Raw genomic sequence first — 54,627 nt, forward strand, 5'->3', positions numbered from 1 at the left:
CCACCCCCGGGGGGGGGTGGGGGTGGTGTCGGGGGTGTGCGGGCGGGGGGGCGGGGGGGGCGGGGGGGGCCGCCCGGCCCCCCCCCGCCACCGTGAGACCGCGGGCCGCGCGCTGACCGCCGCCTGGTCGAAGGCGGACTCCGGCCGGTGGCCGGCCGGGCTGCTGCCCTGGATGACACATCAGGCGGCCGACGGCGACGCGCCCGCCGCACACGCCCTCGTCTCCGCCCAGCGCGACCGCTCCGACCCTTGGACGAGGGCCGCCGGGCACTACGTCGCCGCCTACGGCCCGTTCGGCGACGGCGACTTCCCCGCGGCCGAGCAGGGCTTCCGGACGGCGGTGGAGACGTTCCGGGCGCTGGGCGAGCGCTGGGGTGCCGCGCTGGCCCTGGACGCGCTGGCCGGCCTGGCCGGTGCACGGGGCGCGGCCACGGAGGCCGCCGCGCTCATCGACGAGGCGCTGGGCCTCGCCGAGGAACTCGGCGCCCTGGAGGACTGCGCCGACCTCCTGGTCAACCGCGGCGACCTGCGGATGCCCGCCGACCCCGGGGCGGCCCGCACCGACTACGACCGGGCCGCCGAGTACGCCCGCAGGGCCGGCAGCGAGCGCGCGCTGGCGGCGGCCCGGCGCGGGCTCGCGGACATCGCGCTGCAGGACGGGGACACGGCCACGGCACACCGGCTGTACACCCGGGCGCTGGAGCGGCTCGACCCGCACTGGGTGAAGGGGATCGGCAACCGCGTCCGCACCCTGGTCGGCCTCGCCCGGATCGCCCAGACCGACGGGGACCCCTCCGGGGCCGAGGCCCGCTTCCGGGAGGCGGCAGGGTCGGCCGCCCTGCCCGGCCACGAACTGCCCGACTCCCTGCGCTTGTTGGGCCTGCCGGAAGGGATGCGGGCGGAGGTGGTCCGACGAGCAGGGGCCGGTCGACGGCCGGGAGGGTGATCGCCCGCCGGACCTGCGACGAGGACGCGGAACTGTAGCGTCGGGTACTCCCTGGGTAGCGCCATCGGCGGCCTGATCCTCGCCGCGGGCACCGGCCCCGGCCACCTCTTCCCCGACGACAGCGCCTACACCACCGCGGCGCTGGTCGGCATCGGCGCCATGGCGATCACGACGCTGACAAGCCTCGCGCTCGCCCGCCGTCGCTCGTCCGAGACCAACCCGTAAGTCAGATGCACTCATCCCACCACTGGAGGTTCCATGCCCAAGGGCTACTGGGTCAGCGTCTACCGCACCATTTCAGACCCTGAGAAGCTGGCTGCTTACAACAAGCTGGCCGCTCCGGCCGTCGAGGCCGGGGGCGGTCGTGTCCTCGTCCGTGGCGGTCGGGTCGTGGCGCATGACGCCGGAATCGCCGAGCGCACCGTCCTGATCGAGTTCGACAGCTTCGAGCAGGCCGTCGCGGCGCACGAGAGCGCGGCCTACCAGGAGGCGCTGGTCGCCCTCTCCGACGGCGTCGAGCGCGACTTCCGCATCGTCGAAGGCATCGACTGACCGAGGTCCAGTCGGATTGCATGGCGCGAGCCTGCCCGTACGACAGCCGCGCGAGTCCGGTGTCCGGGCAGACGTCGCGCGGGCTGACGACCTTGCCGGGGTCCGGCTTGCGGTGGGTGACGAACACAGGCCCGCGGGTGCGGCCCTTGATCAGGCGGGGTTCAGCGTCGTCCGCCTCACCCTGGACGACGTCGCCCACGCCGAAGAGCAGACGGTTCTTCGGCTGGGCGAGCCGCCGTCCCCCGTTCCCGAACCGCTCGCGGAACTTCTGCTCCGCTGGATCGACCGCCGGGACAACATGAACACCGCGACCAACCACGCCTGCCGGTGGCTGTTCCCGGGCCGCCGAGCCGGGCAACCGCTCCGCCCCGATGTCCTTGCGGCCCTCCTCAACGACCTCGGCATTCCCACCACCGCCGGCCGCGCTGCCGCGATCCGTCAGCACGTGCTGGAGATGCCCGCCCCGGTCGTCGCGGAGGCTCTGAGCTACCACCGGGTTACCACGGCCGAGCTGGCCTCCCTGAACCTGCTACTCCGTAGGAAGGGGACTCAACGGAATCTGGATCAGTGCCCAGCGCGTGAAGGTGAGCAGAGCCTCGCCGGCGATGACCGAGACATGCGCCAAAAGGGCAACGGGATGATCTTGAAGCCCTGAGCGCCGGGCCCGTCCCGTATTTCAGAGGGACACCTACGCTGCTCTGCCGGCGGCAGAACACCGGCCGGACCGAGCTCGACGATCACTACAGTCCAGTCTCATGGCGACGATTACGACGCGTACGGTCGAGTACCCGGCCGACGGTTTGACGATGATCGGGCACCTCGCGCTCCCGGCCGGTGTCGACCGTCGGCCCGCGGTGCTGCTCGGACCAGAGGGCATGGGGCTCAGCGACGTCGAGCGCCGCCGGGCCGATGCTCTCGCCGGGCTGGGATATGTAGCGCTGGCCTTCGACCTTCACGGCGGGCGCTACTTGGGTGACCCCGAGGAGATGCTGGCCCGTTGCATGCCGCTGCTCGCTGATCCCGACCGGATGCGGCGCATCGGCCACGCGGCACTCGACGAGTTGCGCACGGAGCCCCGGACCGACCCCGACCGGATCGCCGCCATCGGCTACGGCACCGGGGGCGCCATCGCGCTGGAACTCGGGCGAGGCGGCGTCGACCTGCGCGCGATCGGGACAGTCAACGCAACCACCACGGGCCGACCGGGCGAGGCGGCGCGCATCCGCTGCCCGGTGTGGGCCGGGGTCGGATCGGAAGACCCGATCATGCCGCCCGCGCAACGAAACGCGTTCACCGCCGAGATGCAGGCCGCGGGCGTCGACTGGCGCCTCGCGGTCTACGGCGGCGCCTTGCACGCCTTCCACCACCCGCCGGTCGACCACCCCGTGGTCCCCGGTGTCGGCTACCACCCACCGCACGCGCAGCGAGCCTGGCGCGACGTCGTCGACCTGCTCGCCGAGTGCCTGCCCGTGACGGAGGACCTGGGGGCATGACCCACTCGTTCCACTGGCTCGACCGCGCACGTACACCACCGCCGAGTACCTGGACGTGCTGTGCACCTACTCCGGCCACCGGGCGCTGCCGGAAGCCGCCAGGGAAGGGCTGTCGGGGTGTGTCGCGCGCCTGATCGACGGACGGTGCGGCGGCCGGGTGGCCAAGGGCCACCTCATCGAGTCGGGGGTGTCCCACAGGCGGTGAGGCCTGGCCCCCGGAGGGGCCGTGGAGCTCAGCCGCCGGCCAGTTCGGCGTCCGCCCGCTCCGTGACCAGCGCCAGCACGCGGCCCGCGATCGCCAGGTCCTCGGCCGGAATGCCGGCGTACAGCCGGGCGGAGATCTCGGCGGTCTCGGCGGTGGTGTTCTCGTACAGGTCCCATCCGGCGTCCGTGAGCCGTATCCGGGACGCGTCCGCGGTGTCGACGTCCAGCAGCCTCGCGGCCGTCAGTTCCTCCACGACGTCGTGCACGACCGACGCGTCGGTCTTCAGTGAGCCGGCGACGTCGGCGACGAGTTCGTCGCGGCCGACGACCTCGCCCGCGACCACGACGGCCCGGAGCGTCACGCTGTGGTGGAACGTGGCGCCGTGGCGGGCCAGCACGCCTTCCAGGAGGGCGCGCCCGGCGTAGTGCGCCAGGGCGATGACTCGGCCGTTGACCGTGGGTGCTGTGGTGGTCATGTGACTGCTCCTTCTCGTTCTCGACGATAAGTACAGTACATGGCTACTATAGCCATGGCTACTATTTTCTCGCCGAGAGCCGACACCTCGTCAACGGGGCGGCCACTCCCGTCGGTCGGCCGGGGCGGGATTGGCCAGGATGTGCGGGCTGCCAGTGGCTGCGGGCGCGGGAGCCCTGGTACAGCTCACCCTGGACTGGGACACCCTCACCGCCGGTATCGACCCCGGCCGACCTCATCGTGTGGACCGCGGAACCCTGCCCCCCACCCACGACGGCCCGCGCCTGCTTGCCTCCTGGGCCGCCGGCACCGCCGCCCACGCCTCGGCCCGACCTCCGTATCGCATCGGCTGCCTTCCCGGCGTGCTGCGTACGCCATGGGCATGAGCCTCGATGATCGGGTGCGGTCCGCGGTGGCGGCGCTCCTGCATGCGACCGGCGAGTCGCAGACCCATCTCGCCGCCGCGTTGGGAGTGAGCCAGGCGCAGGTCAGCCGCCGTCAGTCCGGTACGGCCGCGTGGACGCGGTCGCCGCGCACTACGGCATCGATGTCCTCGACCTGATGGCGGGCCCGACCCGGGCCACCGAGTCACTGCCCCCGGCGCGCCGTCGCATTCCCGGCCGCCTCGCCGACCCCGCTCGCACCGCGGCCCGACAGGACGGGGGAGCCCGGTGACCGACTTCGACGCCATCGACGCCCTGCTCGCCGGCGCCAAGCAGGAGGCCCCGCTGCCCTCCGCCGAGGAGCGGCGCGCCCTGCGCGAAGGGCTCGATCTCTCGCGCACGCAGCTCGCGCAGGCCTTGAACGTCAGCCCGTTCACGGTCGGAGGCTGGGAGTCCGGCCGGGACCCAAGCGGAGAAGTACGCGAGAAGTACGCCTACTTCCTCGAAGGAGCGCGGACGAAACCGGCCGCCTTCGCGGCCGGGAACACGCCGGCCGAGAACGCTGCGGCCGAGGAGAGCGAGGCCGACGCCCCCGGACACCGCCGCGCAGGCCACAGGCCCCCACGACGACGCGGCACTGTCCTCGCCCGAACCCTGTGCCCTGTGCGGACAGCCCGCCCACCACCAGGTCGCGGGATTCCCGCAGCACCTGGACCCTGCCGAGTGCGGCACGCCCGAGTCGACGGCCGCGCCCGCAACCGCGCTCCAGCGGACGGCCGGGCCCACGCCCCCTGAGCAACCGGCGCGACGCACCCCACCGCAGCGCCCCACGCCCCCCGGCGGGCAGGTCGGCGCCGCGGCGCGTGCGGTCAAGGTCGTGCCCGTCGGCCGCCGCCTGAAGACGGCCGACACCCCGGACCTGATCGGCTCCGCCGTCACGGCCGCCCTCGCCGCACATGCCGGCGATGTCGAAGCGGCCACCGCAGCGCTGGTGAAGCGGGCGATCCCGGACGCGGTGGCGTTGCTGGACGAGACCCGCAAGGGCGGCCGGTACGACGTCGTCGCCCACCCGTGGCTGCCCGACATCCTGCGCAAGCAGACCGCCCGCGGCGCCGACCAGATCTGGGAGGGCAGGCCCAAGTGGTCACGGACCGAACTGCCGCCCGGCGAGCACGAGGTGACCGCGCTCGACGTCAACGGCGCCTACCTGTCCGCCCTCAAGACCCATCTGCCGCTCGGCCAGCTGGAACACTCCACCGGCAACCAGCACGACCGCCGTCGCGCCGGCGTTCACCTGATCACCCCGCCCGGCTGGGACCACGACGCCTACCTGCCCCACCCGATCGGCAGCAGGGACGAGCCCGGACCGCTGTGGGTGACCGAACCGACCCTGCGCCTGCTGCTGCGGCTGTCGGGCCCGAAGTACGAGCTGTGCGCCCCGCCCGAGATCCACGAGTCCTGGACCTCGGGTGCCACCGAAGGCCTCCTGGAGAAGTTCCGCGTCGCATTGAAGGACGCCCGCGACCGGGCGATCGCCGCCGACGACGAGGTGACGCTGGAGTACGTCAAGGCCATGTACTCCAAGTTCGTCTCCACGATGGGGGAGTCGAACTACAACCGGGAGCTGTACCGCACCGACTGGATGCACCTGATCCGCTCCCAGGCGTTCGTGAACCTGTGGTGGAAGGCCCACCGCGCCTACGACGAGGGTCTGATGGTCGTCCGTGTCATGGGCACCGACGAACTCCATGTGATCGGTGACCGGCGCGCGGTGTTCCCCGAGGGACGTGGCGTCACCGAGGTGAAGACCAAGGGCGTCTACACCGTCGGCAGCGCCGACGAGGACGGCCGCGAGCCCCGGGAAAGTCGGTGGACCTGAGGAGCACGGTCGCACAGCTCGACCGCGCTGATGATGGTGCGAGTGCGTGGGGGTGCATGGGATGAGGGTCCAGGTGTACGCGGCCGGGCTTCCGACGCCGCGAGCGAGCGTCCCGACCTCTTCCGACCGAACGAAACCCCTAAGAACCCCTAACGGAAAGCCCCCGTGCCGCCTTCCGTTTCCTGGCGGCTCGGTCCGGCCGCGTATGCCAGCGGAGGCGCGATTGCTTGCGCATCCGCCCCTTCGCCTACCCACAGGGCGATGAACAGCGCGGCGGTTGCTTCCAGGAGCCCTGCCCGTTCGAGACCGCCTCCAGCAACGGGTTTGCAGCCCACGTCCTGCACCAACTCGCGTACACGCGCGACGGCCGTCTCGTCGTCCCCGCAGATGGGCACGGCCAGTGGTCGCCCGTCGAAGACGGGCGGCCGCATGCGCCACACGTCCTCGTGGCAGAGATTGAAAGCCTTGACCACGTGGGCTCCCGGTGCCGCCGCGGCAAGTTGCTGCGCGGCTGAGGGGCCTCCTTCCGTCAGCAGCCGGAAGCCCGGCCCGACCGGGTTGGAGCAGTCGAGCAGCACCTTGCCCTCCAGGGCTGCGTGCAGGTCCCGTGCCACGTCTACTCCCGCCCCGAAGGGCAACGCGGCCAGTACCACCTGACCGGACTCGGCCGCCGCGCACAGACTGGCAGGCTTCACGCTCCCTCCGATGCGCGTCGCGAGCCGCTCCGCCTTGTGTGCGTCCCGTCCCCCGATGATCACCTCGTGCCCGGCCCGCACCCAGTGGGTGGCGAGCGCGTCAGCCATGTTGCCCGTTCCCAGTACGCCGATTCTCATCACGCGTTCCCTCTCCGTGCCTGCTTTGACGGTTCGTACCGACGCTAGAAGGCCGTTCGGGCACCATTTGGTACGTGACGACCGACGCCTTCCTCGCCGACTGCCGCGCCCGCCTCGCCTTCGACCTGCTCTCCAACACCTGGAACGCCGTGGTGCTCTGGGCGCTGCGCGACGGCCCCAGACGCCCGGTCGAACTGCGGGAGCGGATCGGGGGCATCAGCTCCAAGGTCCTCACCGAGACGCTGCGGCGGCTGCAGTTCAACGGACTGGTCGATCGGCAGGCACACCCCGACGCATCATCACGGGTCGAGTACCAGCTCACCGCTCTGGGACGGACCTTGTTGGCGCCCATCGACGCCGTCGGCGCATGGGCCTTCGAGCACGGCGATGAGGTTATGGCCGCCCAGGAAGCAGCATGCGCTCCCGACCCGCAGTCCGCTCGTCCAACTTGCTAGAGGGGCCAACAGCGTGAGCGCAGACGTCGCCAGCAGATGAGTGCAGACCCCAGGGTGAGGAAGGCTTCGTGAATGTCGTCGCGGATCTCCCAGCGGATCCGCAGGCGGCGGAACCAGTGCAGGTGGGCGAACGCGCGCTCCACGACCCAGCGTTGAGTGCCCAGACCGGAGCCGTGCTCGGTGCCGCGGCGGGCGATCAGCGGCTTCACACCGAGATCCCTGACCTTGCGGCGGTACTTGTCGTGATCGTAGCCGCGGTCGCCCACCACCACGTCCGGCCTGCGCCGAGGCCGGCCTCGCTTGCCCCGCACCGGCGGCGCCGCTTCGAGCAACGGTATGAGCTGGGTGACATCGTTGCGGTTGCCACCGGTCAGGGTGGCGGCGAGCGGGATTCCGGTGGGGTCGGTGATCAGGTGGTGCTTGCTGCCGGTTCTGCCACGGTCAACTGGGCTTCGGCCCGTCTTGGAACCCCCCTTCAACGCCCGGATGTGGGAGCCGTCGACGGCCGCTCGGAAGAAGTCCAGGGCGTTCGCGCGGCGGAGCTTGGCGAGGAGGACCTCGTGCAGCCGGGGCCACACCTCGGCCTCGGACCACTCGGCCAGGCGGCGCCAGCAGGTCATGCCCGAGCCGAAGCCAAGTTCCTGCGGCAGATGCTCCCAGGAGATCCCGGTATGCAGGACAAACAAGATGCCCTGGAAGACCAGCCGGTCTGGATGCCGCTTGCGTCCCGGGTGCCGGGTCCGACGCTCGACCTTGGGCAGCAGCGGCTCGATCACCGCCCATAGCGCGTCGTCGGCTTCCCACGGCTTCGGCCGCGCCACCCCGCACCCCCGGTTCATCAGTCCCGGAGTGGTCCAACCTCCTCGAAGATCATTTCGTTAGGGGTTCTACGGGCGTCCGCCGATAGGTGACCGTTCAACGCCTGCTGGGCCCCTCCGCAGGCGTCAGGAATCCGATGCGGCGGCGTCGTAGGTGGCGCGGGCGGTGGTGATGTCGGCTCGGTGGCGTTCTGCCCAGCCGACGAGCCCAGTAAGGGTCGCGTGGAGTTCGCGGGCCATGGACGTGAGGCTGTATTCCACCTTGGGCGGCACGGTGGGGTAGACGGTCCGGATGAGCAGGCCGTCGCGTTCCAGCTTGCGCAGGTTCAAGGTGAGCATGCGTCGGCTGATGCCCTTGATGGCGCGTTCCAACTCGGTGAACCGGACCGGACCGTTCGCGGCGGCGACGAGGATTCCGATGCTCCACTTTCCCGCGACATGGTCGAGGACCTCGGTGAGCGGGCACGCCTCGTTGCTGACCTGGTCGGACACATCGGTGTGACTGCGTGACACGAAAGTGCCTCCTTCCGCCGCCCGTCATGGTTACAGAAGATGACTGCTGTAACAAGTCATGCACCATTGGAAGGGGGGCTTGTGCCCAGAACCGTCTCATCAGCGCAGACATCGCGTTGGGCGGCCTTGGCCGTGCTCTGCGCCGGTCAGTTGATGGTCATCCTCGACGGGACCATCGTGAACGTGGCGCTGCCGGCCATCCAGCAGGACCTCGGTTTTTCCTCCTCGGCTCTGGCCTGGGTGGTCAACGTCTATCTGGTCCCCTTCGGTGGGCTGCTGCTGCTCTCCGGTCGGCTCGGCGACCTGATCGGGCGCAAACGCGTCTTCATCACCGGCTTGAGCATCTTCACCACCGCCTCACTGCTGTGCGGTGTGTCGCAGGATGCGGCAATGCTGCTCGCCTCTCGGTTCGTCCAGGGCACCGGCGGCGCGGTGACCTCCGCCGTCACCCTCGGCATGGTCGTAACGCTGTTCCCACAGCCGAAGGAACGGGCCAAGGCCATCGGCGTCTACAGCTTCGTCCAGTCAGCCGGTGGCTCGTTGGGTCTCCTCGCCGGCGGTGTCCTGACGCAGACCATCAGCTGGCACTGGATCTTCTTCGTCAACGTTCCGATCGGCATCGTGGCCGCCCTGTCGGCCGGGCGCATACTCGCGTCCGAGCACGGCACCGGCCTCGGTGAGGAGGCCGATGTCGTGGGCGCGCTCCTGGTCACCTCCGCACTGATGCTCGGTGTCTACACGATCGTCGAGACCACCAGCTACGGCTGGGCATCCGCGCACACACTGGGCTTCGGCGCCGCGGCTCTCGCCCTGCTCCTGGCATTCGTCACCCGCCAGGCGAAGGCGAGTCACCCGCTCCTGCCCCTGCGTGTGTTCCGCTCGCGCAACGTCTCAGGAGCGATGGGCATCCAGGCCCTCATGGTGGCCGGGATGTTCAGCTTCCAGTTCCTGTGCGTGCTTTACCTGCAGAAGGTGCTCGGCTTCGACGAGGTCCACACCGGCCTCGGCATCTTCCCGGTCTCGGTCGCGATCGGCGCACTGTCGCTCGGCTTTTCACCCAGGCTGATCTCACGATTCGGCCCCCGTGCCGTACTCCTTCCGGGACTCTTCCTGATCGCGACGGGCCTCGCAGTCCTCGGCCGCGTACCGGCAGACGGAAGTTACCTCGTGGACGTCCTGCCCGCACTGCTGCCGCTCGGTATCGGCTTCGGCCTCGCGATGCCGTCGCTGGCCACGCTCGCGATGTCAGCGGCCACCCCCCAGGACTCGGGGATCGCCTCCGGCATGTTCAACACCATGCAGCAGGTCGGCAGCGCCTTCGGCCTCGCGGCCCTCAGCACCCTGGCCGCCTCGCACGCCAATGCCCTGCTGGGCGACGGGACCACCACCACCTCCGCACTCACGGGCGGCTACCAACTCGCCTTCCGCATCGGCTCGTGCATCGTCGTCGCTGCTCTCCTCCTCGCCGCCACTCTGCTGCGCTCCCCCACCACGACACAGCGTCCAGCGGCCGAGAAGGAGCCGGTCACCGAGAACGCCACTCGCTGAGCAGACGGCGACGCCGCCCCGGATCGGGCAGGATCTGTGTTCGCAGGGGGAGATGTGCCTGTCGTGCCATCGCTGATCATCGCTCCCATCCGCGAGGTGTTCCTTGCATCCCTGCCGCAGCGGGTCACTACCCGTCCACTGGGATGCCATCGTCGACGCGTCCCGAACGAGGTGATCTTCGACAAGCTCATCGAGGTGCTGGTTTCCGGGACGGGGTACGAGCGAGCGGCGGACGCGACGTGCTCGGCGACCACCTTGCGCAGGCGCCGTGACGAGTGGATAGCCGCCGGCGCCGGCGAGGCCCTGCGCCTGGCCGCGGTCTCCGCCTACGACCGCATGATCGGCCTGGGCCTGGAACAACTCGCCGCCAATGGCTGCCGGACCAAGGCTCCGTCGGGCGCCGAGTGTGCGGGCAAGAGCCCCGTCGACCGGGCCGAACAAGGTGTCAAACGTTCACAGCTCACCGATGCCCAGGGCATCCCACCGGTCACCGAGCCCGCACCAGCCAACATCCGCGAGCACGCTCTGCTGCCCGGCACCCTCGACCGCTACGACGACCTCGCCAAGACGCTGGGCCCACTTTCCGAACAACCGGCGCCGAGCCCGGACGCGGGCTACGACTGCCGGCCGGTCCACGCCGACCTCGACACTCGAGGCATCACCGCGATCATCACCATCCGTAACCTCATCCGCCGGGCGTGGCCTCTCTGTCGCTGGCCCAACCGCCCACGAAGCCCCCGCATCCGGTGACCTACTGGCGAACGCTCTTGAGTGGACCCGAGCTGAGGCGGACCCCGGCGCAGGCGGCGCCATGGCCGATGCACGGGCACCCGTGGCTGAGGAAGCGTGCGGCGCCACGCCTCGAATGGGAGGATCAGAGGGTGTCCGTCATCAGCAAGCTGCAGATCAAGCCCGGTCAGAGCGTCGCGGTACTGGGCAAGCCCGACGACGTCCACCTGGAGGTCGAGGCCGCGGATGACGCGGCCTCGGCCGATGTGGTGGTCGCCTTCGTGACCACCTCCGGTGACCTCCTCGAAGCGGATGCGCAGGCGGTGCTCGCCGCCGCGCAGCGCGACGCCCTCGCCTGGGTGGCCTATCCCAAGGGCGGCAAGCTCGGCACGGATCTGAACCGCGACACCCTGGCCGCCGCGCTGTCCGAGCGGGGAGTACGGCCCGTGCGGCAGATCGCCGTCGACGACACCTGGTCGGCACTCCGGTTCCGTCCCGGCGTCTGATCCCCGGCGCCACCGCACGAGGTGTCCGCGCCTTGGGGGCGCCCTCGTCGAGCACCGGCCGGCGCCGCCGACAGGAACGGCTCCAGCCTCGCCCGCTGCTCCCGCTGAGACCCTTCGTGGACGCCGGCGCGTGACAGGCGGAAGCCCAGCGGCCGTCAGACGGTCGACAGGTCGATGGCCCGGTCGACGTCCTTCGGCTGCAGCACCCGCATGATGCCTTCCAGCAGGTAGTAGTCGGCGTACGGCAGGGAGATCTCGATCCCGTCCTCCGCCGGCCGGTTGCGGGTGCAGCGGGCGACGATCGCTTCCGCGCGGGACGATTTCCTCGTCAGGCAGGTCTCCGACAGTGCGGTGAGGATCCGCACGGCGACCTGCCGGTACGCGGGCCGGCCGCTCGCGGCCGACAGGTCGAGCAGCCCGCAGGCCATGGCCGCTCCCGCTGATGCGTCCTTGACGTCGTGCGGTTGTTGCGGCGCCCGGAAGTCCCACACGGGGACATGGTCCGCGCTCAGCGCTCCCACCGCGAAGTCGGCGAGTCTGCGTGCCGTGGACAGGAACTGCTGGTCTCCGGTGCGGCGGTACATGGTGGTGAACCCGTAGATGCCCCAGGCCTGCCCGCGGGACCAGCAGGAGGTGGGGCTGTAGCCCTGGACCGTGTTCGGGCCGATCGGTGCGCCGCTGTCGGGGTCGAAGTCGAAGACGTGGGGCGTCGAGCCGTCCGGGCGGGGAAAGACCTGCTGGGCGGTCCTGGCGTGCTCCACGGCGATGCGCAGGTATTTACCGTCGCCTGTCTGCCGGCTCGCAAAGGCCAGCAGGTCGAGGTTCATCATCGTGTCCATGATGACGCGGCCGGCGTTCTTCGGGTCGTCGAGCGCTCCCCAGGCCCGGATGAAGCGGCCGCGCGGGTTGTATCTCTGGATCAGAGAATCGGCTGCCTGGAGGGCTCCGGCGCGCCAGCTGTCCTCGCCCGTCAGCCGCCAGGCGGTGACCCAGGAGGGACAGAAGAGGAAGCCGAGGTCGTGGGTGGTGGTGTCGTAGCGGCGTGGAGCGAGCCTGCGGGCCGAGTCGAGTGCCAGCGTGCGGAACTCCTCGTCCTTGCTGTAGAGGTACGCCATCCACAGCGTTCCCGGCCAGAACCCTCCCACCCAGTCGCCGTTCTGGGAGTACACCCACTTCTCGAACTTCGTCCCGACGGGGAAGGCGCTCACGCTCGGCGCGACAGTCCGTAGTTTCTCCACCGCGTAGTCGGCCGCCGCACGCAGCGCGGCCGGATCCGGCACCGGCTCACGGTTGCCGGACGCCTCCGCGGCCCGTGCCGGTGAGGCGGCGGTCGCCGTGGCGCCGGCCGCCACCGTCAGCACAGCACGCCGGGACATGCTCATGGGTGACCTCCAACAAGCAGCCCATCTCGCAAGGACGTTGGGCGAGTCTGGCACGGTGGCCACCACTTCGTACACCCATATGTGCACTGTTCTTGTACGTGAACCACTGATGGTGATCGTTCTGCCGCGGGAGATCGGCCGAGCCATGGGCAGGTCAAGCCCGCCCCAATGGCCTCGAGGCCTCACTCGCGCATCGGATGGTCGGGCAGATCGAGCGGTAGAGGGGGCGTGGACCCCTCCTCGCAGGGCCGCCGACGCGTCAGGACCTCCACCACGCACCGGACGCCGCCGCCTGCACCGGGCGCGCTCCCGCTGAGCCTCCCTCCGGTCCGGTCGCCTACCCGGGACCGGACGCTGTCGGGACCAGGGATACCCTCGCACCGTGTCGAATCGAGCGGTGGCAGGTGGAACAGGGATCGCCCGCGTGTTGGCCCACTGCGGGGGCAGCCCGGCGGCGGCCGTGGACTACGTGGCCGGTGCCATCGCCTCCGCGCCGGAGGATCCCGAGCCCTATGCGGTGCTGGCCGAACTGTGGCGGGACAGACCGTCGGAGCTGGCCGACGTCGTGCGGCACGCCCGCACCTTGAGGACGGTCCTGGCGTCGTCCTGCATCAGCTTCCTCGAGGGCGACATGGACAACGCCGCCCTGGCCGTCGGATCGGTCACGGGGGTGCGACCCGACATCGCCTGGGCCAGGGCCCCGTGGTTCGGCGATGAGCGATTCCTCGGTGCGGTGAGCACCGGCGCGCTGGCCGAGGCCGCCCTGCGGACGACGGACCATGGGCACGATCTGGACACGGACAGCATGCGGGAACGCTTCCGGCCCTGGTTCCACGCCATCGACGTCGTCTCCGCCCGCGAGCCGTCGCCGGAGGCGTTGGCCAGGATGGCGATCCTGCTGCGGTCATGCGGTCTCACCGATGCGTCGTTCGCGCTCTGCGACCAGGCGGACGCCGTCGAGCGGATCATGCTGACGGAGGTCGTACGGGCGGGCACGTGGCGCAAGCTGGGTGATCCCGGACAGACCGTTGCGGCGTTCGAGCGCGCCCTCGACCTGGATCCGGCCAACTGGTCGCTCTACCTCGACCTGGCCGACGTGCGAGCCGAGCAGGGCGACTTCGCCGCCGCTGTCGGGCTGATCGAACAGGGCCTGGAGCACGAGCCGACCGAGCTCACCCTCCGCGCGGCCGGGGCGGCCTACCGGGCACGGCTCACCGGCTCGCCGGCCGCGCTGGACGAACTCGTGGAGCTGGCGCCGGACCTGCCGAACGACTCGTACCGGGACCTGCTGATCGACCACGCATGTGCCGGTCCCGAACTTCCCGCCGAACTCGTGGCTGCCGCCCGCCGCTTCCGCAGCAGCTGAGCGCCGCGCTCCTCGACGGTCGGCGCGAAGCGGCAGCCGACCCGCCGCGTCATCCCTCCACGAGCGCGGCCACCAGGCGCGTCATGGCGGGCCGCGGGTCGGGTGTGCCCGGCCAGCTGGTCATCAGCAGGTGGTGGGCGGTGCCGACGACGGCGAGCGCCACGGTGTGCGGGTCGACGGTCTCGGCCACCCGGCCGAGTTCGCGTTCTTCCTCCACGTAGCCGGTGATGGCCTCCTGGATCGCGGCGAAGCCGGGTGCCCCGCCTTCCAGGGCCTTGCGGATGCGCAGCGCGGCCGCGGGACGGGTCATGGCGACACCGGCTATGGCGGGGCCACCGGAGTCGAACAGCGCAAGGGCGACGGCGTCGAGGTTCCGTGCCACGGTGCCCTGCCCGGCGAGCCTCGACAGGGCCTGCGCCTTCGCCGCTGTTCGCGCGAACCGGTCCAGGCACAGCTCGGCCACGAACTCGTCGAACCCCGCGAAGTGCGCGTGCAGCAACCCCTTGGCACAGCCCGCCTCCGTGGTGACGGACCGGCTGGTGAGCGCGCCCGGGCCGCCCCTCTCCACGACGCGCTCGGCTGCTGCGAACAGCCGCTCGCGCACGTCCGGCGTCGCCACTCCGCGCGGTGACATGGGTGGACCTCCCGTTCTCTCTCCAGGGGCAACTCCTCAGATGCTAGCGGGGGGTTGCCAGTTTGGGCACGCGCCCATACTGTTTGGGCGCGTGCCCATTCTCCGTCATCCATCGCGGGAGGAACCGTGTCGGACGTCGTCAACACCGAGCAGGCGCAGGCGTGGAACGGTCCCGAAGGTGCGCACTGGGCCCGCCATCAGGACCGCTGGAACGCCGTGAACGAAGGCTTCGACGAGCCGTTGCTCGACGCCGCCGGCATCACCGGCGGCCACCAGGTCCTCGACCTCGGCTGCGGCTCCGGGCAGACCACCCGCCGCGCCGCGCGCCGGGCCCGGGGAGGCCGGGTGCTGGGCTTGGACCTCTCCGGCCCGATGCTGGCCGAGGCGCGCTCCCGGACGGAGCAGGAGGGCCTCGGGAACGCCTCCTTCGTCCAAGGCGACGCGCAGGTGCATCCCTTCGAGGCGGGCGCGTTCGATGCGGCGATCAGCCGCTACGGGGTGATGTTCTTCGCTGATCCGGTGGCTGCCTTCGGCAACGTCGGCCGGGCGCTTCGGCCCGGCGGGCGCCTGGCGTTCGTCTGCCCGGCGGACGCCGCGCTCAACGACTGGGTGGCTGCGGTGGCGTCACTGCGTGATCTCCTGCCGGTGGGCGACTTCGGAGCGCCGGGCCTGCCCGGCATGTTCTCCCTGGCCGCACCGGACCGCATCCGCGACATCCTCACCGCCGCCGGCTTCACCGGCATCGCCGTCAACCAGGCGCAGGTCTACGGGACATGGGGCGAGGGGGCCGCGGACGCGGCGGAGTTCCTGCTGGGCACGGGCCCCGGCCGCCATCTGCTGGAGCAGGTCGACACGACCGCTCGGACCCGTGCCCGCCGTGCCCTGACGGCCCATCTGCGGGACCATGTGGCGGCGGACGGCACGGTGCGGCTGCGCAGTACGTCGTGGCTGGTCACAGCCGACCGCCCGGCCCACCCCTCGGCCGGGTCCTGAGTCCCTCGGCCGGGCCCTGAGTCCTCTTCGTCATACGGGGAGCACTCCTCCTCGAAAGTCCTTGGGTCGCTGTGCCGTCTATGATCACGGGTATGTCCGTCCTGCGTGAGCGTTCCGCCCTGAGTCAACTGGCCGCCGGTGAGCGGCTCTTGGGGTACGGCACCGTCGTCCCCGCCAAGAGCGCCAAGGGCATCGGTGTCGGCGGAGCCGTCGCGGGCCGGCTGGTCAGCAGCGTGGGCGGGCAGTCCGGCGGGGGCGGCAGCATCGCGGCGGGGATGCCGCGCACCTCGGGCGCGCTGCTGCTGCGCGTGACCGACCAGCGTGTCGGGCTGGTCCAGCCCCTGGACGGCACCCCGGTCTGGGAGGTGCCGCGGGGCTGGGTGACGCGGGTCGAACGCCGGCCCCGGACACAGCTGATGGCCCGTTTCCGGCTGCACTGCGTGGACGGCTCCTGGCTCGCCTTCCTCACCATGCGGCGCCGCACGCTCGAGCAGTTCCACTCGCTCATCGGCTGATCCGTGGAAGGGGGCGTCCGCCGACCCCTGTGCGGGGCCCGGTGCCGTGCGACGACCGGGCCCGCTCGCTACGACACGGGTCCGAGGTCGCCTTCGAGGACGGTCCGGATGATCTGGGGCCGGTCCCAGAGGGCCAGGAGCTCATTGGCGAGGGCCACGATCGACAGGGGGGACTGGTCGTGCTGCACCGTGATGGCTGCGGCCGACAGGCCCGGTGGGACGGCCCCCGCGTCGAGAAGGACCCGCCATTCCCGCGGACCGAGTTCCAGGAACTCCAGTCCGGTCAGCCCGGCGATCTCCAGAGGGTCGGCGAGCGTGCCCGGGTAGGCGCTGAGGGTGCGCAGGCGGGGCAACCCGGCGACCGGGGCGAGGCTGAGCGGCTCGGCTTCCCAGACACCGATGGACAGGACCTCCAGCCTCGGGTGCGCGGCGGCCTCGATGCCGGGCAGGCTCCGGATGTTGACGTGCGCCACGGCGGGCCGTTCGTGCCCGGCCGGGCCGCCGGTCGGCTCGCTGAGCCGGCCCATGACCAGGTCGGTCAGCGAGTCGGCGACCAGAGCGGCGCCGATGTTCTCCTCGTGGCTGAGCATGATGACCTGTCCCACGTGCCCCCGGGGGCCGGGTGTCAGATCGAGCGCCAGCCGGTCGCCGCCGCCGTTGTCCCCGAAGACGATCCAGCCGGGTGAACCGACGAGCCCCTGCACTGTGGCGTCGGGCGGGGTGACGACCGCTTCCTTCGCCGCGAACCTCCAGGGACAGCGGCGGGACGCGGCGTCGGCGACGTACAGGTCGTCCAACGGGAAGAGCTCACAGCGGACCACCGTGACGTGACGTACCACCGCCTCGTAGTCGTCGGTCCGGTCCTCCCACCGCGACCGCGTCACCCGGTAGAGCGCCTTGAGCTCCTCGGGCAGGGTGATGCCGAGCCGGGCTTCGGCAGCGGAGATCTCCGCCTCCGTCGCGCCGACGGCGTCGGGCAACCGCTCACGCAGCGTCCGCTCCAGCAGCTCCGGATCCGCCGAAGGGGCGGGGACGGCCCCGGGCACCGGATCGGGAAGACAGCGCCAGGGCTGCGGAACGGCGCCCTCGACCAGGATGAGGGCGCCCGGGTGCGGGGTGCCGATGCCGGACTCCACAGCGGGGCTGGGCCCGAGCAGGCTCAGTGCAGCCTCTCCGGCAGGGGAGATCCGCGCGGTGAACGAGATGCTCTCGAGACCGGCGTCCACGAGCCCGCGCTGCACCCGCTCCACTGCCTGGAACTCCTCCCGCGTGTCCGCGGCCTGCACGGCTCGACCGGGCGCGGGAACCTGCCGCTGCACGGGCAGACTCCAGCTTCGCCTGCCGATGCGTCCCGCCGCGTGGACGGACGGGTCGGCCTGCGCCTGTGCGCCGCGGTCCCGCAGCAGCCGCAGTACGGGCTCCCAGGTCGCGAAGTCGTGTATCGAGCTCGGAGCGATTGACTGATCAACCATGCGCAGACCGTACGGGAGACCACTGACACCGAAGGTCCCCGGTGCCACGGGGGACGTCCGCCGAGCCGCGCGGCCCGGGAACAGGCAGCCGCCCTCGTACGGGCCTTCCCGGAGCGGTCGGTCCAGCGGCCGGCGGAGCACCTGATCACCCCTGGTCACCGCGGCCGCCCTCGGCCATGCTGGACCCTCCACCGAGCCTTCCGGGAGTGAACCGCATGTCCGAGCCCCGTGGGAAATTCGTCGTCCTCGGCGCGGGCAGCATCGGCTGCCACATCGGCGGCAGCCTTGCCGCCGCGGGCGCCGACGTCACGTTGATCGGCCGGCCGGCGGCGATGGACGTCCTGCGGCAGAAGGGCCTGACGCTCAGCAGCTCCGGCCGCCCGCCCCGCCATCTGCCGTCCGACGGCCTGGTCGTCGCCACCACGCCCGACGCCGCAGCCGGGGCGGACTACGTGCTGGTCACCGTGAAGACCGCGGCCACCGAGGCCGCCGCCCGGGAGCTGGCGGGCCACCTCGAGCCCGGCGCGGTGGTGGTCAGTTTCCAGAACGGGCTGCACAATCCGGCCACCTTGCGTGCCGCTCTCCCCGAAGCCCGGGTGCTGGCGGGGATGGTGCCGTACAACGTGGTGCAGTCCGAGCCGGGCACCGTGCACCAGGGGATGCCGGGCACGCTGATGGTGGAGGACGCACCGGAGGCGGCCGGCCTGATGACCGCCTGCAGGGAGGCGGGTCTGGCCGTCGAGGCGCGCGGCGACATCACCGGGGTGCAGCACGCCAAGCTGCTGATGAACCTCAACAACGCCGTCAACGCCCTGTCCGGGCTGCCCCTGCGCACACAGCTGGGGCAGCGCCCGTACCGGTTGTGCCTGGCCATGTGCCACACCGAGGCCCTCGCCACCTACCGCGCCGCGGGCATACGCCCCGTCCGGCTCGGTCCTTCGCCGGCCCGGCTCACCCCGTACGTGCTGCGTCTGCCGGACGCGCTGTTCCGCACAGTCGCGGCCTCGACGCTGCGCATCGACGCGCACGCCCGCTCCTCGATGTGGGAGGACCTGCAGCGCGGCAGGCCCACGGAGATCGACACGCTGCAGGGCGAGATCGTTGCGCTGGCCGCCCGGCACGGTCTGCGGGCGCCGGTCAACGGCCGCCTGGTGACCCTGGTGAAGGAGGCGGAGACCGGCGCGGCGAAGAGCTGGACGGGGCCCGCTCTGCTGGCCGAACTCCGCACGGCGGCGCGGGTCTGAGGGGACCTCCCGCGGTCGCGGACCGGCACGTGCCGCGGCGGCCGGTGCCCGTCACCCGCACTGCCAGGTGAGCATCGCACGGTCGAAGCGGCGCCGGGCCAGGTCCTCCGGGCGGATGAGCCAGTACAGGACGCCGCAGTCCCCCCACATCATGTCGGCGTCGTCGTCCGTGTCGAACTGCGCGAGCAGCACCCAGCGCAAGGCCTCTTCGTCGATGCGAGGGTCGTCCCAGGGCGGACTGCCCAGGGCGCCGCGGGCCACCTCGAGTTCCACCTCACCCTGCACCGGGGTGGCGTAGCCGCCGACACGGTGTTCGGTGCCTTCGAAGAAGTTCCACAAAGCTTCCTCGAAGTCCCGGTGGCGCGCCCGGTGGTCGTCGGGCGTCGAGGCGAACGCGCGCGAGACCACCGGGTGATGCGGCTGGGGCGCGGTCGTCTCCAGGTGTGCCGTCAGTCGCACTTCGGGACTGGGCCGGATCCCGCGCGGCGCTGCGCGCTCGGCGACAGGGACGTGCGCGGGTATGTACAGCACCCGTGCGCCTCCCCAGCTGTCGGGATCGCCCGGATCGACCACCGCACAGCCGTCGTCGAGCTGCCCGTCGAAGTAGAAGAAGGCCAGGGTGCCGTCGGAGGGCAGCGCGATGTCGAGGTCGGCGGACGGGAGCAGGCCGCAGTCGAGTGAGGCGACGAACGCCAGCGGCCCGTGCCCCTGCCACACGGGCCACGGCTCGTCGTCCGGGAGTCGCGGCAGGCCGCCGAGCCGGCCGACGACGGTGGCCGTCGGCGTTCCGGTGTGCCCGTGCAGGCGCAGGCTGGGCCGCAGCAGTCCGATCCACCGCTGGGCGAGGTGCTCAGGCAGGTGGGTACGGGCGAGCAGCCGAAGTCGGTCGGCGGTGTCGTGTGTCATGGTAGCGATCATGCACTCGCCCACCGACAGAGCGACGACAAGGAGGGTCCATGACGGCCGAGTTGAACGAGCAGGTGCTCAAGCGCCTGGAGGAGCCGAACTTCTGGTACGTGGCCACGGTGACGCCGGACGGGGCACCGCATGTCACGCCGATGTGGGTGGGACTGGAGGACGGGCTGATCGTCTTCAACACCTCGGTGGGCCGGATCAAGGAGGAGAACCTCCGCAACGACTCCCGGGTCCACCTCTCGCACGCCGACACCGAGAACCCCTACGACCGGGTGCAGATCTCCGGCCGTGCGGTGCGCCTGGTGGAGGGTGAGGAGGCCGAGCGCGGCATGGACCGGCTGGCCCGCAAGTACCTGGGCCTGAACGGGTATCCCTGGCTGATCGAAGGCGAGCAGCGGGTGCACGTCCTGGTCGTGCCGGAGCGAGTGCGCCACATCGTCGGCGTGGAGCCGTTCCGGCCGGGGGTCATCCCCTCGTGAGCCGGCCGGTCTCTTCTCCTGGAGGCCTGCGGGTGTTCCCCACGATGCATGCGCCTGAACAAGCGCTTAGTAAGGTGGGGCGCAGTCCACGCGGCAGGGAAGGGGCAGTCATGGCGACGTCGCAGGCCGAGGCCTTCTACGAGCGGGAGGCCCCCGAGCGGTTCCTCCCCACCGGCTACACCCGGGGGCCCTGGGACGCCGACTCCCAGCACGCCGGCCCGCCGGCCGCACTGCTCGCACTGGCCGTCGAGGAGCGGCCGGCCGCGCGGCCGGACATGCGGCTCACCCGGATCACGTACGAGATCATGCGCCCGGTGCCGATACGGCCGCTGACCGTGACCACGCGCGTGCTGCGCGCCGGGCGCAGCGTCGAACTCCTCGAGGCGGTACTGACGCCCGACGGTGGCCAGGACGTGATGCGGGCGACGGCGCTGCTGATGAAAGCTACGCCGGACTCGGTACCGCAGGTCTCGCCGGGCCGGCAGGTGCCCGGGCCCGGGGCCGTGCCCGAGAAGGCATTCTTCCCGGTTCCGTGGGACCAGGGCTACCACACGGCGATGGACCTGCGCTTCGCCGCCGGTTCGTTCCTCGAGCCGGGCCCCGCCACGGCGTGGATGCGCATGAGGGTGCCCCTGGTCGCGGGGGAGGAGATCGCGCCGCTCAGCCGGGTGCTGACGGCGGCCGATTCGGGCAACGGGGTCAGTGCCGAGCTGGACTTCCGCCGCTACGTCTTCATCAACGCCGACCTCACCGTCAGCCTGCACCGCCATCCCGAGGGCGAGTGGGTCTGTCTGGACGCCCGGACGATGGTGGACGGCGCGGGCATCGGTCTGGCCGCCTCCACTCTCCACGACGAGAAGGGCCCGCTCGGCCACGGCACGCAGAGCCTGTACGTGGTCGCGCGCGGCTGAGGCGACCGGGTGCGGCGGGGATCCGCAGAGAGCCGGAGGGGGTCCGGCGGGTGACCCGGCCCACGAGAGGCACATCACGTTCTATCGCGGATCGTAGAGCGGCCACGCCCCTAACGGCATCGGAAAGCCTCAGGCGGGCCAATACTGGACATTTCTCCGTAGTTGGGTAGTACGTCACATTCTTGCCACGGCTTCCGGCCCCCGCTAACCATGTTTCCCGTTGCCGGGAGCCGCAGGCCGCACCGGGCGTACACCGCCCATCCGCCTGCTGACCCTGCAGCGCGGGGCCCCCGACGCCCCTGCGGGCCGCGACCGCCATCCGGCCGGCCTCACCGACGTCCCCCAGGAGAGACCCCTCATGACCGCGATCACCGGTACCCGCCGCCTTGCCCGACTTCGTACGATCGCCCTGACCGGTCTCGCCGCCACCGGCGCCGCCGCCGCTGCCCTCGTCGTGATGCCGGCTTCCGCGCAGGCCGCCGAGGCGCCGCGGACGACCGCCGTCCACCAGGTCGCTCAGGGCAGCCACACGGACCCCGAGGCGACCGCCGGCTCCAAGGGCGGCAGCCTGGACGGCTGGATCAACCAGGCCCTGCAGATCATGAAGTCCAAGGGCATCCCGGGCAGCTACGAGGGCCTGAAGCGCAACATCATGCGTGAGTCCGGCGGCAACCCCAGCGCGCAGAACAACTGGGACGTCAACGCCAAGCAGGGCACCCCGTCCAAGGGCCTGCTGCAGGTGATCGACCCCACCTTCAACGCCTACCACGTCGACGGCACCGCCCACAGCGTCACCGACCCGGTGGCCAACATCACCGCCGCCGCCAACTACGCCGCACACCGCTACGGCTCCATCGACAACGTCAACTCCGCCTACTGATCCCGTAGTTCACACGGGCAGTGCCCCCGCCGGGCGGCCGTGTTCGCGGCCGCACGCGGTCAGCGCGAGGACTCCGGGGCCCGAGGCCGTGATGCCGGTCTCCAGCGCCCCGGGATCGACCGACAGCGGTGCCGCGATGTCGTTGGCCCGGCAGGTGTCGGGGACACCCAGTTCCTCCTTCACCCGGTTGTAGGCCGCGAATCCTTCGGAACCCGAGAGGTCCACGCCGTCGAAGGCGCCCTCGGGCTCGAACAGGCCACCGAACCGCCACTGGGCATCCCCACCGACCAGGCCCCACGCCCTCAGGTCACCCTGTCCCACCGCCCGGGCGACACCCCGGTCCGCTACGCCGACGGACTCATCGAGCGCCGTGGCGAGGCCATCGACGCCGGGCTCCACCGCCTCACCGACACCCGCGGCCCGCAGGCCCGGATGGGCCCCGCCGAGCCGGCCGACACCTTGCTGATCCGCCTCGGCGTGGCCGATGGGGGGCGCGACGACATCGCTTTGGTCCTCGTCCGGCTGTAGCCCTCCCGCGCCCCGTGGCAGCCGCGCGGAAGGCGCGGCGCCGGACGTGCCGCTCGCCGAGCACGGAGCGCGAGTGCTAGAAAAGGGACATGAGCGGACGTTTCCGCCGGTCATGGACCAGAGCGGCACCGCCGCCCGGCACACGGTGGTCACGGGGTCCCTTCCGTCGGTCACGGCCCGCCCCCTCACCCGGGCGTTCCATGTCGCCGTCCCTGAGCGTCCGCACCCTTGCCGCGCAGGTCTTCCTGCTCCAGGCCCTCGTCGTGCTGGTCCTGGTCGTCCTGGCGGCCACCGCCCTGGTGGTGCAGGGCCGGCACGATGGCGAACGCGACGCGGGAAACCAGTCACTGGCCGCGGCCGAAGCGTTCGCGCAGGCGCCCGGAACGGCGCCGGCGCTGCGGTCACCGGATCCGACCGCAGTGCTTCAGCCGGCGGCGGAGCGGGCGAGGAAAGGTTCCGGCGTCGACTTCATCACGGTCCTGGACAAGAACGGCGTCCGGCTCACCGACCCCGACCCCGCCCTGATCGGAACGAAGGCACAGGGCGTCGGCCGCGCCGCTGCGGGAGAGGCGTACACGGAGACGTACCACGGCCGCCCGACGGACGCCGTGCGGGCAGTCGTACCCGTGACGGATGCGAACGGGCACGTGGTGGGGATGGTCAGCGCGGGCATCGAGTACGCCACGCTGGGCCACGTGCTGAACCAGCAGCTGCCCATGCTGCTCGGCGCGGCAGCGGTGGCGCTCGCGCTGGCCACCGGCAGCACCGCACTGGTCAGCCGCCGCCTGCTCCGGCAGACCCGCGGACTCGGCCCGGCCGAGATGACCCGCATGTACGAGCACCACGACGCCGTGCTGCACGCCGTGCGGGAAGGCGTGCTGATCGTCGGCGGCGACGGACGGCTGCTGCTCGCCAACGACGAGGCACGCCGACTGCTGGACCTCCCCGAGGACGCCGACCGGCGGACGGTGCCGGAACTGGGCCTGGGGCCCGTGCTGACGCGGTTGCTGCTCGCGGGGAAGTCCGCCTCCGATGAGGTGATCCCGGCGGGTGAGCGGCTGCTGGCGGTGAACACCCGGCTCACCGCGCCGTTCGGCGGTGCGCAGGGGCTGGTCGCCACCTTCCGTGACACCACGGAGCTCAGAGCCCTCTCGGGTCAGGCCGAGGTGGCCCGGGGCCGGCTCTCGTTCCTCTACGAGGCGGGCATGCGCATCGGCACCACGCTCGACGTACGGCGCACGGCCGAGGAACTCTCCGAGGTCGCCGTTCCCCGCCTGGCCGACTTCGTCACCGTGGAACTTCTCGAGTCCGTCCTGCACGGTGAGGAGCCCACCGGTGCCGTGCACCAGATGCGGCGCACCGCGCTGCGCGGATCGCGGACGGGGGTGCCCTTGCAGCCGGTGGGGGACGTGATCCGGTTCGTCATGGCCGACACGCCGATGGCGGCGGCACTGCACGAGGGGAAGGCGGCCCTGGTACCGGATCTGCACGCCGCCCGGGACTGGCGGGCGCAGGATCCGCAGGGAGCCCGGCAGGCGCTGGACTACGGCATCCACTCCCTGGTCACGGTGCCGCTACGGGCGCGCGGCGTGATTCTCGGCATGGTCAACTTCTGGCGGGCCGCCGACTCTCCCCGGTTCGAGGAGGAGGACGCCGCCGTGGCCGAGGAACTGGTGGCCCGTGCCGCCGTGGCGATCGACAACGCGCGCCGCTACGCCCGCGAGCACGCCATGGCCGTGACGTTGCAGCGCAACCTGCTGCCCCTGGGCTTCCCGGACCAGAACGCGCTGGAGATCGCCTCCCGCTATCGGCCGGCACAGTCCGGCGTGGGCGGCGACTGGTTCGACGTCATCCCGCTGCCGGGCTTCCGCGTCGCCCTGGTCGTCGGAGACATCGTGGGACACGGGCTGCAGGCGGCCGTGACCATGGGACGGCTGCGCACCGCCGTGCTGAACTTCTCCTCGCTCGACCTGGCACCGGACGAGCTGCTCGGGCACCTCGACGAGATGGTGGCCCGGCTGGACTCGCAGGCGGACCACGCCGCCGACGACGGCGCTCCGCTCACCGGAGCCACCTGCCTCTATGCCGTCTACGACCCCGTCGACGGGCACTGCGCCCTGTCCCGCGCGGGGCACCTCGCACCCGCCGTGGTGGACCCCGAGGGCACGGTGACCTTCGCCGACCTCCCGCTGTCCCCGCCCCTGGGAGTGGGCAGCATCCCCTTCGAGGTCGGCGAGCTGGACCTCCCCGAGGGCAGCCGACTGGTGCTGTTCACCGACGGCCTGATCGAGCACCGGGGCCGTGACATCGACGAGCGCCTGGAGACGCTGCGCTCCACCGTCGCCCGTGCGGGCGAGACACCCGAGGCGATCTGCCAGGCCCTCGTGGAGACGATGCTGCCCGAGCAGCCCAGCGACGACGCCGCGCTGCTGGTGGCACGGACCCGCCTGCTCAACCCGGCCTGCGTCGCCACCTGGGACGTGCCCTACGACGCGACGTCCGTGTCCTGGGTACGGGGCGAGGTGACCCGGCGGCTCACCGACTGGGGGCTGGAGGAGCAGGCGTTCGCGACGGAACTGATCGTCAGCGAACTCCTCACCAACGCGATCCGCTACGGCGCACCGCCCGTACGCGTCAGGATGCTGCTGGGGCGCACGCTCGTCTGCGAGGTGTCCGACGGCAGCAACACCTCCCCGCGGCTGCGACGCGCGGCCACGACCGACGAGGGAGGCCGCGGCCTGTTCCTCGTCTCCCAGTTCACCCAGGCGTGGGGAACGCGCTACCTGGCGCGGGGCAAGGTGATCTGGGCCGAACAGACGCTGGACCGCGCGCCGGAACCCGACATGTCCGCGCTGTTCGACGACGTGGCCCTCTGACGCCCCGCGCGTCCCTGTCCCGGATCTCCGGGACAGGGACCTCGCGCACCGTGAGGGCGGCTGACGCATCCAGGTGAGTCAAGCCTTACTTTCTCGGAACGCCGGCTGCACAGTGGGGAGCCGTGTCGAGCGGAGGCCGGTTGTTTCCGCAGGTCGATGCTGAAGCCGGGCATCAGGTGGTGAGCGAGCAGATCCGGGTGGACGGCATGTACGGACTGCTGGACGAGCGCCTCGCGCAGGCACGTGCCCAGCTGGCGGAGGTCCGGCGGCGGCAGGCCGGGGGACCGGGCGAGGCGTACGCGCGTGAGGTGGAGGCCGGACGCCTGACCGCGCTGGTGCGCCGGCCGGTCCGCACCTGGGCGACCGCTTCACCGTGCACACCCTGACCGTCAACTACCGCACCACCCACGAGATCCTGGCCGCGACCGGCGCCTCCTGGCACGGATCGCCCCCGGCCGGCGACCGAGCCGCTCGATCCGTCACGGCGAGGCTCCCCGCACCCTCACCGCACGCCCGCACCTGGTCACCGCCCTGACCGGCGAGCTGCGGGCACAGGCCGCCGTCCACCCCGGCGACCTGCTCGCGGTCCTGTGCCCGGACGCCAGGACCGACGAACTGGCCCGGGCCCGGGCCACCGATGGGCGCGCGTCGTCCCGGCCTCTTGGGCCCGCGGCCCGGCGTTCGACTCCGTCGTCGTCCTGCCCGACGAGATCGCCGCGGCCGGGCCCAGCGGCGAGAGAGACCTGTACGTCGCCCTCACGCGCCCGACCAAGCGGCTGTGCGTCCTGACTCCCGCGGGGGCGACGGAGCTCTGGTGAGCGTGCGGTACGGGAACGCCCCCGTTCCTCAACCTCCTCGACCCCTCCGGGTGTTGATCCGGGCGGCCTGGCGCATCAGGTGGTCGCGCTCGGCGAGGTTGGGCGCCTTGTGGGCCGCCTCGGCGTACAGCCGCGCCGCCGTCGCCAGGTCTCCGTCGCGCTCGTGCAGATACGCCGCCACCGCCGCGTGACGGGGCAGGGAGTCCTTCAGCGCAGCGAGCGCCGTCAGCCCGGCGCGCGGTCCGTCGGCCTCTCCGACGGCCACCGCACGGTTGAGCCGGACGACCGGGCTGTCGGTCAGGCGTACGAGCTCGTCGTACCACTCGACGATCTGCACCCAGTCGGTCTCCTCGGGGGTGGGCGCGTCGGCGTGGAGCGCCGCGATGGCGGCCTGGGCCTGGAACTCGCCCAGCCGGTCCCGGGCGAGGGCCGCCTGCAGGATCCCCACGCCCTCGGCGATGGAGGCGGTGTCCCACCGGCTGCGGTCCTGCTCGGCGAGCGGCACCAGGCTGCCGTCGGGTGCGGTCCGGGAGGCGCGCCGGGCGTGGTGGAGCAGCATGAGGGCGAGCAGCCCGGCCACCTCGGGATGGTCGATCACCGCCGCGAGCTCCCGGGTGAGCCGGATGGCCTCGGCGGCGAGGTCGACGTCTCCGGAGTAACCCTCGTTGAAGACCAGGTACAGGACGCGCAGCACGGTGGCGACGTCGCCGGCCTGGTCGAACCGCACACCGGAGACCGTGCGCTTGGCCCGGCTGATCCGCTGCGCCACGGTCGCCTCCGGCACCAGATAGGCCTGGGCGATCTGGCGCGTGGTGAGCCCGCCGACGGCGCGCAGCGTGAGCGCGACCGCCGAAGCCGGCGTCAGCGACGGGTGCGCGCACAGGAAGTAGAGCTGGAGCGTGTCGTCCGCCTCGGGCGCGGGCCCGGGCGCCGGTTCCTGGTCGACGACGCCCTCACGCCGGCGGCGGGCCGTGTCCGCCCGGGTCGCGTCGAGGAACCGGCGCCAGGCCACGGTGACCAGCCAGCCCTTCGCGTCCCGCGGAGGGTCGTCCGGCCAGACGCGGACCGCCTCGACCAGCGCGTCCTGTACGGCGTCCTCGGCCGCCGCGAAGTCGGCTCCGCGGCGGACGAGGATCGCGAGCACGCTCGGGGTGAGGCTGCGGAGCAGTGCCTCGTCCATCGAAGAGGTCACTCCGTGACGGTGGGCGGGGCGGCCAGGAACGGGCGCACCTCGAGCCACTCGTGGATCGGCCTCCCGCCCGCCCCGGGAGCAGCCGACAGTTCCCCGGCCAGCTCGACGGCACGCTCGTGGCTGTCGACGTCGATCACCATCCAGCCGGCGATGAGGTCCTTGGTCTCGGCGAACGGGCCGTCGGTGACCGGCGGGCGCCCCTCACCGTCGTACCGGACCCACGTCCCTTCGGGGGCGAGCGCCTGACCGTCGACGAACTCGCCGGTCTTCTCGAGCCGGGCCGCGAAGTCCTGCATGTACTGCACGTGCGCCGAGATCTCCTCCGGCGTCCACCGGTCCATCGGCACGTCGTTGCACGGAGCCGGAGCGCCGCGGTAGTGCTTGAGCAGCAGGTACTTGGCCATCGTGGTTCTCCTCGGTCCTGGTGCGACCCATTGTGGTCGCGTTCACCCCGGGGACGGAGCCGGTCACGGGTTCTCGACATCGCCCTGCGAAATCTTTCCGGCGCGGGTTCCCGGCGCGTTTCCTCGGCGCGGTGAGGCGGGTCAGCGACCGGGCGAAGGCGGGTCCGAGGAGGGCCTCGGTGCCGGCCCGCGCCGCCGCAGCCGCCGCGTCTCGCGGATCTCCAGCAGCAGGACGGCGGCGAGCAGTCCGGCGGCCGCACCGACCGCGGGCGCGCCGGCCAGGCGGGTGGTGATCGCGCCGATCGCCGCGCCGGCCACGAACGCGGCGACGATCAAGGCGTAGCGACCCGCGCGCCGCGCGGCCGCCGCTTCCCTCGACGCCATCCACCGGTGCGCGGCGGCCAGGGCCTTCTGCAGATTCCCGCTCTCCGCCAGCGTGGTGTAGGGGGCATCGCGCAGCGTGGTGAAGGTCGAGAACTGCAACGCGGCCACGAACGACACGGTGATCGTGGTCACCGGTTCCGGCACATCGGCGGGGAGCGCGGCGATCACGGACAGGGCTGCGATCTGCAGCGTGAGCACCAGCCGCAACGGCCGGCGCACCAGCCGTTCCACCCGCGCCAGACCGAGCACCTCGACGAGGAGGACACCGGCGCTGAAGGCCGCGATCGGGACCAGCAGGAGGACGGCCCGCCGCCAGTGGCGGGCGGTTGCCTCCACGCAGAACAGCAGGACATTGCCCGACTGCAGGTTGGCGAAGACGCTGTGCCGGACGTACGTGTACGCGTCCAGAAACCCGCCGACTACGGCAAGAAGCGCCCCGACGGCCAGCGTGTCGGGGCGGCGGTGGATCGGGGCCATGCAGCACAGCATGCACGACGGGACCTGCCAGGCCGGTGGTGGAACCGCCGGTCCCGGCATGCTTCACTTCCCGGCCAGCTCCTCCTCCAGCCAGGTACGGCCCCGGGTGCGGGCGGCCAGGCGCGTGCCGCCCAGCCGGGAGGCCAGCCACGCGGCCTCCGTGTGCACGGCGGCTCGCGCGTCGGCGCCGACGTCCTCCAGGAAGCGGCAGACGATCTCGCCGTCGGCGTCCTGGGCCCAGCCACCCACGATGCGGCCGTTCCACCACACCGAGGGGCCGATGTTGCCGACCCGGTCGAACAGGCGGGGCCCGTGCGGGCCGAGGAACCACTCGCGCCGCTGCCAGCCCATCGGCGTGGGGTCCAGCGCCGGCAGCAGGGCCGCCCAGGGCTCGGGTTCGGGCACCTCGTCCAGGTCGTCGCCCAGCGCCAGCCCGACCGTGCCGTCCAGGTCCACTTCGGCGGTGCGCACCCCGGCCAGGGCCCGCCTCGTCCGGGTCTTGGTCCAGCCGGCCCACCACTGCAGGTCCTCGGCGGGCGCGGGACCGAAGGCGTACAGATACCGGCGCGCCAGCTCCGTCTCGGCCTCGTCGGTGGGCAGTTCGGCCAGACCGTCGGGGCACCAGCGGCTCAGCGGGGACCACCGGTACTGGTGCGAGGTCCACGAGCCACGGGGCCGGCCCCGCACCGCCCGTCCCTCGGCCGCCATCAGCAACAGCAGCCGGCTGGCCACGTTCTGCCGCCCCTCGTAGCTCTTGCCCCGGGAGAGCACCACCTGAGCGGCCAACCTCGGGTCGTCTCCCGCCAGTTCGCTCGCCGTCGCCTCGCCGCGTGCCTTCAGCGCCTGCTCCGCGGCCTCCTCGGCACCCTTGAGCCAGCGCTCGGCGCCGGCCTCGTCGCCGCCGCCGAGCCCGGATTCGGCCAGCATCCCCAGCAGCTTGCGGCGCTCCCGGGCCGCCACCGCGCGCGAGCAGGCCGCCTGCAGGACCGGCGCGAGGCCGAGCGGGGTGACGAAGACGGTGCGCCGCATGGCCAACAGCCGGATCAGCGTCCGGTCGTCGTAGAGCGCCCGCTCGACCGCGGTGACACTCCCGTCGGTCATCCGCGCCCAGGCCGACAGATACACCGACGAGGGGTCGGTGCCGTGCAGTGCCAGCATGCTGCCGGCGACCGCCACCGGGTCCGCCGCCCGTGCCTCGGCCGTGAGCCGGTGGCGCCACGCAAGCCGCGCCCGCCGCTGTGCCACCCCGATACCGCGCATTCCGCCTCCGCACCCGACCCCGCCGGCCGATCCGTCCGCGGCCCTGCCGGTGTCCTTCCCGTGTCCCGTCCGGAACGACCTTAACGGCCGCATCCGTCCACCGGCCTTCAGCCGTCGTCCGCCGCCGAGTGCGAAGCGACTGCAGGGGGCCGCTCGTCCCGCAGTGGGTACAGCTCGGCGGGCGGATGGCTGATCGGCAGATCGGGACGCCAGGCGGTGAGGCACTGGGCGCTCGGGACGAACAGCCCGTTCGGCAGCCGGTCGAGCGGCCACCAGCGCCAGTCGCCGACGGCCTCGTCCGGCTGGTCGGCCGGTTCGCCCTCCCAGGCGGTCACCAGGGCAGCCACGGTGACCCGCACCACTCCCGCGACGTCGTCCAGGAGCATGCCGAGGAGCAGCACATCGTCCTCCCGCACGATGCAGCCGGTCTCCTCGCGTACCTCCCGTACGACCGTGTGCGTCAGGGATTCCCCGGGCTCCACCGTCCCTCCCGGCAACTCCCAGGTGCGGCGCCGGTGCCGCCCCAGCAGCAGGCCGCGCGGGCCGTGCAGGATCGCTCCCACACCGAGGGCGGTACGGGGTGCGGGAGGGGCGCTGGTGCGGGGCCGGCTGGTGACCCGGGTGCGCCGGCGTGCCTGGAAGAGGCGACAGGAGACCGGGTTGCCGTCCTCCGGCGCGTCCAGAGTCTCGATCCGCTCGACGATGAGCCCGTGCTGCTCCAACAGGTCCTCCCAGAGCTCGGGCGTCGGCACCCACATCCGCACCGTGAGCTGCCCGCCGCCGGCCAGGGGCAGGATCTCCGGGCGGGCGACGACCGTGTCCGAGGGCCCGCGGCCGTGGGAGTTGGTGTGCAGCACGGAGAACGCCAGGCGGCCACCGGGCTTGAGCGCTCCCGCGACCGCCGGCAGCAGCCGCAGCGGGTCGATGTACGCGAATCCGTGGATCGAGTAGATCACGTCGTACGGTCCCGGCTCCGCCTGCCGCAGATGGTCGACGGCGTCCGCCAGGACCAGGTTCAGCCCGGGCAGGTGGGCGTAGCGGGCGGCGGCGCGCTGGTGCTGGGTGGGGGAGGCCTCGACGGCGTCGACGACGGCGCCATGGGCGCGGACCACGTGGGCGGCGTACCGGCCCAGGCCCGATCCGAGATCCGCAGCGCGCCGGCCGCGCAGCTCGCCGAGAACCTCGGCGCCGGGCCCGCTGGGCCAGAACCCCCAGGTGAGACGGTCCACTTCCGGCACCTCGGTCCCTCTGGACAGGTGGTGCGCCCCGTACGTGGTCCAGGCGTCGGAGTTGATCAGTTCAGCATCCACAGCGGCCGTCCTTCGCGTTCACGCTCACGGGGTCAGGGGCGTAGGGCGTAGCAGCGCAGCCGACCCAGGTCCGCGCCCCGCACCCGGGACCAGCCGGTGGTCAGCAGCTCGACGTCCTGGGCGGTGATGCCCAGGGAGCGCCGTTCGGGCGGGCAGCGCTCGGCGAGTTCGGTGAGGACCCAGAAGGTGCCGCCCGGCGCGAGGAGCCGGCGTACCAGGGACAGGAAGGCGGGTTTGTCCGGCAGGAAGGAGAAGACCAGCCGGCAGGTGATCGCGTTGTATGCCGGCTCCGGGATGGCGGTGATGCCGTCGCACGTGACGTCGACGAGCCGGTACGTCGGCCCAGGCAGGGCCGGTTGGGGTCGGGCGCGTGCCAGGGCCAGGGCACTGGGGGAGCAGTCGATGCCGGTGGCGCGGTAACCGAGCCGGTGGTGGAGGTGGTGGGTGAGCTGCCCGTCGCCGCAGCCGATGTCGAGTGCGGGCCGGCCGAGGCCGGGGCCCGGATGCCGCTCCAGGAGGCGGGTCTCGGAGTCGTCAATCTGTAGGTAGCGGCGTCCGGAGGCCCACAACGGCTCCCAGTAGGCGGCGGTGGATCGGCTCACGGTTCCTCTTCCTCCTCAGGGCTCGGGGGCGTCATGGGGGCGGGCGGAACCCGCGGGGGGCACCGGTCCGCAGAAGATCCTCAGCACCTTTCACCCCCGGCCATCTCCGACTGCACATCAGCAGCGCAGGTCGACACTTCCCAGCTGCAAGGGGTTGGACAACACGGCTACGGTGATCAAATGACGGTATTCAGCATCCTCGGTGACATCACGGAATGGCAGAAGGACCTCGAGCAGCGGCGACGCGCCTCCTACACGGCGGCCGGGCTCGGCGCGGCCGCGGCGGAGCGCATGCTCGAGAACGCACGGTTCGACCACGACTGGACCGTCGCCGAGATCACGGACGCCGCGACCCGAGTGGGGTACGTCGCCGTGACCATGGCCGACGACGACGGAGTGCCCGTGGGGCGTATCGGCGACCTTCATGTCGACGCCCCGTACGCAGGTCAGGGGCACGAGCGGGCCGCACGGGAGTGGGCCGAGACATGGTGCACGCAGCGCGGCGCACGACGACTGCACATACGGCTCTCCGGGCCGGCGGGTGAACTCTTCTCCGGTTACAGCGTCCAGGGCCAGCTCAGGATGAGGCACGTCAGCTCCCCGCCGGAACCGCTCGACGGCGTCACCGCTCGGCCGATGACACCGGCCGAGTATCCCGAGTGGCTGACCGCGGAGAAGGCCGCCTACGTCGGTGACATCGTCCGCTCGGGAGCCTCGAGCCCCGAGGACGCCGAACGCAAGGCGGAGCGCGACTTCGCGGAGCTGCTCCCCGAGGGCGTGGCGACGCCCGACACCACCCTGCTGGTGCTGGAGGCCGCGGACGAACGGATCGGCACAGGCTGGTTGAAGCACGGGTACCTGCCGGGTGTCACATACGGCTACTCGCTGTACATCCACGAGCAGCACCGCGGCAACGGGTACGGGCGGGCCGCGATGGTGGTCGGCGAACAGGCCACGCTCGCGGGCGGCGACTCGACGCTGATGTTCACGGTGTGGGGCGGCAACGAAGTGGCCATGAACCTGTACACGAGCGCCGGCTACCGAGTGTTCGAGGAAAGCCGTTGCATCGCCCTTCCCGTCGGGTAGTTGAGCAGACCGGCGGCGGCCGATGAGGTCCGCGGGGATCCGCCGGTGAGCACGAGCCTGCTCGCTGATGTTGTCGGCGTGGGTGCAGCAGGCTCCCTCGCCTTCTTCCGGATCGGTGTCGAGCCGAGTGTCCAGGTCGAGCTCCCCGCCCTCAGCATCGGCGAGCGGCAGATCCACCGCTGCCCCGGCGCTCGTGCGAAGACCCCGGAGCCGTCCTGCTCGTGTTCGTCGACCAGCAACCGACCGCCGAGGCGCACGTCCACAAGCCGTTCGCCGCACTCGTGCGCGGGTATCGCTGCAACCCGCGGATCGGACATCGAGACGATCTCACCCATGAGTTGATCGTCCAGGCGGCCGGGCCGGGGTCGGCCCTGAACCTGGCCTCCGCAGCCCGCTGCTGACGGCATGTCATGGCACAACCGGTCCTGGTGGGATTGCGCGGTAGCCCCGCCGCCGACGATGACGCAGATCAGGGCGGCCGTCGTGGCCTGGGCGACGACCGTCACGACGGCCCCGGCCCGTGCGGCGATCGCGGCCGCGACGAGGGCGAGGAGTCCGACGCCACCGGCGGCGGCGAGGTAGTTCCACAGCGAGTCGGTGTGCACGGTCCTGGTGGGGTCGAGCTCGAATCCGGACAGGAACCAGAGTCCGAAGATCGCCACCAGGGCCAGCAGTTCCAGGGCCACCAGACCGCACCCGGCTCCGATGTCGGCGCCCCGGTCGGCACGGTGGCGCGGCTGAGGCCCGGTGGTGGCGTCGAACGCGGGCGGGGCGATGGGCAGGTTCATGACCGCCACCTTGCCTGCGTGCCCGAAGAGGGTGCATGAGTACGGGTACTCAGCTCCGGCTCGGGCGGCTCGGGGCTATCGCTCGACGCCGGCCGTCACCGCGGTCACGACCCGGTGGACGGCCCCGGCGGCCGGTGGGGTGCCCTGTCGGTCGGCGAACAGCATGTGGACGGCCCCGATCAGAGTGGGAGCGAGTGTGCCGATGTCGGCGTCTGCGGTGATGCGGCCGAGCTCACGCTCGGCGCTGAGGTAGGACGTGATCGCGGTCGCGGCGTCGCTCAGGACCGGGACGCCGGTGGGCCTGGCCGTGCGCAGCCGGGCGCGCAGATCGTCCCGGGAGGTGACGAGGCTGACGATCGCCACCGCGACCGGCCCGAACAGGTCCATCAGCGCCCGGGTGAGGTTGTCGGCGACGGTGCCGGTCCCGGCGGCACCGCGCAGGGCGGCGGCCCGGTCGTCGAACCGGGCGATGCGGTCCAGCACGAGCTCGGCGAGGAAGGTGTCGAAGTCGGCGAAGTGCCGGTGCAGGACGCCCTTGGCGCAGCCCGCCTCCGTGGTGACCGCCCGGCTGGTCAGCGCGCTGGCTCCGTCCCGGAGCAGGACGCGCTCGGCCGCGTCGAAGAGTTGGTCGCGCACGTCGCGGATGGCTACTCCTGTGGGCACCGCGCATCTCCTTCGGTCCGCCGGATCGGCTCGTTCCGATTGACGAGTGGGCATGCGCCCACTCATAGTGGGCGCATGCCCACTTTACCTCCGGGGCGATCGCCTCGCTCCGCGCAAGCGCTCCATGAGAACCGTCGGACGGCGGAATCGTTCGGTTCGGACGCCGAACGCTACGACCGGGCTCGGCCCCACTACCCCCGCCCGATGGTGGACCGGATCGTCGCTTCCGGCGCCGGGCCGGACGTCCTCGACGTCGGCTGTGGCACGGGCATCGTGGCCCGGCAGTTCGCAGCGGTCGGCTGCCGGGTGCTGGGCGTCGACGTCGACGCCCGGATGGCCGACCTGGCGCGTCGGCGCGGACTCGACGTGGAAGTGGCGTCGTTCGAGGCCTGGGATCCGGCCGGTCGCACGTTCGGCGCCGTCGTTTCCGGACAGGCCTGGCACTGGCTGGACCCGGTCGCCGGCGCCGCCAGGGCGGCCGAGGCGCTGCGTCCTCGTGGTCTGCTGGCCCTGTTCTGGAACGCGGGCCAGCCCCTGCCCGAAGTGGCGCAAGCCTTCGTCGAGGTCTACCGCAGGGTGCTGCCCGGCTCGCTGGCCGCCCGCCAGGGGACGGTGTCGGCCGTGGACGGGTACGCGCCGCTGTGCACCAAGGCGGCCGACGGGATCAGGGAGACCGGCGCATTCGCCGAGCCCGAGCAATGGCGGTACGACTGGGACCAGTCCTACACACGGGACGAGTGGCTGGACCAGCTGCCCACCCAAGGCGCCTTCACCCGGCTCCCGCAGGCCCAGCTGCAGGAGGTGCTGGCGGGTGTCGGCGCGGCCATCGATGCCGTGGGAGGCGACTTCACGATGCACTACGCCACCCTGGTTGTCGCCGCGACGCGAACCGGCAGCACCTGACCTGGGCAGAGGCTGATCGCGGGGGCGGCTCAGGCGACCGTCAGGACGATCTTGCCGGTGGTGCGGCCCCGCTCACCGATCTCGTGCGCCTTCGCGGCCTCGGCCAGCGGTACGACCGCGTCGACCACCGGCCTCAGCGCGCCCCGCTCCACCAGGGCGGTGATCTCGCGCAGGCCCAGGTGGTCGGGCTCCACCAGGACCCACACCGCCCGCACCCCGTGCTGGGCGGCGGGAACGTCGTCCGGGCCGGGCAGCGTGATCAGCCGGCCGCCGGTCCGCAGCACCTTAAGGGAGCGCTCCGCCGTCTCTCCGCCGAGCCCGTCCAGCACCACGTCCACGTCGCTCACGACGTCCTCGAACCGCACCGCGCGGTAGTCGACCACCTCGTCCGCGCCCAGCTCCCGCACCAGGTCGTGCTTGGCCGCGCTGGCCGTGCCGATGACGTACGCGCCGCGGGCCTTGGCGATCTGCACGGCGAGGTGGCCGACCCCGCCGGCCGCCGCGTGCACGAGCACCCGCTCCCCGGGACGCACGTCGGCGGTGTCCACCAGGGCCTGCCAGGCGGTCAGCGCGGCGAGCGGCAGCGCCGCCGCCTCCACGTGCGTCAGACCCGCCGGCTTGGGGGAGAGGTGCCGGGCCGGTGCCACCACGTACTCGGCGTACGCGCCCGCCTGGCGCGGGAACAGCGGCATTCCGAAGACCTCGTCACCCGGGCGGAACATGCCGACACCGGGGCCGACGGCCTCGACCGTGCCGGACACGTCCCAGCCGACCGCGGGCACGGCACCCCACTCGATGAGGGCTCCGCTCGCGCGGGTCTTCCAGTCCACCGGGTTCACGCCGGCCGCGTGCACCCGGACCAGGACCTCGTTCAGTCCCGGCTCCGGGCGCTCGACCTCACGCTCGACCAGGTTCTCGGCTCCACCCCACTGCTCCACGACCACCGCACGCATGCTCTGTTCCTCGTTCTTCGCTTCGATCGGTTCGGCGCCGGGACCTCCCCGGCGCGACGCAGTCCACGATCCGGCACTCCGCCCGGCCGCGGTGTTGGCCGTCCGGCCACTATGTGACAGGATCTGGCCATGGACGAAGCGCGGTGGACGGCGACGGTGAGCGAGCGGGACCGGCCGGAGGGGGCGCCCCGGCGGCACCGGATCGCCGTGCTCGCCCTGCCGGGCGTCCCGCCGTTCGAGCTCGGCATCCCCTCGCGGGTCTTCGGCAGCGTGCAGGACGCCGAGGGCCGTCCGCTCTACGAGGTCACCGTCTGCACCTCCGACGGCGCCCCCGTGCTCAGCGACGCCGGTTTCACCGTCCAGCCCGCGGCCGGCCCCGAGGCCCTGGCCGCGGCGGACACCGTCATCGTCCCGCCCACACACGCCATGCCCGAACTGGGCGAGGGCGGCCCGCTGCCCCCCGAGGTCACCGCGGCCATCGCCGGCATCCGGCCCGGCACCCGGCTGGTGTCCATCTGTACCGGGTCCTACGTCCTCGCCGCGGCCGGACTGCTCGACGGTCGGCCCGCCACCACCCACTGGAACCTGGCCCCGGAGTTCCGCCGTGCCTACCCCAGGGTCAAGGTCGACGAGGAAGTCCTCTTCGTCGACGACGGCGACGTGCTGACCTCCGCGGGCGTGGCCGCCGGCGTCGACCTGTGCCTGCACATGATCCGCCGCGACCACGGGGCCGCCGCCGCGAACCGGGCCGCCCGCATGTGTGTCGTACCGCCCTGGCGGGACGGCGGGCAGGCCCAGTACATCGACCGTCCGGTCCCCGAACCCACCGTCGCCACCACCACCGCGACCCGCGCCTGGGCCCTGGAGCACCTCGGCGAGCCGCTGACCCTCGCCCGGCTCGCCGAGCACGCCCGGATGAGTCTGCGCTCCTTCACCCGCAGATTCCGCGACGAGGTCGGCATGACCCCGGTGCAGTGGCTCACCGCCCAACGCCTGGAACTGGCCAAGCAGTTGCTGGAGGCGACCGATCTGTCGATCGACCTGGTCGCGCACCGGGCCGGCTTCGGATCCGCCAACTCCCTGCGCGCGCACATGAGGACGGCCTTCGGGGTCTCGCCCGCCTCCTACCGTCGTACCTTCAGCGCGAACGACCTTGTGGAGGCCGGTGGGTGACGCGGGCCCGGGTCAGTCGGCCGTCGCCGGACCGATGAGCACACCCGGGTTCAGGATCCCGGCCGGGTCCAGCGCCCGTTTCGCCGCGCGGAGCGCCAGCGCGAAGGGTTCCGGACGCTGGCGGTCGTAGCCGGGCCGATGGTCGCGGCCGACCGCGTGATGATGGGTGACGGTCGCGCCCAGATCGTGCAGGAGGTCCATCGTCGCGGACTTGATCTCGTCCCACATGGCCACCTCCGCGCCGCGCCGGCCCGGCGCGATGACGGTGAAGTACGGAGCGGGTCCGTCCGGGTAGACGTGGGTGAACCGGCAGTTGACCGTGCCGGCCGCCCCCGTCACCTCGCGCACGACCTCGGCGAGCCGGTCGCGGACCGTCTCGTACAGCTCCGGCGCGCGGTCCCAGGTGCAGGCTGTCTCGAACGTCTCGGTGACCACGCTCATGCGGGCGAGGGCGTCCCGGAGGTAGGGCATCCTCAAGAACGCCGAGCGCCACGTCCGTGCGGCGGCGTCCCCGCCGCCGGAATCCGCGGGCGCGGGGCTGCCGCCGTGGTCACGGGCCAGGGTGATCAGCTCGGCCAGGCGGCCGTCGACCGGTGTGTGCGCCGATTCCACACCGAGGACGAGCACGCTCTCACCGCCCTGCGCGACTCCTGCCAGCGCGGCCTCCCCGGGATCCAGGAGCCGGCAGTTGGCCGGGTGCAGCCCTGACTGCGCGACGGCGCGCACGGTGTCCATGGCGGTGTGCACGTCGTCGAAGAGCACCGTGGCGGACGCCTTGTGGCGCGGGCGTTCCTGCAGTCGCATCCACGCCTCGGTGATGACACCGAGCGTGCCCTCGGAGCCCAGGAAGAGGCGGTCGGGGGAGGGGCCCGCGCCCGAACCGGGCAGTCGCAGCGACTCGTTGATCCCGACGGGCGTCACCACGCGCAGGGATTCCACGAGATCGTCGATGTGGGTGAACAGCGTGGCGTAGTGGCCTCCGGCCCGGGTCGCGAGCCAGCCGCCCAGCGTGGAGAACTCGAAGCTCTGCGGGAAGTGACGCAGGGTCAGCCCGTGCGGACGCAGCTGGGCCTCCAGGCCGGGACCGAGCGCGCCGGCCTGGATGCGGGCGGCCCGGCTGACCCGGTCGATCTCCAGCACCCGGTCCAGGGCGGAGAGGTCCAGGGACACCACTGCCCGGTACGCATCCTCGCGGTACTCGACCCCGCCGACGACCGAACTGCCCGCCCCGTACGGCACGACGGCCACGCCGGTCTGCGTCGCCCAGTCGAGGACGTCGATCACGTGCTGCTCGGTCCGGGGGCGGGCGACGTGGTCGGGGGCTGCGCCGAGATCGCCGGTGAGGGCCCGGAGCACGTCCCGGTACGCCTTGCCGTAGGTGTGCGATGCCCGGTCGTGGGGGGAGTCCGACATCAATGGGGCGAGGGCGGCGGGCGGCCGGACACGTACGGGCGGCAGCGCGAGAGCACTGACGTCGGGGAGAGGCAGCGGCGTGTCGGCCGCGCCGGGGACCAGCTTGCCGAGCGCGGTGCATTCGGCGTCGGACAGTGCCTGGTCCACGGTGCCCCAGCCCCACCAGGAGCGGACGGCACAGGTGCCGGAGGCAGAAGAGCTCGGGGCGGTGCTGTCGGTCATGAGATGTGACCCTCCGGTAATTTACCGCTTGGTAAGTTACCGCAACGTATAGTCTTGTCATGACGACGGCAAGACCGGCCGGCACCAAGGGCGTCCCACGTGCCCGCCGGGAACGACAGATCATCGCGGCGGCCATGGAGGAGTTCGGCAGGCGCGGCCACGCGGCGGCGTCGATGGCCGACATCGCCCGGCACGTCGGTGTCACCAAGCCGATGCTCTACACCTACTTCGGCTCCAAGGACGGCCTGTACGCGGCCTGCGTCGATCACGTCGGCCCTCGCCTGCTGACGGGGATCGAGCAGGCCATGGCGGCGCGCCCGCCGAAGGAGGAACTGCCGCACATGGTCCTCGCCGCCCTCTTCCGGACACTGGAGGACCAGCGGCACGCCTGGTTCGTGCTGTACGACCGAACCCTGCAGCCGGGCTCCGACCCCTGGCACGCCGCCCGCCGCCACCGTGAGGCGATCGACGCACTGGCGGCCTCGGGGACGGCAGCTCTGCTGCGGGACCAGGGCAACCGCGACCCCCTGGACGCGGACGCGCTCAAGCATGTGTGGACGGGCACCGTCAGCGCACTGATCGGCTGGTGGATCTCCCACCCCCAGCTCTCCGCGCAGGACATGACCGCCCGGTGCGGCCGGCTCCTCTCCGCCATCGGCACGGCCGCCGAACCGATGTGACAGGCCCGCCGTCCGGCTCGCCCCCCTTTCCTCATCGACGCGCGCGAGGGAGCGGCACGGAGGAAGGTGGTCGGCAGGAGGCAGCAACCACTCGACGGGAGACGAGGATGGGAGCGGCGAAGGGGTCTGCCGGCCACCGGAGGGGTGCCGTCAGCCGGCCTGGGGATGTCCACCGTGCCTGAGCTGCCGGACGTCGAAGGCTTCCGCGAGGTCCTCGTGTCCTGCGCGAAGGGCCGGACCATCCGCCGCATCGAGGTGCGCGACCCAGGTGTCCTGCACGGGGTGAGCGCGCAGCGGCTGCGTGACGCGCTGGAGGGCCGGCGGTTCACCGAGCCGGAGCGGCACGGCAAGTGGCTGCTCGCCCACACCGGCGGCCCCACCGTGCTGCTGCACTTCGGCATGACCGGCCGACTGCTGTGCGCCCGCCCCGACGACGAGACCGAGGCCCACGACCGCGTCCTGTTCGGCCTGAGCGGCGACCGCGAGCTCCGCTACCGCGACCAGCGCAAGCTCCAAGGCCTGTGGCTGGCCCACGACGACTCCGACGTCGCCCGGCTGCTCGGCCGTCAGGGGCCCGACGCGCTGGCGGTGTCCCGCGAGGACTTCGAGGCCGCGCTCTCCGCACGGCGCGGGCACATCAAGACAACGCTGACCGACCAGTCCGTCCTGGCCGGTCTCGGCAACCTCCTCGCCGACGAGATCCTGTGGCGAGCCGGGCTGCGCCCGAGCACCCGGGCCGCCGCCCTGACAGCGGCCGAGCGCCGACGCCTGTACACCCACATGCGGCGCACCCTGCGCTCCGCGGTGCCCGCGGGCTGCGTCCCTCCGCGCGACTCCTGGCTCACCGGCCACCGCGACGACCCCGACCCGGTGTGCCCCCGCTGCGGCACCCACCTGCGCCGCTGCCGCCTGGCAGGCCGCGGCACGGTGTGGTGCCCGCAGTGCCAGCCGGATGAGGCCTGAGTCGAGGAGACGCTGCGCCGAGCTGTCTGACACCATGGGCCCGTGGACGGGAATCCGCTGTCGGGCGGGCCGGTGGACGCGCTCGAGGTGGCGCCGACGCCCCGGACGGCGGTGGCGTGGATGCCGCCGCCGGAACTCTGGCCCGTGATCCAGGACATCCGCTGGGAGCACGATCCGCAGGTACGGCGGTGGCCGCCGCACGTGAACGTGCTGTTCGGCTTCGTGCCGGAGGAGGAGTTCGACCGGGCGGTGCCCGTGCTGTCGGCGGGCGCGGCACAGTGCTCGGCCTTCCCGGCGCGCCTGGCCGGTGTGCGGTATTTCCGGCACCGGCACTCCGCGACGGTGTGGCTCGATCCGGCCGCGGCGGACCCGGCCCCGTGGGCCCGCCTCCACCGCGAGCTGGAGGTGCGTTTCCCGCTCTGCCACGGGCGGGGCGGCCGCTTCACCCCGCATCTGTCCCTCGGCCGTACCCATGATCCGAAGCGCCTGGCCGCCGAGTGCGCCGTCCGGCTCGGCACGCTGTCGGCGGAGGTCGGAGAGATCGTCCTGCTCTCCCGGCGCGACGACGAGCCCATGCGACCCCGGGCCGTGATCACCCTCGGCACGGGCGAGGTCCGCGAACCGCAGGACCGGGAGAGGGCGATCGGATCGTAGCCGTCAGCGAGCGGGGCGCGGGTCACCGCTCGGCCGGAAGGCGGGCACGCGCAGACGTCCGTCGTGGACCTCGGCGATCTGGTCGGCCGCGGTGAGCTGCGTGCGGTCGTGGGTGACCAGGACGGTCGCGGTGCCCCGCTGACGGGTGAGGCGGGTGATCAGTTCGATGACGGCGGCACCGCGTGCGTGGTCGAGGGCGCTGGTGGGCTCATCGACCAGCAGTACGGTGGGGTCGTTCATCAGGGCGCGGGCGATGTTGACCCGCTGCCGTTGGCCGCCGGAGAGCTGGTGGGGCCGTCGGCCGGCCTGATCGGCGAGTCCGACGGCGTCCAGCAGTTCCATGGCCCGGCCGCGGGCGGCACCCGGCTTGCGGCCGTCGATCTGGGCCATGACCTGGAGCTGTTCCACGGCGGTGAGAGCGGGCAGCAGGTTGGGCTGCTGGAAGACGATGCCGATGGTGCGGCGGCGCAGGCCGCTCAGCTCGCCGCGGGTCATGCCGGTGGTGGGCGTCCCGTCGATCGTGACGGTGCCGGCGTCGGCGGTGACGAGCGTGGCGGCCACCGCGAGAAGGCTGGACTTGCCGGACCCGGAGGGGCCGACGACGGCGGTCAGGCTGCCCTTGGGCACCTGGAGGTTGACGTGGTCGAGCGCGGTCAGGCGGGAGGCGCCGTCGGGGTAGGTGAGGGTGATGCCGGTCAGGTGCAGGCTCATCGGGCGCTCCCCAGGGCGGTCAGCGGGTCGACGGAGGTGACGCGGCGGACGGACAGGGCCGCTCCCAGCGCACCGAGCGCGATCATCACGGCGGCCGGGGCCAGCACGGTGCCGGGGCTGAGGACGAACGGCACCGCCGAGCCGCTGACGAGGGCGCCCACGCCGACGGCGATGCCGGTACCGATCACGGTGTCGCAGGCCAGCAGTGCGACGGCCTGGCCGAGTGCGTCCCTGAGCAGGCCGGCGGTGGAGGCGCCCAAGGCCTTCAGCACGGCGACGTCACCACTGCGCTGAATGGTCCACACGGTGAAGAAGGCGCCGATGACCAGGGCGGAGATCGCGAACAGGAAGCCCCGCATCAGCTGCAGCGAGCCGTTCTCCGAGCTGTAGGAACCGATCGCGGACAGCGAGTCGTCCTTGGAGACCGTCTTCGTGCCGGCTGCCTCGTCGGCGGCCCGCAGGTCGGCGCCGGAGGTGCGCAGGGCGATGACGGTGGCGGCCGGGGCGCCGGCCGGGCCCGCGGGGGGCGCGGTCCTGCGCCAGGTGTCGAGACTGGTCCAGATGACGGGGGTGTGGCTGAAGAAGGCGTCACCGGTCACCGCCGCGACGGTCACCTTCTGCCCCGCAAGGGTGAGGGTGTCGCCCGCCGTCACCCCGAGGTCGTCGGCGGCGGAGGCCGACAGGACCGCCGTACGGTCGTCGATCTTGTCGCTGTCGGGGGCGAGCGCGGAGCCGGGCCGGACGCCGAACGCGGACACCCCGGCGCTCCTGTCCTTACGGGCGCTCGCCTTGGTGGTGGTGATGCCCAGCGGTTCGGCGCCGCGCACACCGGGCGTTCTGGCCCACTGCTGCCATTGCCTCGCGGTGACGGTGGAGTCGGCGTACGACAAGTGCCCGCCGCGGCCGGGCGCGCCGAACGCGATCCGGTCCGCGGGCAGCCCGGTGATCGCGGAGACGTTCTGCCGGCCCAGTCCGGCCGTCAGCCCGGACAGCAGCCCGACCAGGAGGGTGATGAGCACGATGACCGTACCCATCAGGGCGAAGCGCCCCTTGGCGAACCTCAGGTCTCTCCAGGCGACGAACACGGCTTCGACCTGCCCTTTCACGGGGTGGAACGGTAGGTCTCCACCGTCGTCGCTCACACCCCGCGCAGGCATCCGCCCCAGGACGGCACTTGCCGCACCGAAAGGCGGCCCACCGGTTGTAACTTTCGATGGAGGCCCGGCAGGCGGCCGTTCCTTAGCCTGGGAGCACTGTGAACGCCACCGCTCCCGCCTCGACTCCCACCACCCGGGCCCTGACCTGGTGTCTGCACCTGCTGGTCGTCGCCCTGCTCGCCCTGGCCGCCGGCCGGGCCGTCACCTCCCACGGCCCGCACCCGGCGGCGACCGTCGCCGCAGCAGCAGCCTGCGGCCTGATCTACGCGGCGGGGCCCGCGCTGCTCCGCGCACGCCGCTCATGGCGGGCCGCCGCACTGTGGCTGACCGCCGTGGGCGCCGCGTGGCTGGCGTTGCTGGTGCTGTCCGCCGACGGGGTATGGGTGGCGTTCCCGCTGTACTTCCTCCAGCTCCACCTGCTGCCCCGCCGTGCGGGACTGGCCGCTGTGGCCGCCACGGCGGTGGCGGCCGTCGCAGGCTTCGCGGCACACCAGGGTTCCTTCAGCGCGGCCATGGCCATCGGACCGGCTCTCGGCGCCGCCGTGGCGGTCGCGGTGGTGTGGGGGTACCAGGCGCTGTACCGGGAGAGCGAGCACCGGCGGCGCCTGATCGAGGAACTCACCGCCACCCGCGCCGATCTGGCCGCCGCCCAGCACACCGCCGGCGTGCTGGCCGAACGCGAGCGCCTGGCCCGCGAGATCCACGACACCCTCGCACAGGGCCTCTCCAGCATCCAACTGCTGCTGCGCGCTGCCGAACGGGCCCTGCCCCACACTCCGGAGAACGCCGTCCGCCACGTCGTCCAGGCACGGCACACCGCGGTCGACAACCTCGCCGAGGCGCGCCGCTTCGTCGCCGCCCTGACCCCACCCGCCCTGGAGGGCACCACTCTGGCCGACGCCCTGGAACGCCTGTGCGTCACCACCAGCAGCCGCCACCGGCTCACCGCGCGCTTCCGCCTCACGGGCGAGCCCGTACCACTGTCGACCGCGCACGAGGTCACGCTCCTGCGCGTCTGCCAGTCCGCCCTCGCCAACACCGTCCGGCACGCCGACGCCGCCACCGCCGAGGTCACCCTCGGCTACCTCGGCGACGCGGTCGCCCTGGACATCGTCGACGACGGACGCGGCTTCGATCCCGCGGACCTGCCCGCGCCGGATCCCGAGGCCGGCGGGTTCGGGCTGGCCGCCATGCGCGCTCGCGTCCACGCCTTCGGCGGCGCGCTCACCGTCGAATCCGCCCCCGGCCACGGCACGGCCCTGGCCGCCCGACTGCCGTACCAGCCCACCGCCGACACCACACCCGAGGACCGTTCGTGACCGACACCCCGATCCGCCTGCTCCTGGCGGACGACCACCCCGTCGTACGGGCGGGACTGCGCGCCGTCCTGGAGACCGAACCAGGGATCGCGGTGGTGGCCGAGGCCGCCACCGCCGAGGACGCCGTCACCCGGGCCGGCCAGGGGGACATCGACGTCGTCCTCATGGACCTCCAGTTCGGCAAGGGCATGAACGGCGCCGAGGCCACCGCCGCCATCACGGCCCGTCCGCGAGCCCCCCGCGTGCTGATCGTCACCACCTACGACACCGATGCCGACACGCTGCCCGCCATCGAGGCCGGGGCCACCGGGTACCTGCTCAAAGACGCGGAACCCGAGGACCTGGCCGCCGCCGTACGCACCGCCGCGGCGGGCCGTACCACGCTGGCACCCACCGTCGCGGACCGGCTGGTGAACCGGCTGCGTGCTCCCGGCACCGCCCTGACCCGGCGCGAGACCGAGGTGCTGGCGCTGGTCGCCGAGGGCCTGTCCAACCAGGCCGTCGGCAACCGGCTCCACCTCACCGAAGGCACGGTCAAGTCACACCTGGCCCGTGCCTACGTCAAGCTCGGGGTCGACTCCCGCACCGCCGCCGTCGCCACCGCCACCGAACTCGGCCTCATCCGACGGTAGGAACCGGGACGAGGACACGACGGACGGTCAGCCCAGTTTCAGCCACGCCGGGTCGGTGGCGATCTTCTCCAGCTGTGCCAGGGTGAGGGCCGGGGCGCTGCGGGTGGCGGGCGTGTTCTGCGCGCCGGAGTTGAAGGCGCTGATCACCACTCGGCGGCCGTCGGGCCGGATGGTGTCCACGGTCCACATGACGATCCCGGGCACACCCTTCTCGCCGGACGACTTGCGCCGGACGACCTTGGTTCCGTCGGGCAGCGTCTTCGCCCCCGCCCCGAAGAGCTGGTCCTCGACGTCCCGCATGTCGGGCTGGACGTTGATCTGCACCAGGGTGGCGCCCCGGCCGTCGTCGACGACGACGTACCCGAACTCGGGGTCGTCGTTGCGGCTCTTCGCGACGACTCGGAGCCCGTGCGGCACCAGACGGACGAGCGTCGCGGGGGCCGACCCGTGTCCCGTGCTCGGCGCGCTGCTCGGCGCGGCCGTCGCGGCGGACCCGGCGGGAACGGCGGCGAAGGCGTCGCGCCACTGGTGCGCGGTGACGAGCGCCTTCAACCGGGCGGCGGACAACGGAGGTTCGTCCCGGGTGACGGGCGAGTCCTTCTCGGCGGCGGCGTTCCACTCCTGTACGGAGACGTGCTGACCGGTCGGCGTGACCAGGTCGGCGGTCCACAGCTTCGTGCCGCCGCGGCGGTTCGGATACTCGTAGCCCTTGAGGACCATCAGGGCGGAGCCGTCGGGCAGCTTGGTGCTGGTGCAGGCGTCGTAGGCGATGAACACCTGGTCGGGGCACCGGGTGGCCTGCTGCGCCTCCTGGCTTCCGGCGGGGAGGCGACCGAGGGACACGGCGACGGCGGCCTTGCCCCGGCCGTCGTCGTAGACGGCCCGGGCGGCGGCCGAGTCGTCCGTGCCGTGCCCTTCCGCGCCGCTGAACCGCCCCTGGGGCATCAGCTTCTCGAGCGTCCGGACGAGCTTCTCGCCGGAGACGGCGGGGGTCGCGGTCCCGGAGGAGGCGTTTCCGGCAGGGTCGCTCGCCGCGGACTGCTGCCGTCCGGCGTGGGTCCCCTGTCCGCCGGGGAGGACGAGTGCCCCGCCGAGCCCGACGAGGGCGACGCCGGCGACACCGCCCGCCACGGCGGCCCGTCGCCGTACCCGCAGCCGACGGCCCTGCGCCGCACCGCGGGCGACCAGGTCCTGCCGGTCGGTGCCGAAGGCCCTGCCGGCATCCCGCAGGGCGTCGGCGAAGCGTTCCTCGAAGTGGTCGTGGTCTGGAGTGGGCATGGCGAACCGCCCTTTCACGGATAGCTGGTCGGTCGGAGCTGAGCGGACGGAACGGCGTCAGGGGCTGACGTACTCGCCGAGGGCGTCGCCCAGCAGCGCGCGCAGCCGGGCGAGGGCGCGGACGCAGCGCGTCCGCACGGCGGCCGGACTGGTGTTCATCGCGGCCGCCGCCTCCTCGATGCTTCGGTCCTCCCAGTACCGCAGGACGACCACGGCGCGGTCTTTCGCGGACAACTGCCCGAGCGCCGCCAGCAGGGTCAGCCGCAGGGACGCCTCACCCGCGGCGTCCGGTCCGGACACCTCGGGAAGCACGTCGGTCGCGCGTTCCCTGCGCGTGCTGTGGCGCCGCTGGTGGGTGAGGAAGCTGCGGGTGAGTACCGTCTGGGCGTACGCGGCCGGGTTGTCCGCCCGGGAGACCCGGTCCCATCGCAGGTACACCCGGCCCAGGGCCTCCTGGACGAGGTCCTCGGCGAGGTGGGTGTCGCCGCCGGTGAGCAGGCAGGCGGACCGGTACAGATGTCCGGCCCGCGCCGCCGCGAACTCCGAGTACCCCTCGTGTCCGTCGCGCCCGCTGCTGCGGCCCCATCTCATGCGTCCCCCTCGGCCCTGCCGGTCCTGTGCGGTGTTCCTGATCCATTGATGCGCCGGACCCGCCAGAATGTTTCACCGCTCTTTCTCTCCGACCGGCCGTTCCCGCGCGGGTCCGGGCAGACGACCGGGTACCCGGCCGAGGCAGGCACGGGAGCGACGCGATGCCCCGTCACCTGCCCGGCGGCCCGCAACGGCCGGCGGCCCGGCCCCCGTTCGCGCGATTCCGGGGGATCGGGCCGCCGGGGTGTCCCGTGGATCGTCAGGCGCGGCAGCGCAGCATCTCCAGCGGGGGGTTGGTGTGGAAGTCGTCCCAGTAGTCGGCGCCGAACGTGCGCACACCGGTGTCGGACACCGTCAGCGGGACCCAGGTCACCTCGGTGAATCCGGCTGCCCGCAGGGACTTCTCGTAGACCTCGCGACGCGGGAGGTTGGCGATGAACGAGACCGGCGGGTCGAGCAGCGCCGTGGTCCTGACCTGCGGTCCGGTCTCTGCCTCCGCACCGGTGAGCTCGCTGCGGAAGCCGTACTTGTCCGGCGGCGGCCCGTCGAAGCGGAAGTCGGGCGACTGGTTGAGCGCGAAGAGCTCGCCACCGGGCCTCAGGCTCCGGTGCACGGTGCGGCACATCCGCTCCGTGGCGGCGATGTCCTCGGCGTAGTTGAGCAGTTGGACCGCCCGGGCGATGTCGAACCGCTGCTCCAGGGGACGCAGTTCGGCCACATCACCCACCTCGTAGCGCACACCCAGCGGTTCGCGCTCCTCCAACTGCTGTGCCACGGCGACCATTTCGGCGGAGATGTCGATTCCCAGCACATCCGTGGCGCCGCGCCGCTTGAACTCCCTGCTGTAGAAGCCGGTGCCGGAGGCCAGGTCGAGGAGCGACGTGCCGTGCACGTCCCCGACCATGCCCAGGAAACTGGGCACCACCGCGTACTGCTCCAGTGGCAGGGCCTTGAACCCCTCGTAGGCCTCGCCGATCTCGTCGTACTGCTGCACGCTCACCGTGCGTCCTCCCCGGTTGCTCGGTCGTGTCCGAGGCCCGGCCCCCGTGCCCGGTGACATGCCGTGGCCTTCGACGGGCAGTCTCTCCACATCCCGGCGGGCCGTCGTACTGGGCGAACCCACAAAGATCCGGGCAGCGTCCCGGCCTCATGTACGGGCGGGCGCAGGGGAGATGGCGTCGCGCAGGCACGGTCGGTCATGGTGTTCGAGCCCGTGGGCGTGCCAATCCCTACCGGCCGGTAACCGTGGTGGCCGCGGGTCGCCGCGTCAGTGGTCCGGGCGGTCGCGGTTCGCGGGGATCTGGTGCTCCGGGCCGGAAGTGAACAGCTCTTGGGCTCCGACGAGGAGGAGCAGCCTGTCGAACGCGGGGCTGCTGGACCGGACGACCACGGTTCTGCCGAGTGCGACGGCGCGCTGGCGCAGATCCTGGAGCACACTCAGACCGGCGCAGTCGCAGAAGTCGAGCCCGCTCAGGTCGAGGTCGACGTCACCGGCCGACCCGGCCAGTGCCTCGTGCAGGTCGGGTCGGAGCTGCCTGCCGGAGTCGAGGTCGAGTTCACCCCTGACCGTCACGCTGACGCGGTGTCCGTCCGCTCCGTACGACATGCTCGCCCGACCGGGTGGCACCGGCCGGGCGGCGGCCTCGTCTCCTGTGCGCTCGGGGTCCGGTGCGGTGAGGGACTGGGCTCGGCGGGCGGGGTCATGCATGGCTCACTCCCTCATCTGATTGCTCATGTGCTGGCCGAGGTCCGCTTCCACATTCCCCCGGAAACCCGAAACACGTCAACTGATGCACGAAATGTAGTACGTGTTTTTGGTTACGCGAACCTGAGGCCGGTATGCTCGGGGCATGGACGGAGTACCCGAGCCGCACAACGGATGGACGTTCCTGACGAATCACGCCCGCGTACTCGCGGCCATCGCGGACAACCAGAACGCGCGCATCCGAGACATCGCCGCGCACTGTCGGCTGACCGAACGCGCCGTGCAGAAGATCATCGCCGACCTGGAGCAGGACGGATATCTCTCCCACACGCGAGAGGGCCGCGGCAACACCTACCGGATCGACCCCACGAAGATCCTGCGCCACCCGGCCGAGGCCGGACTGGGCCTGACGGTGGCCTCGCTCCTCTCCCTGCTCGCGCAGGACGAGGTCCACCGCGCCGCCCCGTCGATCCCCCAGGCGTAGAGCGGTGACTCACGGGCACGCGGGGATGTACCGAAACGTCGGCGCATCCCTGAAGGAGAAGACGTGTCGTTCTTGTGGGCCATCATCGCGGGACTCATCATCGGCCTTCTGGCCAAGCTGGTGCTTCCGGGCCGTCAGCCCATCCCTCTGTGGCTGACGGTTCTCCTCGGCATCGTCGGAGGAGTCGCAGGCAACGCGCTCGCCAGCGCCTTCGGCGTGGCCGACACCAGCGGGATCGACTGGATCCGCCATGTCTTCCAGGTGGGCGTCGCGGCCGTACTCATCGCCCTCGTGACCCCGATGTGGGCCCGACGGCACGCCTGAACCCGCACTGCACCTCGTCCCCGTAGGGGGTGGCGGCCGTCAGAACGCGTACCGGATGCGCAGCCAGGGCGCACGGGCCGCCACCAGTGCGCGCAGGGTCTGCACGGCCGCCGCCTTGACGTGGTCGGCGTAGCGGACGTTCGACGCCCCGTTCTCCGACCGTTTGCCCTGTTGCAGGGCGGGCTGCCACAGCAGCTCCTCGGCGCGGGGGTGCCAGCCGAGGTTGACCTCGTGCAGATCCCGGTTGTGGGTGAGCATGATGACTTCGGCCGCCGCCTGCCGTTTGACCCGGTCGGGCAGGACGTCGTCGAGGTGCCGGAGAACCTCGGCCCAGGCGTCCTCCCAGCCGGGGCGCAGCACCACGGGGGAGAGGTTGAAGTGGACCTCGTAGCCCGCGTCCAGGAAGTCCGCCGCGGCGGCGATGCGGTCGCGCACGGGTGACGTCCGTACGTCCAGCAGCCGCGAGTCCGCGGCGGGCATCAGCGAGAAGCGGACGCGGGTGCGGCCCCGGGGGTCCAGCGACAACAGGTCAGGGTTGACGAACTTGGTCGCGAACGAGGCCTTCGCCGTGGGCCACTGGCGGAAGGCCCGCACGAGATCGCGGTGTTGTCGCAGATCAGCGCGTCCACCGAACAGTCACCGTTCTCCCCGATGTCGTAGCCCCAGGCCGACTCGTCGCACTGGTTGGGTTCCCGCTTGCGCCCCTGGCGTGCGACGTGCCGGGCCAGGTGGGCGATGACGGCGTCGATGTTGGTGAAGACGGTGACGGGATCGGCGTACCCCTTGCGGCGCGGGACGTAGCAGTAGGCGCAGGCCATGGCGCACCCGTTGGAGCCCCCGGGGGCGATCCAGTCGGCGGACCGTCCGTTGGGCCGGGTGGTCAGCGTCTTCCGCACGCCCAGGACCAGCGTCTCCCCCTTCACGCGCACCCAGCGCTCGACGTTCCCCTCGTTGCCGTGCAGCCCCGGGATGCCCCAGTGGGAGTCCACCTCGATCAGGGCGGCGTCGGGGAAGCGGGCGAGGATCTGCCGGCCGCGCGCGGAGGCGGCGGCGGACGGCTCCGCGTAGATGGCCCGTACGGGCAGCAGACGGTGGGCCGCGGGGGAGTCACGGAACAGCGGGCGGTTCTGCGGGCCCTGCCCGTGAACCGTGCCGCCGCCCGGTGCCCCGCCTGCCGCCGTGGCGGCGTCCAGCGCGTCGAGGTCGAACAAGGCGTCCGGGGTTCCGCGGTCGTCGGGGATCGGGGCCACGTCTCCACTGTAGGCATCCACTGAAGGCGCGAGTCCCGCTCATCTGTGATGCAGTTGTCTCTGTGGAGCGTCCTCGCTTAGTCGTGGGCCGAGTGGGAAGTCGGAGGTGCAGAGCCAGGCGTCCGTCCGTCACCCCGAGGAGAGTGTCCGTGACCCTTCCCATCGGCACCGGACGCGTTCCGCACATCCCCAGACCCACCCCGTACCCGCTGCCGTCCCGAAGGAGGAGCATCACCGTGTCGACCGGCCCCGGCCACAAACCGACGGGCGGGCCCGCGCACAGCGCCCCGCGCCACCCCCACCCGCAACGGGGAGGTGGCGCCTGATGTGCGGCTTGAGCGGAGAGATGCGTTTCGACGGCACGCGGCCCGACCTGGCGGCCGTCGCGCGCATGAGTGACCGGCTCGCCGCCCGCGGCCCCGACGGCCACGGCATCTGGTCGCGGGACGCCGTGGCGCTGGCACACCGCCGACTGAAGATCATCGACCTGTCCGAGCGCGGGGATCAGCCGATGTCCGACGCCCAGCAGGAGCTGACGGGTGTCTTCAACGGCTGCATCTACAACTACGAGGAGTTGCGCGCGGAACTCGTGGGCCTCGGACACCGTTTCCGGTCCACTTCCGACACCGAGGTCGTCCTCAAGGCGTACCAGCAGTGGGGCGCCGACTGCGTCGACCGTTTCTACGGCATGTTCGCCTTCGCCCTCGTCGAGCACCGGACCGGCCGTCTGATCCTGGGACGCGACCGGCTCGGCATCAAGCCCCTGTACCTGGCACGGACCCCCGGACGGCTGCGGTTCGCCTCCTCGCTGCCCGCCCTGCTCGCGGCCGGCGACGTCGACACCTCGCTGGACCCGGCCGCCGTGCACCAGTATTTGAGCTGGCACGCGACCGTGGCCGCACCCCGCACCGTCCTGGCCGGTGTGCGCAAGCTGCCCCCGGCCACCGTGCGAATCGTGCAGCCGGACGGCAGTCACGAGGACCACTGCTACTGGCAGCCGTCGTACACGCGCCGCCCCGAGCACGCGGGCATGGGCCCCACCGAGTGGCGGGACGCGGTGCTGGACGCGCTGCGCACCGCCGTACGCCGCCGGATGGTCGCCGACGTGCAGGTCGGTGTCCTGCTCTCCGGCGGACTGGACTCCAGCCTGATCGTGGCACTGCTCGCCGACGAGGGGCAGCGGGACCTGGCCACGTTCAGCGTGGGCTTCGAGTCGGAAGGCGGCGACGAGGGGGACGAGTTCCGGTACTCCGACCTGATCGCCAAGGAGTTCGCCACCGATCACCATCAGCTGGTGGTCCCCTCGCGGCAGGTGTCGACGGCCCTGGACGCGGCGGTCGCCGCGATGAGCGAGCCGATGATGAGCCACGACGTGGTCGCGTTCCATCTGCTGTCCGAAGAAGTGGCCAGGCACGTGAAGGTCGTGCAGAGCGGGCAGGGCGCCGACGAGGTCTTCGCCGGCTACCACTGGTACCCGCGGCTGGCCGAAGCGGCCCGCGAGGAGGAACCGGAGAGGTACGCCGAGACGTACTTCGACCGGCCGCACACCGACCTCGCCGCGATGCTGCAACCGCACATGCTGCCGCGGGAGGACGTCTCCGGCCGGTTCGTCCGGGACCACATGGCGGCGCCGGGGGCCGAGACCGCACTCGACGCGGCCCTGCGGCTCGACACGCATGTCATGCTGGTGGACGACCCGGTCAAGCGGGTCGACAACATGACGATGGACTGGGGCCTGGAGGCCCGCGTGCCGTTCCTGGACCACCAGCTGGTGGAACTGGCGGCGGCCTGCCCACCGGAGCTGAAGCTGGCCGACGGCGGCAAGGGCGTCCTGAAGGAGGCCGGCCGCAAACTGCTGCCCCACGACGTGGTCGACCGTCCCAAGGGCTACTTCCCGGTCCCGGCGATCACCCACATGGCCGGACCCGTCCTGGAAAGGGTGCGCGAGGCGCTGCGCGCCCCCGAAGCCAAACGGCGCGGGCTCTTCCAGGACTCGTACGTCGCCGGACTCCTGGCGGCTCCTGACCGACACCGGACCAAGCGCGGAGCGAACGCGCTGTGGCAAGTGGCTTTGCTGGAGATATGGCTGCAGACGCACGGAATCTGACCGGGGAACCCCTCACGGAACGAACGCCCGGCACGGGCAGGCCTCCTGCCGAGCGGCCCCCCACGGCGCATCCGACGCGGACGGGGGGCCCGGCCCCGCAGGCCGCGGACCGGACCGGGGGCGGCGCAAATCCGCAGGCCACGGAGTGGGCGGGGGGCGGCGCCGGCAGGCAGGCCGCGGGTCGGACAGGCGGCCTCACGTCGCCGGCCCCGGGCCGGACCCGCGACTCGGCTCCTCAGGCCCTGGACCGGACCGGCAGCTCGGCTCCGCAAGCCCCTGACCGGAGGGGCAGCCCGGCTCCCCAGCCCCCGGACGGTCGTGCGCACGCCTTCGCCGCGCCCGCCCGCATCCCGCTGCCGGACGCCTCCGGACCGCGCGACGCCACGACCCGGCTCATCGCGCACGGCTGCTGGTACCCCTCGGCCGACCCGGCAGGGACCGAGGCCGCCTTCATCTGCGACCGAGGCGGTGTGCCCCAGCTCTGGGTGGGGCCCGTCGACGGCGAAGCGGTGCGTCTGCTCGACGACGGACCCGACCCCGTCCAGGAGGTGTCCTGGTCGCCCGACGGCCGCTGGATCGCCTACACCACTGCCCCCGGCGGCGGAGAGCACACGCGGGTCCTGTGCGTACGCCCCGACGGCACCGACCGGCACATCCTCGCCGGAGCCGAGCCGGGCAGCTCCGCCCACCTGGGCTGCTGGGCGCACGACGGCTCGGCGATCGCAGTCACCGTCGCGGTCCCCACCGCCGCACCCATGATCGTGCCGGCCGCGGACGCCACGGCGGAGTCCGGTCCGGCGGAACCGGGACCGGCCCCCGGCCGCCTGCCGGAGCACTGGCAGAGCCGGATGGGCGATGCGGAACTCCTGGGCGCGGCACCCCACACGGATCCCGGTATCGGACTGCCCTCGGCCCCCGCCACGGTCGACACGACGACGATCCGTGCCCCGGGTGACCGGCAGACCGCCCCGGGGGCCGGCTTCGGCGACGGGCTGTCGGCCTACCTCATCGACCCCGACGGCGTGACCGCCCCCGTTCTTCTCGCCACCGAGAAGGACGCGGCGACGCTCCGCGTGTGCGATCTCAGCCGTGACGGCGGCCTGGCGCTGCTGCGCCGGGGACCCCGCGGGCGGCGCGAGGCGTTCGTGCTGCGCACCGCCGACCACGTGACGACCTGTGTCATGCCGGTGGCCGACGGCGACCCGTGGATCGGCAGCTTCTCACCCCGTGCGGACACCCTGTGGCTGCGCAGCAACGCCCACCGGGAGTTCGCGGTGCTCCTCGCCGCCGACCTCGACCCCGAAGGCCGGCCACGCGGCTGGTCGGTCGGGGCGTCCCGCGAGGACAGCGAACTGGAGCTGCTGCGACACGCCCACGACGGCACTGCCGCCGTGCTCGCCTGGAACGTCCGGGGCACGAGCGAACTGGAGGTCCTCGACACGGACCCGTCCGCCACGGCCGGGGTCACCGCCGGTCCGCCCCGGTCCGTCTCCCTGCCCCACGAAGTGGTCACCCGCATCGCGGCCGCCGGCCACCGGCTGCTGCTGGCCCTGTCGGGGTCCCGGCGTCGCCCCGGCATCTGGTGGCTGCCCGAG

At 72.3% G+C, this 54,627-nt stretch carries 55 protein-coding genes and 6 pseudogenes (1 of these 61 cut by a window edge); 34 read left to right on the plus strand and 27 right to left on the minus strand.

Annotated elements, in window-relative coordinates:
* The first annotated feature begins 172 nt into the window (after positions 1–172).
* Together ACIHEJ_RS32645 and ACIHEJ_RS32650 are read left to right on the plus strand one after the other, a co-directional pair.
* The gene (locus ACIHEJ_RS32645; RefSeq protein ID WP_400140918.1) at positions 173–946 is read left to right on the plus strand and encodes a hypothetical protein; all 774 of its coding nucleotides are present in this window, start codon (positions 173–175) and stop codon (positions 944–946) included.
* Positions 947–1,204: 258 nt separating this feature from the next.
* On the plus strand, positions 1,205–1,498 hold the full coding sequence (locus ACIHEJ_RS32650; RefSeq protein ID WP_400140920.1) for a DUF1330 domain-containing protein: 294 nt from the start codon (positions 1,205–1,207) through the stop codon (positions 1,496–1,498).
* Here ACIHEJ_RS32650 and ACIHEJ_RS32655 read toward each other — a convergent pair.
* Positions 1,497–1,658, minus strand: a pseudogene (locus tag ACIHEJ_RS32655) (site-specific integrase); the annotation flags it as partial. The gene ACIHEJ_RS32650 and the pseudogene ACIHEJ_RS32655 sit on opposite strands and share 2 nt — an antisense overlap.
* On the opposite strand from ACIHEJ_RS32655, the gene ACIHEJ_RS32660 reads away from it, so the two are divergent.
* The 3 genes and pseudogenes from ACIHEJ_RS32660 to ACIHEJ_RS32670 form a co-directional block, all read left to right on the plus strand.
* Entirely contained in the window at positions 1,611–2,153 is a 543-nt protein-coding gene (locus ACIHEJ_RS32660; RefSeq protein WP_400140922.1) for a hypothetical protein, read from the plus strand. The pseudogene ACIHEJ_RS32655 and the gene ACIHEJ_RS32660 sit on opposite strands and share 48 nt — an antisense overlap.
* Before the next feature lie 100 nt (positions 2,154–2,253).
* On the plus strand, positions 2,254–2,991 hold the full coding sequence (locus ACIHEJ_RS32665; protein ID WP_400140924.1) for a dienelactone hydrolase family protein: 738 nt from the start codon (positions 2,254–2,256) through the stop codon (positions 2,989–2,991).
* Between the two features lie 28 nt (positions 2,992–3,019).
* Positions 3,020–3,196, plus strand: a pseudogene (locus ACIHEJ_RS32670) (SAM-dependent methyltransferase); the annotation flags it as partial.
* A gap of 28 nt (positions 3,197–3,224) precedes the next feature.
* Here ACIHEJ_RS32670 and ACIHEJ_RS32675 read toward each other — a convergent pair.
* Complete coding sequence (locus ACIHEJ_RS32675; RefSeq protein ID WP_400140926.1) at positions 3,225–3,671, minus strand: MarR family transcriptional regulator; 447 nt, start codon at positions 3,669–3,671, stop codon at positions 3,225–3,227.
* Between the two features lie 375 nt (positions 3,672–4,046).
* Between ACIHEJ_RS32675 and ACIHEJ_RS32680 the strand changes: the two are divergent.
* Positions 4,047–4,345: pseudogene (locus ACIHEJ_RS32680) on the plus strand (XRE family transcriptional regulator).
* A pseudogene (locus ACIHEJ_RS32685) lies at positions 4,342–5,932 on the plus strand (helix-turn-helix domain-containing protein). Before ACIHEJ_RS32680 ends, ACIHEJ_RS32685 begins: the two co-directional pseudogenes overlap by 4 nt.
* A gap of 149 nt (positions 5,933–6,081) precedes the next feature.
* On the opposite strand, the gene ACIHEJ_RS32690 reads toward ACIHEJ_RS32685, so the two are convergent.
* A complete protein-coding gene (locus tag ACIHEJ_RS32690; protein ID WP_400140928.1) occupies positions 6,082–6,765 on the minus strand; it encodes an NADPH-dependent F420 reductase in 684 nt (227 codons plus the stop codon).
* A gap of 74 nt (positions 6,766–6,839) precedes the next feature.
* On the opposite strand from ACIHEJ_RS32690, the gene ACIHEJ_RS32695 reads away from it, so the two are divergent.
* Positions 6,840–7,220, plus strand: coding sequence for a winged helix-turn-helix transcriptional regulator (locus ACIHEJ_RS32695; RefSeq protein ID WP_400140930.1), 381 nt, complete (start codon positions 6,840–6,842; stop codon positions 7,218–7,220).
* On the opposite strand, the gene ACIHEJ_RS32700 is transcribed toward ACIHEJ_RS32695, so the two are convergent.
* Together ACIHEJ_RS32700 and ACIHEJ_RS32705 are read right to left on the minus strand one after the other, a co-directional pair.
* Positions 7,217–8,041 (minus strand): IS5 family transposase, encoded by an 825-nt coding sequence (locus ACIHEJ_RS32700; protein ID WP_400140932.1) that lies wholly within the window; start codon positions 8,039–8,041, stop codon positions 7,217–7,219. The genes ACIHEJ_RS32695 and ACIHEJ_RS32700 overlap by 4 nt on opposite strands.
* A 123-nt stretch (positions 8,042–8,164) precedes the next feature.
* Positions 8,165–8,551, minus strand: a complete 387-nt coding sequence (locus ACIHEJ_RS32705) for a winged helix-turn-helix transcriptional regulator (protein ID WP_400140934.1) — start codon at positions 8,549–8,551, stop codon at positions 8,165–8,167.
* A gap of 153 nt (positions 8,552–8,704) precedes the next feature.
* Here ACIHEJ_RS32705 and ACIHEJ_RS32710 point away from each other — a divergent pair, with 153 nt between their 5' ends.
* From ACIHEJ_RS32710 to ACIHEJ_RS32720, 3 genes are all read left to right on the plus strand, one after another.
* Complete coding sequence (locus tag ACIHEJ_RS32710) at positions 8,705–10,099, plus strand: MFS transporter (RefSeq protein WP_400140936.1); 1,395 nt, start codon at positions 8,705–8,707, stop codon at positions 10,097–10,099.
* 54 nt (positions 10,100–10,153) lie between these two features.
* The gene (locus ACIHEJ_RS32715; RefSeq protein WP_400141236.1) at positions 10,154–10,849 is read left to right on the plus strand and encodes an IS5/IS1182 family transposase; all 696 of its coding nucleotides are present in this window, start codon (positions 10,154–10,156) and stop codon (positions 10,847–10,849) included.
* A gap of 131 nt (positions 10,850–10,980) precedes the next feature.
* A complete protein-coding gene (locus ACIHEJ_RS32720) occupies positions 10,981–11,334 on the plus strand; it encodes a hypothetical protein (RefSeq protein ID WP_400140938.1) in 354 nt (117 codons plus the stop codon).
* 155 nt (positions 11,335–11,489) lie between these two features.
* Here the strand turns inward: ACIHEJ_RS32720 and ACIHEJ_RS32725 are convergent, their stop codons facing one another.
* Positions 11,490–12,716: a glucuronyl hydrolase gene (locus ACIHEJ_RS32725; RefSeq protein ID WP_400140940.1), complete on the minus strand. Its 1,227-nt coding sequence runs from the start codon at positions 12,714–12,716 to the stop codon at positions 11,490–11,492.
* Between the two features lie 382 nt (positions 12,717–13,098).
* Here ACIHEJ_RS32725 and ACIHEJ_RS32730 point away from each other — a divergent pair, with 382 nt between their 5' ends.
* Positions 13,099–14,082, plus strand: a complete 984-nt coding sequence (locus ACIHEJ_RS32730; protein WP_400140942.1) for a tetratricopeptide repeat protein — start codon at positions 13,099–13,101, stop codon at positions 14,080–14,082.
* A gap of 49 nt (positions 14,083–14,131) precedes the next feature.
* Here the strand turns inward: ACIHEJ_RS32730 and ACIHEJ_RS32735 are convergent, their stop codons facing one another.
* Positions 14,132–14,716: a TetR/AcrR family transcriptional regulator gene (locus tag ACIHEJ_RS32735; RefSeq protein ID WP_400140944.1), complete on the minus strand. Its 585-nt coding sequence runs from the start codon at positions 14,714–14,716 to the stop codon at positions 14,132–14,134.
* Positions 14,717–14,842: 126 nt separating this feature from the next.
* On the opposite strand from ACIHEJ_RS32735, the gene ACIHEJ_RS32740 reads away from it, so the two are divergent.
* Positions 14,843–15,709, plus strand: coding sequence for a class I SAM-dependent methyltransferase (locus ACIHEJ_RS32740; protein WP_400140946.1), 867 nt, complete (start codon positions 14,843–14,845; stop codon positions 15,707–15,709).
* Positions 15,710–15,801: 92 nt separating this feature from the next.
* Entirely contained in the window at positions 15,802–16,224 is a 423-nt protein-coding gene (locus tag ACIHEJ_RS32745) for a hypothetical protein (RefSeq protein ID WP_400140948.1), read from the plus strand.
* A gap of 68 nt (positions 16,225–16,292) precedes the next feature.
* On the opposite strand, the gene ACIHEJ_RS32750 is transcribed toward ACIHEJ_RS32745, so the two are convergent.
* A complete protein-coding gene (locus ACIHEJ_RS32750) occupies positions 16,293–17,696 on the minus strand; it encodes an SMI1/KNR4 family protein (RefSeq protein ID WP_400140950.1) in 1,404 nt (467 codons plus the stop codon).
* 215 nt (positions 17,697–17,911) lie between these two features.
* Between ACIHEJ_RS32750 and ACIHEJ_RS32755 the strand changes: the two genes are divergently transcribed.
* The gene (locus ACIHEJ_RS32755) at positions 17,912–18,940 is read left to right on the plus strand and encodes a 2-dehydropantoate 2-reductase (protein ID WP_400140952.1); all 1,029 of its coding nucleotides are present in this window, start codon (positions 17,912–17,914) and stop codon (positions 18,938–18,940) included.
* Positions 18,941–18,991: 51 nt separating this feature from the next.
* Here the strand turns inward: ACIHEJ_RS32755 and ACIHEJ_RS32760 are convergent, their stop codons facing one another.
* Positions 18,992–19,846, minus strand: a complete 855-nt coding sequence (locus tag ACIHEJ_RS32760; RefSeq protein ID WP_400140954.1) for a YwqG family protein — start codon at positions 19,844–19,846, stop codon at positions 18,992–18,994.
* Between the two features lie 50 nt (positions 19,847–19,896).
* On the opposite strand from ACIHEJ_RS32760, the gene ACIHEJ_RS32765 reads away from it, so the two are divergent.
* The 3 genes from ACIHEJ_RS32765 to ACIHEJ_RS32775 all read left to right on the plus strand — a co-directional run bounded on the left by ACIHEJ_RS32765 (position 19,897) and on the right by ACIHEJ_RS32775 (position 22,125).
* Complete coding sequence (locus ACIHEJ_RS32765; protein ID WP_400140956.1) at positions 19,897–20,334, plus strand: PPOX class F420-dependent oxidoreductase; 438 nt, start codon at positions 19,897–19,899, stop codon at positions 20,332–20,334.
* A gap of 110 nt (positions 20,335–20,444) precedes the next feature.
* The gene (locus tag ACIHEJ_RS32770) at positions 20,445–21,245 is read left to right on the plus strand and encodes a thioesterase family protein (protein ID WP_400140957.1); all 801 of its coding nucleotides are present in this window, start codon (positions 20,445–20,447) and stop codon (positions 21,243–21,245) included.
* A 358-nt stretch (positions 21,246–21,603) separates the two neighbouring features.
* The gene (locus tag ACIHEJ_RS32775) at positions 21,604–22,125 is read left to right on the plus strand and encodes a transglycosylase SLT domain-containing protein (RefSeq protein WP_400140959.1); all 522 of its coding nucleotides are present in this window, start codon (positions 21,604–21,606) and stop codon (positions 22,123–22,125) included.
* A 9-nt stretch (positions 22,126–22,134) separates the two neighbouring features.
* Here ACIHEJ_RS32775 and ACIHEJ_RS32780 read toward each other — a convergent pair whose 3' ends face one another.
* Positions 22,135–22,446, minus strand: a complete 312-nt coding sequence (locus tag ACIHEJ_RS32780) for a hypothetical protein (RefSeq protein ID WP_400141255.1) — start codon at positions 22,444–22,446, stop codon at positions 22,135–22,137.
* Between ACIHEJ_RS32780 and ACIHEJ_RS32785 the strand changes: the two genes are divergently transcribed.
* The 4 genes and pseudogenes from ACIHEJ_RS32785 to ACIHEJ_RS32800 all read left to right on the plus strand — a co-directional run.
* Positions 22,402–22,653 carry a SpoIIE family protein phosphatase gene (locus ACIHEJ_RS32785; protein WP_400141238.1) on the plus strand — a complete coding sequence of 84 codons (252 nt, stop codon included), beginning with the start codon at positions 22,402–22,404 and terminating at the stop codon, positions 22,651–22,653. The two genes, ACIHEJ_RS32780 and ACIHEJ_RS32785, sit on opposite strands and share 45 nt — an antisense overlap.
* Positions 22,654–22,853: 200 nt before the next feature.
* On the plus strand, positions 22,854–25,529 hold the full coding sequence (locus tag ACIHEJ_RS32790) for a SpoIIE family protein phosphatase (RefSeq protein WP_400140961.1): 2,676 nt from the start codon (positions 22,854–22,856) through the stop codon (positions 25,527–25,529).
* A gap of 179 nt (positions 25,530–25,708) precedes the next feature.
* A complete protein-coding gene (locus tag ACIHEJ_RS32795) occupies positions 25,709–25,915 on the plus strand; it encodes a hypothetical protein (protein WP_400140963.1) in 207 nt (68 codons plus the stop codon).
* Positions 25,876–26,347, plus strand: a pseudogene (locus ACIHEJ_RS32800) (ATP-dependent DNA helicase); the annotation flags it as partial. The gene ACIHEJ_RS32795 and the pseudogene ACIHEJ_RS32800, both read left to right, overlap by 40 nt.
* Before the next feature lie 28 nt (positions 26,348–26,375).
* On the opposite strand, the gene ACIHEJ_RS32805 reads toward ACIHEJ_RS32800, so the two are convergent.
* The 6 genes from ACIHEJ_RS32805 to ACIHEJ_RS32830 all read right to left on the minus strand — a co-directional run bounded on the left by ACIHEJ_RS32805 (position 26,376) and on the right by ACIHEJ_RS32830 (position 31,976).
* Positions 26,376–27,527, minus strand: a complete 1,152-nt coding sequence (locus tag ACIHEJ_RS32805; RefSeq protein WP_400141240.1) for an RNA polymerase sigma factor — start codon at positions 27,525–27,527, stop codon at positions 26,376–26,378.
* A gap of 8 nt (positions 27,528–27,535) precedes the next feature.
* Positions 27,536–27,943: a YciI family protein gene (locus tag ACIHEJ_RS32810; RefSeq protein ID WP_400140965.1), complete on the minus strand. Its 408-nt coding sequence runs from the start codon at positions 27,941–27,943 to the stop codon at positions 27,536–27,538.
* A 141-nt stretch (positions 27,944–28,084) separates the two neighbouring features.
* Positions 28,085–28,804: a YoaK family protein gene (locus ACIHEJ_RS32815; protein ID WP_400140967.1), complete on the minus strand. Its 720-nt coding sequence runs from the start codon at positions 28,802–28,804 to the stop codon at positions 28,085–28,087.
* 63 nt (positions 28,805–28,867) lie between these two features.
* Complete coding sequence (locus tag ACIHEJ_RS32820) at positions 28,868–30,064, minus strand: winged helix DNA-binding domain-containing protein (RefSeq protein ID WP_400140969.1); 1,197 nt, start codon at positions 30,062–30,064, stop codon at positions 28,868–28,870.
* Between the two features lie 107 nt (positions 30,065–30,171).
* The gene (locus ACIHEJ_RS32825) at positions 30,172–31,374 is read right to left on the minus strand and encodes a bifunctional class I SAM-dependent methyltransferase/NUDIX hydrolase (protein WP_400140971.1); all 1,203 of its coding nucleotides are present in this window, start codon (positions 31,372–31,374) and stop codon (positions 30,172–30,174) included.
* A gap of 32 nt (positions 31,375–31,406) precedes the next feature.
* Positions 31,407–31,976, minus strand: coding sequence for a class I SAM-dependent methyltransferase (locus ACIHEJ_RS32830; protein ID WP_400140973.1), 570 nt, complete (start codon positions 31,974–31,976; stop codon positions 31,407–31,409).
* A gap of 180 nt (positions 31,977–32,156) precedes the next feature.
* Between ACIHEJ_RS32830 and ACIHEJ_RS32835 the strand changes: the two genes are divergently transcribed.
* Positions 32,157–33,062: a GNAT family N-acetyltransferase gene (locus tag ACIHEJ_RS32835; protein ID WP_400140975.1), complete on the plus strand. Its 906-nt coding sequence runs from the start codon at positions 32,157–32,159 to the stop codon at positions 33,060–33,062.
* On the opposite strand, the gene ACIHEJ_RS32840 is transcribed toward ACIHEJ_RS32835, so the two are convergent.
* Positions 33,014–33,850, minus strand: coding sequence for a DUF6234 family protein (locus ACIHEJ_RS32840; protein ID WP_400140977.1), 837 nt, complete (start codon positions 33,848–33,850; stop codon positions 33,014–33,016). The two genes, ACIHEJ_RS32835 and ACIHEJ_RS32840, sit on opposite strands and share 49 nt — an antisense overlap.
* 75 nt (positions 33,851–33,925) lie before the next feature.
* A complete protein-coding gene (locus ACIHEJ_RS32845; RefSeq protein WP_400140979.1) occupies positions 33,926–34,513 on the minus strand; it encodes a TetR/AcrR family transcriptional regulator in 588 nt (195 codons plus the stop codon).
* A gap of 75 nt (positions 34,514–34,588) precedes the next feature.
* Here ACIHEJ_RS32845 and ACIHEJ_RS32850 point away from each other — a divergent pair, with 75 nt between their 5' ends.
* On the plus strand, positions 34,589–35,416 hold the full coding sequence (locus ACIHEJ_RS32850) for a class I SAM-dependent methyltransferase (protein ID WP_400140981.1): 828 nt from the start codon (positions 34,589–34,591) through the stop codon (positions 35,414–35,416).
* A gap of 29 nt (positions 35,417–35,445) precedes the next feature.
* Here the strand turns inward: ACIHEJ_RS32850 and ACIHEJ_RS32855 are convergent, their stop codons facing one another.
* A complete protein-coding gene (locus ACIHEJ_RS32855; protein ID WP_400140982.1) occupies positions 35,446–36,369 on the minus strand; it encodes an NADP-dependent oxidoreductase in 924 nt (307 codons plus the stop codon).
* Positions 36,370–36,498: 129 nt separating this feature from the next.
* On the opposite strand from ACIHEJ_RS32855, the gene ACIHEJ_RS32860 reads away from it, so the two are divergent.
* Positions 36,499–37,542 carry a GlxA family transcriptional regulator gene (locus ACIHEJ_RS32860; protein WP_400140983.1) on the plus strand — a complete coding sequence of 348 codons (1,044 nt, stop codon included), beginning with the start codon at positions 36,499–36,501 and terminating at the stop codon, positions 37,540–37,542.
* 12 nt (positions 37,543–37,554) lie between these two features.
* On the opposite strand, the gene ACIHEJ_RS32865 is transcribed toward ACIHEJ_RS32860, so the two are convergent.
* Positions 37,555–39,177: an FAD-binding oxidoreductase gene (locus ACIHEJ_RS32865; protein ID WP_400140985.1), complete on the minus strand. Its 1,623-nt coding sequence runs from the start codon at positions 39,175–39,177 to the stop codon at positions 37,555–37,557.
* A 59-nt stretch (positions 39,178–39,236) separates the two neighbouring features.
* Here ACIHEJ_RS32865 and ACIHEJ_RS32870 point away from each other — a divergent pair, with 59 nt between their 5' ends.
* The 3 genes from ACIHEJ_RS32870 to ACIHEJ_RS32880 all read left to right on the plus strand — a co-directional run bounded on the left by ACIHEJ_RS32870 (position 39,237) and on the right by ACIHEJ_RS32880 (position 41,474).
* A complete protein-coding gene (locus tag ACIHEJ_RS32870) occupies positions 39,237–39,857 on the plus strand; it encodes a TetR/AcrR family transcriptional regulator (protein ID WP_400140987.1) in 621 nt (206 codons plus the stop codon).
* Positions 39,858–40,031: 174 nt separating this feature from the next.
* The gene (locus ACIHEJ_RS32875) at positions 40,032–40,820 is read left to right on the plus strand and encodes an Fpg/Nei family DNA glycosylase (RefSeq protein WP_400140989.1); all 789 of its coding nucleotides are present in this window, start codon (positions 40,032–40,034) and stop codon (positions 40,818–40,820) included.
* Positions 40,821–40,862: 42 nt separating this feature from the next.
* Positions 40,863–41,474: a 2'-5' RNA ligase family protein gene (locus ACIHEJ_RS32880; protein ID WP_400140991.1), complete on the plus strand. Its 612-nt coding sequence runs from the start codon at positions 40,863–40,865 to the stop codon at positions 41,472–41,474.
* A 3-nt stretch (positions 41,475–41,477) separates the two neighbouring features.
* Here ACIHEJ_RS32880 and ACIHEJ_RS32885 read toward each other — a convergent pair whose 3' ends face one another.
* Both ACIHEJ_RS32885 and ACIHEJ_RS32890 read right to left on the minus strand, forming a co-directional pair.
* Positions 41,478–42,185: an ABC transporter ATP-binding protein gene (locus ACIHEJ_RS32885; protein ID WP_400140993.1), complete on the minus strand. Its 708-nt coding sequence runs from the start codon at positions 42,183–42,185 to the stop codon at positions 41,478–41,480.
* On the minus strand, positions 42,182–43,270 hold the full coding sequence (locus ACIHEJ_RS32890; protein ID WP_400141242.1) for an ABC transporter permease: 1,089 nt from the start codon (positions 43,268–43,270) through the stop codon (positions 42,182–42,184). Before ACIHEJ_RS32890 ends, ACIHEJ_RS32885 begins: the two co-directional genes overlap by 4 nt.
* Positions 43,271–43,440: 170 nt before the next feature.
* Here ACIHEJ_RS32890 and ACIHEJ_RS32895 point away from each other — a divergent pair, with 170 nt between their 5' ends.
* Together ACIHEJ_RS32895 and ACIHEJ_RS32900 are read left to right on the plus strand one after the other, a co-directional pair.
* Positions 43,441–44,661 (plus strand): sensor histidine kinase, encoded by a 1,221-nt coding sequence (locus ACIHEJ_RS32895; RefSeq protein ID WP_400140995.1) that lies wholly within the window; start codon positions 43,441–43,443, stop codon positions 44,659–44,661.
* The gene (locus ACIHEJ_RS32900) at positions 44,658–45,293 is read left to right on the plus strand and encodes a response regulator (protein ID WP_400140996.1); all 636 of its coding nucleotides are present in this window, start codon (positions 44,658–44,660) and stop codon (positions 45,291–45,293) included. Before ACIHEJ_RS32895 ends, ACIHEJ_RS32900 begins: the two co-directional genes overlap by 4 nt.
* A 27-nt stretch (positions 45,294–45,320) precedes the next feature.
* On the opposite strand, the gene ACIHEJ_RS32905 is transcribed toward ACIHEJ_RS32900, so the two are convergent.
* The 4 genes from ACIHEJ_RS32905 to ACIHEJ_RS32920 all read right to left on the minus strand — a co-directional run bounded on the left by ACIHEJ_RS32905 (position 45,321) and on the right by ACIHEJ_RS32920 (position 48,870).
* On the minus strand, positions 45,321–46,571 hold the full coding sequence (locus ACIHEJ_RS32905; protein WP_400140998.1) for a hypothetical protein: 1,251 nt from the start codon (positions 46,569–46,571) through the stop codon (positions 45,321–45,323).
* 57 nt (positions 46,572–46,628) lie between these two features.
* Positions 46,629–47,162 (minus strand): SigE family RNA polymerase sigma factor, encoded by a 534-nt coding sequence (locus ACIHEJ_RS32910; RefSeq protein ID WP_400141000.1) that lies wholly within the window; start codon positions 47,160–47,162, stop codon positions 46,629–46,631.
* A gap of 259 nt (positions 47,163–47,421) precedes the next feature.
* Positions 47,422–48,162: a class I SAM-dependent methyltransferase gene (locus tag ACIHEJ_RS32915; RefSeq protein ID WP_400141002.1), complete on the minus strand. Its 741-nt coding sequence runs from the start codon at positions 48,160–48,162 to the stop codon at positions 47,422–47,424.
* A 267-nt stretch (positions 48,163–48,429) separates the two neighbouring features.
* Positions 48,430–48,870, minus strand: a complete 441-nt coding sequence (locus tag ACIHEJ_RS32920; protein ID WP_400141003.1) for an STAS domain-containing protein — start codon at positions 48,868–48,870, stop codon at positions 48,430–48,432.
* 142 nt (positions 48,871–49,012) lie between these two features.
* Between ACIHEJ_RS32920 and ACIHEJ_RS32925 the strand changes: the two genes are divergently transcribed.
* Together ACIHEJ_RS32925 and ACIHEJ_RS32930 are read left to right on the plus strand one after the other, a co-directional pair.
* A complete protein-coding gene (locus ACIHEJ_RS32925) occupies positions 49,013–49,351 on the plus strand; it encodes a helix-turn-helix transcriptional regulator (protein ID WP_400141005.1) in 339 nt (112 codons plus the stop codon).
* A 63-nt stretch (positions 49,352–49,414) separates the two neighbouring features.
* Positions 49,415–49,675, plus strand: coding sequence for a GlsB/YeaQ/YmgE family stress response membrane protein (locus tag ACIHEJ_RS32930; protein WP_400141007.1), 261 nt, complete (start codon positions 49,415–49,417; stop codon positions 49,673–49,675).
* A 39-nt stretch (positions 49,676–49,714) separates the two neighbouring features.
* Here the strand turns inward: ACIHEJ_RS32930 and ACIHEJ_RS32935 are convergent.
* Positions 49,715–50,916, minus strand: a pseudogene (locus ACIHEJ_RS32935) (spore photoproduct lyase family protein).
* A 334-nt stretch (positions 50,917–51,250) separates the two neighbouring features.
* Here ACIHEJ_RS32935 and ACIHEJ_RS32940 point away from each other — a divergent pair.
* The gene (locus ACIHEJ_RS32940; protein ID WP_400141009.1) at positions 51,251–53,032 is read left to right on the plus strand and encodes an N-acetylglutaminylglutamine amidotransferase; all 1,782 of its coding nucleotides are present in this window, start codon (positions 51,251–51,253) and stop codon (positions 53,030–53,032) included.
* Positions 53,008–54,627 carry the 5' portion of a prolyl oligopeptidase family serine peptidase gene (locus tag ACIHEJ_RS32945; RefSeq protein ID WP_400141011.1) on the plus strand. Its footprint extends 846 nt past the window's final position, so 1,620 of the gene's 2,466 nt are visible here — the first part of the coding sequence; the start codon lies at positions 53,008–53,010; its stop codon lies off the right edge, out of view. Before ACIHEJ_RS32940 ends, ACIHEJ_RS32945 begins: the two co-directional genes overlap by 25 nt.

This window comes from Streptomyces sp. NPDC052301, assembly GCF_044593395.1.
Classification (GTDB): Bacteria; Actinomycetota; Actinomycetes; order Streptomycetales; family Streptomycetaceae; genus Streptomyces.

Coding starts and splice junctions, on each gene's coding strand:
- ACIHEJ_RS32885 (WP_400140993.1), bottom strand. CDS start 42,185: ATGAGCCTGCACCTGACCGGCATCACCCTCACCTACCCCGACGGCGCC.
- ACIHEJ_RS32815 (WP_400140967.1), bottom strand. CDS start 28,804: ATGGCCCCGATCCACCGCCGCCCCGACACGCTGGCCGTCGGGGCGCTT.
- ACIHEJ_RS32725 (WP_400140940.1), bottom strand. CDS start 12,716: ATGAGCATGTCCCGGCGTGCTGTGCTGACGGTGGCGGCCGGCGCCACG.
- ACIHEJ_RS32735 (WP_400140944.1), bottom strand. CDS start 14,716: ATGTCACCGCGCGGAGTGGCGACGCCGGACGTGCGCGAGCGGCTGTTC.
- ACIHEJ_RS32750 (WP_400140950.1), bottom strand. CDS start 17,696: ATGGTTGATCAGTCAATCGCTCCGAGCTCGATACACGACTTCGCGACC.
- ACIHEJ_RS32870 (WP_400140987.1), top strand. CDS start 39,237: ATGACGACGGCAAGACCGGCCGGCACCAAGGGCGTCCCACGTGCCCGC.
- ACIHEJ_RS32765 (WP_400140956.1), top strand. CDS start 19,897: ATGACGGCCGAGTTGAACGAGCAGGTGCTCAAGCGCCTGGAGGAGCCG.
- ACIHEJ_RS32745 (WP_400140948.1), top strand. CDS start 15,802: ATGTCCGTCCTGCGTGAGCGTTCCGCCCTGAGTCAACTGGCCGCCGGT.
- ACIHEJ_RS32665 (WP_400140924.1), top strand. CDS start 2,254: ATGGCGACGATTACGACGCGTACGGTCGAGTACCCGGCCGACGGTTTG.
- ACIHEJ_RS32835 (WP_400140975.1), top strand. CDS start 32,157: ATGACGGTATTCAGCATCCTCGGTGACATCACGGAATGGCAGAAGGAC.
- ACIHEJ_RS32840 (WP_400140977.1), bottom strand. CDS start 33,850: ATGAACCTGCCCATCGCCCCGCCCGCGTTCGACGCCACCACCGGGCCT.
- ACIHEJ_RS32940 (WP_400141009.1), top strand. CDS start 51,251: ATGTGCGGCTTGAGCGGAGAGATGCGTTTCGACGGCACGCGGCCCGAC.
- ACIHEJ_RS32820 (WP_400140969.1), bottom strand. CDS start 30,064: ATGCGCGGTATCGGGGTGGCACAGCGGCGGGCGCGGCTTGCGTGGCGC.
- ACIHEJ_RS32760 (WP_400140954.1), bottom strand. CDS start 19,846: ATGACACACGACACCGCCGACCGACTTCGGCTGCTCGCCCGTACCCAC.
- ACIHEJ_RS32810 (WP_400140965.1), bottom strand. CDS start 27,943: ATGGCCAAGTACCTGCTGCTCAAGCACTACCGCGGCGCTCCGGCTCCG.
- ACIHEJ_RS32790 (WP_400140961.1), top strand. CDS start 22,854: ATGTCGCCGTCCCTGAGCGTCCGCACCCTTGCCGCGCAGGTCTTCCTG.
- ACIHEJ_RS32645 (WP_400140918.1), top strand. CDS start 173: ATGACACATCAGGCGGCCGACGGCGACGCGCCCGCCGCACACGCCCTC.
- ACIHEJ_RS32775 (WP_400140959.1), top strand. CDS start 21,604: ATGACCGCGATCACCGGTACCCGCCGCCTTGCCCGACTTCGTACGATC.
- ACIHEJ_RS32850 (WP_400140981.1), top strand. CDS start 34,589: ATGCCCACTTTACCTCCGGGGCGATCGCCTCGCTCCGCGCAAGCGCTC.
- ACIHEJ_RS32920 (WP_400141003.1), bottom strand. CDS start 48,870: ATGCATGACCCCGCCCGCCGAGCCCAGTCCCTCACCGCACCGGACCCC.
- ACIHEJ_RS32905 (WP_400140998.1), bottom strand. CDS start 46,571: ATGCCCACTCCAGACCACGACCACTTCGAGGAACGCTTCGCCGACGCC.
- ACIHEJ_RS32650 (WP_400140920.1), top strand. CDS start 1,205: ATGCCCAAGGGCTACTGGGTCAGCGTCTACCGCACCATTTCAGACCCT.
- ACIHEJ_RS32755 (WP_400140952.1), top strand. CDS start 17,912: ATGTCCGAGCCCCGTGGGAAATTCGTCGTCCTCGGCGCGGGCAGCATC.
- ACIHEJ_RS32675 (WP_400140926.1), bottom strand. CDS start 3,671: ATGACCACCACAGCACCCACGGTCAACGGCCGAGTCATCGCCCTGGCG.
- ACIHEJ_RS32805 (WP_400141240.1), bottom strand. CDS start 27,527: ATGGACGAGGCACTGCTCCGCAGCCTCACCCCGAGCGTGCTCGCGATC.
- ACIHEJ_RS32865 (WP_400140985.1), bottom strand. CDS start 39,177: ATGACCGACAGCACCGCCCCGAGCTCTTCTGCCTCCGGCACCTGTGCC.
- ACIHEJ_RS32710 (WP_400140936.1), top strand. CDS start 8,705: ATGGTCATCCTCGACGGGACCATCGTGAACGTGGCGCTGCCGGCCATC.
- ACIHEJ_RS32855 (WP_400140982.1), bottom strand. CDS start 36,369: ATGCGTGCGGTGGTCGTGGAGCAGTGGGGTGGAGCCGAGAACCTGGTC.
- ACIHEJ_RS32910 (WP_400141000.1), bottom strand. CDS start 47,162: ATGAGATGGGGCCGCAGCAGCGGGCGCGACGGACACGAGGGGTACTCG.
- ACIHEJ_RS32770 (WP_400140957.1), top strand. CDS start 20,445: ATGGCGACGTCGCAGGCCGAGGCCTTCTACGAGCGGGAGGCCCCCGAG.
- ACIHEJ_RS32860 (WP_400140983.1), top strand. CDS start 36,499: ATGGACGAAGCGCGGTGGACGGCGACGGTGAGCGAGCGGGACCGGCCG.
- ACIHEJ_RS32690 (WP_400140928.1), bottom strand. CDS start 6,765: ATGAGAATCGGCGTACTGGGAACGGGCAACATGGCTGACGCGCTCGCC.
- ACIHEJ_RS32925 (WP_400141005.1), top strand. CDS start 49,013: ATGGACGGAGTACCCGAGCCGCACAACGGATGGACGTTCCTGACGAAT.